Below are 55,841 nucleotides of genomic sequence, written 5' to 3' on the forward strand. Positions count from 1 at the left end.
GCGCAGCCGGGCGATATAGACCTCGATGGTGTTGCTCTCCACTTCGGAATCGAAGGAATAGAGCCACTCTTCCAGCTGCGGCTTGGACATGAGCTGGTTGGGGCGCTGGACGAAGGCCTCGAACAACGACCATTCGCGCGCCGTGAGCGCCACCGGCTTGCCCGCCCGGCGCACCGCCCGGGCCGCCAAGTCGATCTCCAGCGGGCCGATGGTGATGAGCGGGTTGGGATTGCCGGCATAGCGCCGGCCCACGGCGCGGATGCGGGCCGACAGCTCGAACAGGTCGAACGGCTTCACCAGATAATCGTCCGCGCCGGCATCGAGGGCGGCGATGCGGTCGGAGATCTGGTCGCGGGCGGTCAGCACGATCACCGGGGTGGCATCGCCACGCTGGCGCAGGCGCTTCAGGAAATCGAGGCCGCGCCCGTCCGGCAGCATGAGGTCCAGCAAAATGAGGTCAAAGGCGGCGGCGGGAACGGCGGCGTCGGCGGCATCGAGCCGCTGCACCCAGTCGGCGCCGTGGCCGTCAGCGGCGATCTGGTCGCGCACCGCCATGCCCAGGACCGGATCGTCCTCCACCAGAAGAATGCGCATGTTGCCTCTCATGCCGGCCGCCGCGCGGGCCGCGCCTTATGCCCTTGAACGCCACCGCCGTGCGCAACTTAGAGGGCGGCCGATGCACATGGAAGCCGCGGCCTTTTTCGTGCCGACAGGCTGAAAATCGCACCAACCTTTTGACGTGACGCGGTTTGCGCCCTGTCCTCGGGGCGCGAAAAATCGGCGGGGCGTTCAGGTGGGCGTCAGTTCCGTATGCTTGCGTGGAGGTCGGCGCGCCTGGCCCGGTGCGGGTCCGGCGTGGCTGAATGGACCCATGAGGGGCCTTTGCGCGCTGAGGTCTGGCATTTTCGGGACGCGATGGGGTGTCCGCTTCGCTGGAGAGTGCACGCGCCCGGGCATGTAGTGGAGGCGGGAGAGGACACCATGAAGCATGCGCGCATCGCCGCAACCGGCCGGTCGTGGACGGTCCCGCCGCGGGTTCGTGGTGCGATGCGTCGTGCTGCCCCTCGTGCTGCCCGTCGTGCGGCCTTTGGCGTCCTGCTGGCGGCCATGCTCGCCGGCGCCTCCTGGCTTCTGCCATCGGCCATGCCGTGGCAGGTGACCCCGGCGCAGGCCGGCCGCGATTGCGCGGCGCCCCTGGCCGAATGGCAGCCGCGCGCGGCGCTGGTGCAGCAGCTGGAAGCGGAGGGCTGGACGGTCCAGTCGGTGCGCATCGACGACGGCTGCTACAAGGTGCGCGCGGTCAACGCCCAGGGGGAGACCCTGCGCGCCGTCTTCGATCCGGTCAGCCTGGAGCGCCGGCCCGGCGGCCACCACAGGGGCGGTGGGCACCATGGGGAGGACCGCCATCGGCCGGATCTGCGGCCGGATCTGCGACCGGACGGCGGCCCACCGGACTGAGGCGGCGCACTCCTCGCCGCACGCCATTGCGGTCTCATGTGGCGCTGCTTCCTGCGCGCGGCTTTATGGATGCGGCTTCATGCGCCCACAGTCTGGGCCACCCAGCGCTTCAGTTCGCTCGCCGGCAGCGCGCCACTGCGCCGCGCCACCTCCCGGCCCCCCTTGAACAGAATGAGGGTGGGAATGGCCTGGATATGCAGCCGGGCGGCGAGATCACGCTCGGCTTCCGTATCCACCTTGGCGAGCCGCACCCGGGGTTCCAGCTCCGCCGCGGCGGCCTCGAACACCGGCGCCATGGCCCGGCACGGGCCGCACCAGGAGGCCCAGAAGTCCACCAGGACCGGCAGGTCGGCGGCGCCGATGTGACGATCGAAATGGGCCCCGTCGAGGGCGATGGGATGGCCCGTGAACAGCGCTTCGCCGCACTTGCCGCAGCGCCCGTGCGCCCCGCGCTTGTCGGCGCTCAGCCGGTTCAGCTGGTGGCAGTGGGGGCAGGGGATGATGATGGTATCGCTCATGATGAAATCCTGGCGCGGAGGGCCGCGCGTGCTGAGCGATATATAGGGTGCCACGCAGCGATCGGAAGTTGTCGCGCCGTCGCTTGCCACCTCCCTGCGTGCGGGTTCACCACTGCGGCGTCACGGCGGCGTCGGGCAGCAGGCTTTCCAGGCGATCGAGCAGGGGCTGTTGGGCCGGCAGGATCCGCGTGCGGGCTGCGGCGAGGGAGAACCAGGCCACCCGGTCCACTTCCGGAAACACCGCGCGCCGGCCGCTGCGCGGGGGCCATTCCAGCTCGAAGCTGTTGCTGCGCTGGGCCAGAGGGTCGAGCGTTCCGGCCAGAGCGAAGGCCACCACCTCCTTGTGGCGGCCCTGCTGGATGCGGCCGAGGGGGATCAGCGGTCCGAGGGCCGGCTGGCCGGTCTCTTCGGCGAATTCCCGGCGGGCCGCCTGCTCCAGGGTTTCGCCGGGCATCACCCCGCCTTTGGGGATGGTCCACGCGCCGAGGTCCCGGTGGCGCCAGAACGGGCCGCCGGGGTGGCCCAGCAGCACTTCGGTGCCGCTGGCGGGGGTGCGAAACAGCAGGATGCCCGCGCTCAGTTCGCCCATGGCCGTCTCCCGATGCGGCGTCGCGCCTGCCGGGGTTCTATCGCCGCGGCGGGCGGCAGGGAAGGCGAAAGCCGCGCCCGCCCGACGTCAGGGCGAGACCGGCAGCAGGGCACGCAGCAGCGCGCGCAGCTTCTCGCCGGTGGAGACCTCGGCCATCACCGAAGCCTCGAAGGCGGTGAAGGCGGCGTCGAGCTTGGCGAGCTCCGTCTGTTTCTGCGCTTCGCTCAGGAAGGCATGCTTCAGCCCATTGTGGGCGAAGGCCTTCAAGGTCGGGTAGCCGATGCCCTGGTCGCGGGCGGCGCGGAAATATTCCCCCGACAGATCGATGCGCGACACCCCGGCATCGTCGGTGGCGAGGGTGATGGGCACGCCGGCCGCGAGATAGGTGAGGAGGGGATGCTCGCGTCCGCGCACGCCAAGGATCACGTCGGAGGAGGTGAGGGCGATCTCCACCGTCACGCCGCGCCGGCGCATCTCCTTCAGCAGGCCCTCCATGTCCCGCTCGAAGGGAATGGCGGTGCCATGGCCGATGCGGCGGGCGCCGGCCACCTCCACCGCGGCGCGGATGTGGAAGTCGAGATCGGGCGGCGGCACGAGGCCCAGCCACAATTCCCCCGCATGCAGCGCCACCGGCACATCCTGGCCCGCCAGGAAGCCGATCCAGGCCATGTGGGTGCGATAGTCGGCGAGCGAGATGCGATAATCTTCCGGCCCCACATAATTGAAGCCGGCCACCACCTCCGGCAGCGCCCGCACCAGGGCCGCGGACAAAGCGGTCTGGGCGAACACGCCGGCAGGCGGGCTGTTGCGGTTGACCTGGGCGATGAAGCGGAAGGTGACGCCGCAACCCGGCCGGGTGCGGGCGTCATCGCAATCGAGCAGGGTCTCGATGCGGTGCATCAGGCCGCGCACCTGCTCGGCGCGCGTCGCCACCACCCGGTCGAGGCCCGCCGCCTTCAAAGCGGCCAGCATGGCGGCGGGATCGCTTTCGCCGGCGGCCACCGGCCCCAGCGCGCGCCGGTCCTCGCCGCCGAAGAAGGTCACCATGAATTCGGCATATTGCACCTGGGTGGCGTCATATTGCTTGAGCTGGTCCACCACCATCTCGGCGACGCGATCGAGGGTGCTCGGCCAGTCGGGGCCGGAGGTGGCGGCATTGAAGCGGCCGAAGGTGCCGAAGAACTGGTCGTGGCCGGAGGGGGTCTCCGGCGTGGGCAGGAACCAGCGCAGGGAGAGGGCATTGATGAGCCGGTCATAGGTGGCCTGGCCCTTGGGCCCGCTCACCGCCGCCGCCAGCGGCACCACCGCCGGATCGGCACCGCACGGCTGCGCCGCGGGGGCGTCGGCGGGCGGGGGCAGCAGCGTCATGTCGGCGGGTCGCAGGCACAGGCCGTCGCGCAGGCCGAAGGCGATGAGGCGCTCGGCATAGACGGCGCCCGACAGATGGGTGTGCAGATCGCCGCCCTTGGGCATGCGGTTCAGGAACGCCCGCATGCGCGGCAGATTGTGGCGCAGGGCCTCGAACTGCCCGGCCGTGACGTGGGCCGGCAGATCGCTCGCCACCACCGCGATGCGCCCCACGACGAGCGCCGCCGCCAGCAGGATGACGGCCCCCAGAATCCGACGTCGCACGCCCATGCCCCTTTGCCAGCCCGGGCGCCGATCTTGGGACCCGACGGGGCGCGGAGCCTAGCCCAGCTCCGGCCCGGTTGGGAATGCCGTGTGACGCTTCAGCTTTCGGGCGGCACCATCATCACGGGCCGGGGTGCAGCAAGGCGGCATAGCGCTCGGGATCGGTGGCACCCTCGGTGGCCACCAGCAGCACGCGGGAGCCGGCATCGAGGCCGAGCGCCGCGCGCGCCTCGGGATCCGCTGCGGCCTGGAGCAGCCCGGCAAGGCCGGCGGCGCCGCTTTCCCCCGCCACGATGGCCGGATCACCGCGCACCGGATCGGCCAGCCGCCGCAGGGCGGCGATGTCCTCCTCGTCGCTCACCGTCATGAAGCCGGTGGCGAGGCGCGACAGCAGGTCGAAGGCGGTGAGGGAGGGGGCGTAGCATTCCAGCATGGCCATGACGGTGGGCGCGCCGGGGGCCACCTCCACCGCCCGGCCGGCGGTCGCGCTGGCAGAGAGGCAGGCGGCGCGGTCCGGCTCCACCACGATGCAGCGGGGGCTTGAAGGCCCATAGGCACCGGCGAAATAGGCCGCCAATGCCGCCGCGATGCCGCCGACGCCGGCCTGGATGAACAGATGGGTGGGCGGGGCGTCGAGGGCGTCCACCACCTCCCGCGCCAGCGCGCCATAGCCTTGCATGACCAGGGTGGGCACCCGGCCCGGCTCCGGCCAGGCGGTGTCGGAGACCAGAATCCAGCCACGCGCGGCGGCGACGCGGGCGGCGGCGGCCACCGAATCGTCGTAGCTGCCGGGCACTTCGGTGATGGTGGCGCCGAAGGCGGCCATGGCCGCCCGGCGCGGCGCGCTCACGCCGGGATGCACGAAGATGACGGCGCGGGCGCCCACCTGGGCGGCGCCATGGGCCACAGAGCGACCATGGTTGCCATCGGTGGCACAGGTGAAGGTGAGGGTTTCGGCGATGGCGCGGACCGGCGCGGTCCACAGGTCCGCGGGCGCCAGCGGCCGGCCGAGGCGGTGTTCCGCCGTCTCCAGCACCAGCCGCGCCACCGCATAGGCACCGCCCAGGGCCTTGAAGCTGCCGAGGCCCAGCCGCGGACTCTCGTCCTTCACATGCACGGCGCTGAGCCCCAGGGCGTCCGCAAGGCCGGGCAGGGCGCGCAGCGGCGTCTCGAACGGCGCCTGCGGCCCTTCCGCATGGCGCAGATAGAGCGGCACACGGGCGGCCGCCTCGGCGCCGAAGGTGATGCGTTCATCCGCGGTCAGCCGGTGGCTCGGGTCCTGAATGTGTGCGGTCTGGGGATTGAGCTGCAGCATGGCCGTCCTCTGATGGGCTGGGCAATGCTATTGCGCTCCAGGTGAGAAAGGCTGTGAATTTTGCTCGAGATGGCGCAAAATTCTTGCGTCAGATGGGGCGTTCATGGCTGCTTTTCCGCTGCTCGATGGTTTCGATCGGGCCATTTTGAGAATCCTCCAGGAGGACAACACCACCCCGCTGCGGGTCATCGGCGCTGCGGTGCACCTCTCGGCGCCGGCGGTGCAGCGGCGCATCAAGCGGCTGGAGGCGGCGGGGGTGATCGCCGCCCAGGTGGCGGTGCTTGATCCCGCGGCGTTGGGCCAGGCGCTCACCATCTTCGTGGAGGTGAGTCTCGACAGCGAGAAGGTGGCGGATGTGGATGCCGCCAAGCGCGCCTTTCGCGCCGCCCCGGAAGTGCAGCAATGCTATTACGTCACCGGCGAGGCGGATTTCGTGCTGGTGGTGGTGGTGCCCAGCATGGCCGCTTATGAGGCGCTCACCCGCCGTCTGTTCTTCGACAATCCCAACGTACGCCGTTTCCGCACCTTCGTCGCCATGGACCGGGTGAAGGCGGGCCTCGGCGTGCCGGTGGAGGACGCGACATAGGATCGGCTGGCCTTCCGCACACATAATCGATGTGTGCCGCAGAACAACGTTTTCCCGATGGCGCTTCTCCCTCTCCCGCTTGCGGGGGAGGGCCGGGGAGGGGGCAAGACGCCGGGATGGTGGGCTCGCAGCTACTGCGAAGTGCGGCGCCTTGATGATTCAAACGCAATGAAAACTCCAGCCCCTGCTATACCGAGCCGGTCCTGGCCCCCTCTCCTGCACGCTGGAGAGGGGATGAGCCCTGCCACGAGCGGTGTCCTTAAATGTGGATCGCACCTAATCCACCGGCGCATCGGCCTCGAAGGCGCGGCCGCGGCGGCCGCGGGATTCGGCTTGGGCGCGGATGTGCTGAACCAGGAAGGGCAGGGCGGCCGGGCGATGGCGGGCGGGGTTCCAGATGACCGAGACCGGCCGGCGGATGGGCGCGCCGTCCAGCGTCAGGCGCAGCGGTCGGCCTGAGCCGGCCGGAATGGCCGCGGAGGAGGAGAGCACGGCGATGCCATGGCCCGCCTCCACCAGCGCCACCAGGGTGTGGGGGCTGTCGCTTTCCAGCACCACCTTGGGCCGCATGCCCACCTGGCGGCAGGCGTGCTCGAACAGATCCCGGGTCATGAAGCCCCGTCGCAGCAGCAGCAGCGGGGCATCCGCGAGGCTCTGGATGGGCAGGCCCGCGTCCTGCCGGCGCGGGTCGCCGGCCGGCAGCACCACCTGCAGCTCGGCCATGAACAAGGGCTCGCCGGCCAGGGTGTGGGGCTCGTCGGGGCTTGCCACGCAGAGGTGGACGGCGCCGCGCTCCACCATCTCGATGAGGGTGTCGTTGTGCCCCTCCATCAAGGTCACCTCCACGTCCGGGTGGCTGGCCTTGAAGGCGGCCAGCGCCGGGGCGAACAAAGCGGCGATGGTCTGCGGCGTGGCGCCGATGCGCAGATGGCCCACCTGGCCCCGCGCCACCGCATCGGCGCGGGAGGAGAGGGCATCGGCCTGCTCCAGCAGGCTGGCGGCCCGGGGCAGCAATTCCTCCCCCTCGGTGGTGAGCACCAGCCGCTTGCCAACCCGATCGAACAGCTTCAGCCCCAGGTCGTCCTCGAAGCCCTGCAGGGCGCGGGAGAGGGCGGACTGGCTGATGTGGAGCGCCTCCGCTGCACGGGAAACGTTCAACATCTCAGCCACCGTGACGAAAAAGTGCAGGCGTCGCAGGTCCAGCATTCTTATGCATCCTCTGCATAAGAAAATGGCTCATGTTTGCATTGGACACAAGTTGGGCAATGAGGGCGCAATGGCACATCGCCTTCGGCGCAATAAGCCTTCCAGGAGCCCTCCATGTCCGTTCGCCCCACCCGTCGCAGCGTTCTTCTCGCGAGTGTTCTCTCCGCTGGTCTGGCGCTGCCCCTGACCTCCACCGCCTGGGCCGAGTGGCCGGAGAAGCCCATCACCGTCACCGTGGGATTCGGCGCGGGCGGCACCACCGACATCGCCGCCCGCGCGGTGGCCGATGTGGTGTCCCGCAAGCTGGGCCAGCCGGTGGTGGTGGAGAACAAGCCCGGCGCCGGCGGCGCCGTGGCCGCCACCGCCCTCACCAAGATGCCGGCGGATGGCTACAATCTGGTGGCCACCACCTCCACCACCATCACCCTTGATCCGCAGATGACGAAGCTCGCCTTCACGCCTGAGGACTTCACCTATGTGGCGGCGGTGGGCCAGTTCCCTGAGGCGTTCATCGCGCTGCCCAGCAAGGGCTGGAAGAATCTGAGCGATGCCCTGGCGGCCGCAAAGGCCGCGGGCCGCATGAACTACGCCTCCAGCACCTCGCTGGACCGCATGGTCACCGCCGTGCTCGGCAAGAAGGTGGGCGCGCAGCTGGTGCCGGTGCCCACCCGCTCCGGCGCCGAGGTGGTGACCCAGGTGATGGGCGGCCACGTGGATCTCGGCTATTCCTCCGGCGCCTATTTTCCCCAGGCCAAGGCCGGTGAGGTGGCGGTGATGGCGGTGCTGGGCGAGAAGCGCCTTGCCGCCTTCCCCAACGTGCCCACCCTGAAGGAGCTGGGCTACGGTATCTCTTCCGTCAACCTCATCCTGTTCGTGGCGCCCAAGGGCGTGCCGGCGGATGTGGCCGAGAAGCTCTATGCCGCCTTTGCCGCCGCCGGTACCGATCCGTCCGTGGTGGCGCTCATGGAGAAGCGGGCCCTCGCCAATGTGGTGGAGACCGGCGCGACCCTCGCCAAGACCATCCACAGCCAGAGCGCCGATTTCGCGCGGTTGATCGAAGAGGCCAAGTGATCACCCATGGGTGATCATTTGGGTGATCAGCCGCCTGGCTGATCACGGGAGACGTCCCCCGCTGCTCCCGCGGTCGTCGGGGGCTTGGACGCGGGCGCCCGCCTCAGGGTGCCCGCGTCGGGCTCCCTCTTCGATGTTCCTTGCTGCAAGGCTGCCGCATGTCCGTTTCCTCCCCCACTCCGGATGGCCCGCCCCCGGCGCGTGCCGCCCTGCGGTCCCGTGGATCGCTGCTGCTGGAAGCCGCTCTGCTCGGCGCGCTGACGCTGCTGGTGGTGTTCGTCGTCATTCCCGCCGAAACCAGTGCCGGCGGCATCGGCCTGTCGCCGGCCTTCCTGCCCACCGTCTGCGCGGCGGCGGCGGGTTTCTTCGCGGTGGTCGATGCGCTGCTGCGGGTGCTGCGGGCCGAGCCTTCCGCGCGCTATCCGGAGGGCTGGACCGCCTTCTTCCGCATCGGTGCGGTGGCGGTCGCGGGCGTCGTCATTCTGGCCTATGCGGGCCCCGGGGCCTGTGCGCTGGTGACGGTGCCGGCGGGCATGGCCATGCTGGGCGAGCGCCGGCCCCTGCCGCTGCTCGCCGCCGGCCTCGTGTGCGGCGGCATCTTCCGGCTTCTGGTGGGTTGAGGGGCGCGCCATGCATGATGCTCTGCTCGGTCTCACCGACGCCCTCACCCCCACCACCGTGGCCTTCATCTTCATGGGGGTGCTGCTCGGCTATGTCATCGGCGTGCTGCCAGGACTGAACCGGCCGGCGGCCTTGGCCATCGCCATTCCCATCAGCTACTATCTCACGCCGCTCACGGCCGTTGGCTTCCTCATCGGCATCGCCAAGGCAAGCGGCGCCGGCGGCGCCACCACCGCCATCCTCATCAACACCCCCGGCGAGCCCAATGCCGCCGTCACCTGCCTCGACGGCTATCCCCTGGCCCGCGCCGGCCGGGCCAAGCAGGCGCTGCAGACGGCGCTCTACGGCTCGGTCATCGGCGACGTCATCGGCACCCTGGCGCTGATCCTGCTGGCGCGCCCGCTGGCGAGCCTCGCCCTGGGCATCGGCCCCTTGGAAATGTCGGCGGTGATGCTGCTCGCCCTCACCTTCATCGCCGCTCTGGCCGGCCACTCCCTGTTCCGTGGCCTCGCGGCCGGCATGCTGGGGGTATTGATGTCCACCGTCGGCCTCGATGTGGAGAGCGGCTCGCCGCGCCTCATCTTCGATCAGGTGGAACTGATGGACGGGGTGCCGCTGCTGGCGGTCACCGTCGGCATGCTGGCGCTGGCGGAGATGATCATCCAGGCCGAGGAAGTGTTCGGCAAGAAGCCGGAAGAGAGCGTCACCGCCGACACCGACGCCAAGGGAGATCGCTTCGGCTGGCCGGAATTCCGCCACGTGCTGCCCACCTTCCTGCAGTCCAGCGCCATCGGCACCGCCATCGGCCTGCTGCCGGGGCTGGGGCCGACGGTGGCCTCGTTCGCCTCCTATGCGCTCGCCAAGCGCATGGCCAAGCCCGGCGAGAAGTTCGGCCAAGGCGAATTGAAGGGCGTCGCCGCCGCCGAGACCGCCGACAATGCGGTGGTGCCGGCGAGCTTCATTCCCCTGTTCGCTCTGGGCCTGCCCGGCTCGGTCTCCGCCGCCATCCTGATCGCCGCCCTGACCATCCACGGGGTAACCCCCGGGCCTCGCCTGTTCGAGGAGCAGGGGCGGCTGGTCTACGGCATCTTCGGCGCCATGCTGGTGGCGGCGGTGCTGATGCTGGTGGTGGGGCGGATCGGCCTCGTCGCCTTCGCTCAGCTCACCAAGGTGCCGGCAACTATCATCATACCGTTCGTCACCATGCTGTGCCTGATCGGCTCCTATCTCGAGAGCCATTCGGTGTTCGCCGTGGGCGTCATGGTCCTCTTCGGCCTCGTCGGCTACCTCATGCACCGCTTCGACTATTCTCGGGTCACCTTCCTCATCGGTTTCGTGATCGGCCCGCAGTTCGAACTGTCGGTGCGGCAGTCCCTCATCATCACCAATGGCGACGTCACTTCGCTGATCCACCACCCGGTCGCCTTGGCGCTGCTGGTGGCGGCGCTGGTGGCCGCCGTGTTCTTCGTGCGCACCCCGCGGCGGGTGCAAGCCGTGGGAGAAAGCGCTTGAAAATCAATATCAATGCCGACATCGGCGAGAGCTTCGGCAAGTACAGGATCGGCAACGATCAGGAGCTGATGGGGCTGATCGGCTCCGCCAACGTGGCCTGCGGCATGCACGCCGGCGACCCGGTCATCATGGCCCGCACGGTGCGCCTGGCCCTGGATAATGGCGTCTCCATCGGCGCCCACCCCGGCTTCAACGACATCTGGGGTTTTGGTCGACGGCAGATTCGCATGAATCCTCAAGACCTTGAATATTATGTCACGTACCAGATCGGCGCCCTCCAGGCGCTCGCGGAAGCCCAGGGGGCGCGGGTCACCCATGTGAAACCCCACGGCGCCCTGAACAACATGGCCCATGCCAGCGAGGACTACGCCATGGCCATCGGCCGCGGCATCAAGGCGGCCGATCCGGAGCTGATCTATGTGGCCAATGTGGGCTCCCAGATGAGCCACGCCGGCGCCCGCCTGGGGCTCAAGGTGGCCAATGAATCCTATGTGGACCGGGTCTATGACGACGACGGCCAGATGGCCTCCCGCGAGCGGGCCGATGCGGTGATCCATGATCCCCAGCAGGCGGTGAACCAGGTGCTGCGGGTGATCGAGGACGGTGCCCTGCTGTGCAGCTCCGGCAAGCGCATCCCGGCGGAGGTGCACACCTTCTGCGTCCACGGCGACGAACCCACCGCCGTGCCGGTGATGCGGGCGCTGCGCACCGCGCTGGAAGCGGCCGGCATTGACGTGGTGCCGCTGCCGCAGATGTTCTCCTAAGGCTTGAACTCTAAGGGTTTGCCGCCGCCGCCGGCACCGGCGCGGCGGCATCCCAGATGCGCTCGAAGGCGGCCATGTAGCGCGCCACCGAAGCGGGATCGTGCAGCAAAATCAAGTCGTTGTCCTGGTGTTTCAGGGCGCTGTCGTTGAAATTGGCCGAGCCGGTGCGCAGCAACGCGCCATCAATGGCATAGGCTTTCAGATGCATGATTGGCCGCTCCCGCTTCTGCCGCATGCTGGCGCGGAGCGGGGCCAGCCGGCCGTAGGCCTGCTTTTGAGTGGGGTCGATGACGATGCGCACCTTGACCCCGCGCCGGGCCGCCGCCACCAGGGCATCCACCACCGCATGGTCGGTGAGGATATAGGCCGCCATGTCGATGCGCGACTTGGCGGCGCCGATGAGCGCGACATCAATGGATTCAAGGTTTTCCGTCGGCGCGTAATGGGTTTCCGGTGCCACCTCCGCCGCTTGGAGGGGCGTGCCGGAGAGCGCGAAGAGCGTCAGCAGAAGGGACGGGATAGTCCGGGCGCGCATGGCGCTTCTCCTCAAGGCCGCGGCAAGGCGAACACGGTGAGCTGCCCGCCGAGCGCCGTATAACGGTTCAGGGCCGCATAGGCCTGGTTGGCGCCGGAGCCGTCGTTGGGATCGGTGAGGCCGGCGGCAAGGCCGATGCCGGCCCAGCCACCGACGCCGGACAGCACGGCGATATATTGCCGGCCCTTGTGTTCAAAGGTGGAGACATTGCCGACGATGCCGGAGGGCGTCTTGAAGCGATAGAGCTCGGCGCCGGTGCGCGCATCCACCGCCTTCAGATATCCTTCCAGCGTGCCGTAGAACACCACGCCGCCGGCGGTGGCCAGCGCCCCGGACCAGACCGAAAACCGCTCGTCCTTCGACCAGGCGATCTTCCCCTTGAGATTGTCCCAGGCGATGAAGCGGCCGGTGGCCCCCTTGCCATCGGGGCCGGGATACATGGCCAAGGTGGCGCCCACATAGGGCTGGCCTTCCCTATAGTCCACGTGAAACGGCTCGTAATCCATGCACATATGGCTGGTGGGCACGTAGAACAGACCGGTCTGTGGAGAATAGGCCGCCGGTTGCTGGTTCTTGGTGCCGAGGGCGGCGGGGCAGATGCCCCCATAGACTTCATCCTCGCCCTTTTCTTCCGTGGAGCGGGTCGGGTCCACCAGGGGGCGGCCGTAAGAGGGGCTTTGCGGATCGAGATCCACCTTCTTCGCCCAGTTCACCGAGGGGTCGAACTTCTCCGCCACCAGCAGGGCGCCGGTGGCGCGGTTCAATGTATAGGCGAAGCCGTTGCGGTCGAAATGGGTCAGCAGCGGCAGCTCGTGGCCATCAACGCTTTGATCGGTCAGGATCATTTCGTTGACGCCGTCATAGTCCCACTGGTCGTGGGGGGTCATCTGATAGACCCAGCGGGCGCTGCCGGTCTCCGCGTCGCGGGCGAAAATGGTCATGGACCATTTGTTGTCGCCGGGCCGCTGGGTGGGGTTCCAGGTGGACGGGTTGGCGGTGCCGTAATAGATGAGGTTCAGCTTGGGATCATACGCGAACCAGCCCCAGGTGGCGCCGCCGCCGGTTTTCCATTGGTCGCCCTTCCAACTCTTGAGGGAGGAATCCTTGCCCACCGGCCGGCCCAGCTCTGTGGTGTGCTCGGGGTCGATGCGCATCTCCGCGTCGGGGCCAGTGGAATAAGCGCGCCAAGCGAGGGAACCGTCCTTGATGTTGTAGGCGGTGAGGTGGCCGCGGGCGCCGAACTCGGAGCCGGCGATGCCGACAATGAGCTTGTCCTTCACCGGCATCACGGTGGCCGTGTTGGATTCTCCCTTTGCCGGATCGCCATTCACCACCGACCACTTCTTGGCCCCGGTCCTGGCATCGAGGGCGACGATGGTGGTGTCGGCCTGGTGCAGGAAGACGAGGCCGTCCGCATAGGCAAGGCCGCGATAGACGAGGTCGCAGCACATGATGGCGGTGACCGCCGCGGTCTGGCGCGGCTCGTATTTCCACAGGATGCGGCCGTCATGGTTGAGATCGAGGGCGTAGACGATGTTGGGGAAGGGCGTGTGCACATACATCACGTCGTCGACGATGAGCGGCGCCCCCTCATGGCCGCGCAGGACGCCGGTGGAGAAGGTCCAGACCACCTGCAGCTGGCCCACATTGGAGGCGTTGATCTGCGTGAGGCGGGAGAAGCGGGTGTTGGCGTAATCGAGGGTCTGAAGCACCTGCTGACGCGGATCGGCGCTGCGGCGCAGCACGTCGTCATTGGCCGATGCCGGGCCAGGACCGCCGAGGCTGAGGGCCATTGTGAGCCCCGCGCCCAACCGTCGGATCAGATACCGCCATCCCATGTGTGCCGTCTCCTGCAACCGCGTCTCCTCTGCCGATGTTGACCTCGGCTGGCGGGATTATGCCGGCGGTGCCCGGGCGGGCGCCAGACGGTACCGTTACGGCAATGAAGGGGCGCGGCTGCATTGCGCGGCCGTTTGATCCTGCGGCGTGGGCCGGCGGTGATTGCGCGTGGAGATGGTTGCCCGCTCTGCGAGCCTATGGCAAACGGAGCGGCGCGCGATCGATCCCCGCCAGCGGCTGGCGCTTGCGGGGATCTGGTCGAAAGACCCGGTTGAGCGGGCGCTGTGGCGGGACGGCGATGACAGGGATCCTCACCCTTGGCCGGCCTCATCCTTATCGAGACTGTTGCGATGAAACTTGCGGACGATCAGGAGCCGGCGACACCCGGCGTGGACACGCATGCGGCGCATGCCCGGGCCGTCGTGGTGCTGAGCGCGTTGGTCGCCACCCACGCGGGCCGGCTGGTCCGGTCCTTCTATGCGGCGTTTCTGGCCCAGCCGGAAGCGAAGTCGTTCCTGGATCGCGAGGTGGTGGAAACCCGCCTGGTGCCGTCGCTGGAGCGATGGCTGGGGGAGCTGTTCTCTGTGTCGGGGGAAGTGGACGGTGCGGTCGCCACCCAGCGTCGAATCGGTGAGATTCATGCCCGCATCAAGGTGCCCTTCCACCTGGTGATGGCCGGTAGCGCGCTGCTGAAGCGGGAGCTGTCCGGCCTGTTGGCGGCGGCCGAGATGGAATGCGCGACGCGGGTGGCCGCGCTCGTGCACCTCAATGAGCGCATGGACTGGGCCCTCAGCCTCATGAGCGAAGCCTATATGCAGGGCTCGGTGCGGCGGGCGCAGGTGGATGAGGCATTCCGGCTGTTCGCCATCGGCCACGACATCACGCTGGAGCGCGAGACCCAGCATGCCGCGCTCATGGAATGGTTGCAGTCCACGCTTTTCACCCTGTTCGAGCATGAGGTCGAGCCGGTGCTGAAGCCGCTGGGCAAATCACCCTTCGGCCTGTGGCTGCACCATCGCGCCGGCCTGATGTTCCAGGGCTCGCAAGGCTTGAACGTGATCCGTGACAATGTCCGCCGGATCGATGCCGATCTGCTGCCGCAGCTGCTGCGTGCCCGCGGTGATCGAGGCGGGCTGCTGCGCGAGCTGCTGGCGCGGCTGCGCGGCACCGTCGAGGAGATCAAGTTCGTCCTCTCCGATTTGTTCCAGGCCGCCATCGGCGCCGAAGGCGGGCGCGACCCGCTGACCCAGGCGCTCAACCGCCGCTTCCTGCCCACCATTCTCGGACGCGAGATCAGCCTGGCTGATCAGGGCGACCTGCCGCTGACCGTGGTGATGGTGGACGTGGACCATTTCAAGCAGGTCAACGATCGCTGGGGGCACTCCACCGGCGATCTGGTGCTGCAGCAGGTGGCCGGCGTGATCATGGACACCGTGCGCTTCAACGACTTCGTCTTTCGCTATGGCGGCGAGGAGTTCCTGATCGTTCTGGTGGAAACGCCGGCGGAAGAGGCGGCGATCGTGGCCGAGCGGCTGCGCGCGCAGATGGAGGAACGCAAGCTGCGGCTCGCCGATGGCAGTTTCGTGCAGGTCACAGCCTCCATCGGCATCGCCGCGTACAAGGGCCACCCTGATTATGCCCGCCTCATCGAGGCCGCAGACCGGGCGCTCTACCGGGCGAAGACCGATGGCCGCAACCGGGTGGTGATCGCCACCGATGAGAGCGCCGCGGCCGTGGAGCGTCGCTGATCCTCGCAGCTGCGCGGCGCCGCATGGTAGGCTGCCGCGCGCGACAGCCTGTCGGATGAGCCGGCGGAGCCGTCGATGGGTGTCGTTCTGGAGCAGGCCGCCGTGTCCCCTGACTATCATGTCCTGATCGTCGACGACGACGTTGAGCTACGGCGGCTGGCGAGCAAGTTCCTGCGGGAGAACGGCTTGAAGGTCTCCTCCGCGCAGGACGGACGGCAGATGCGCGAAACACTGGCGGCGGAGAGCATCGATCTCGTCATTCTCGACATCATGCTGCCCGGCACCAGCGGCCTTGATCTGTGCCGCGAGCTGCGGGCGCGCTCGGATGTGCCCATCATCATGCTCACGGCGCGCGGGGGAGATGTGGACCGCATCGTCGGGCTGGAGCTCGGGGCTGACGACTATCTCGCCAAGCCTTTCAATCCGCGCGAGCTTCTCGCCCGCATCCATGCCGTGCTCCGGCGCTTGCGCGGCAGTGGCGCGCAGACCGCGAGCGGCCGGCATCTGCTGTGCTTCTCCGGCTGGACGCTGGATACCCGCCGGCGCGAGCTGACCGATCCCGCCGGGGTGGTGGTCGACCTCTCGACAGGGGAATACGACCTTCTTCTCACCTTCCTGGAGCATCCCCAGCGGGTGTTGACGCGCGACCAATTGATGGACGCCGCCAAGAACCGCACCGCCACCGGTTTCGATCGCGCCATCGACATCCAGGTGAGCCGCCTGCGCAAGAAGATCGAGCGGGGGGAGGGGCCGGAGATCGTGAAGACCGTGCGGGGCGCCGGCTATTTCTTCTCGCCGGATGTGGAGCGCGCGTGATCCGCCGACTCGACAGCCTGGCGGCACGCACGGCAGTGGTGGCGGTGCTGGGCATCGTGCTCGTTCATCTCGCCAGCCTGTGGACCTACCAGCACGCTATGGAACGCGAGCGTCGCATGGCCCATGCCGCACGGCTCGCCGAACAACTGGTCTCGGTGCAGCGGGCGCTGGCCCTGGTGGCGCCGGACGAGCGCGAGAGCGTGGCGCACAGCCTCTCCGGCGGGGTCATCGACGCCCATTGGAACCGGGCGCCCGTCACCGCGCCGAATCGCAAGCCGCTGCTGCGGGATCAGGCGCTCGAAAGCCAGGTCCGCGCCCTGGCGCCGGTGCTGGCGCCCGAAGATGTGGTGATTGGCGCGACCGACGACCCGTATCTGGCCTTCGCCGCCCTGCGGCTGCCCGATGGCAGCTGGGCCAACGTGCGCCTGTTCGCCCCACCGCCGCAGCTCGATGGCGGACACGGCTCGGTGCTGTCCACCAGCCTCATGGCGCTGGGGGTGCTGCTGCTTTCACTCGCCATCGCCGCCTGGCTCACCCGGCCGCTGCGGGCCATGGCCCGGGCGGTGGCGCAGGTGCAGCCGGACAGGCCTTTCGCGCCGCTACCGGAAAATGGGCCGCGGGAGGTGCGTGAATTGGCGCACGCCTTCAATGGCATGCAGGCGCGCATCGCCGACCTCATCGGCCGGCGCACGCAGGCGCTGGTCGCGGTCTCCCACGATCTGCGCACGCCCATGACCCGCCTGCGCTTCCGCGCCGAGGATGTGGCCGATCCGTCGCTGCGCGAGGCGCTGGTGGCGGACATTTCCGAGATGGAGCAGATGGTCGAGGCGACGCTCTCCTATCTGCGCGGGGACAATGCCCAGGAGCCGAGCCGCCCCATGGACCTGGTGCCGCTGCTGGAGACCATCGTCAACGATGCGCGCGATCAGGGCCGCGAGGCGCAACTGGACGCCCCCGCCAGCCTTGTGGTGGCCGGGCGCCCCATCGCCTTGAAGCGGGCGGTGACCAACCTCGTCGAAAACGCGCTCTCCTACGGCGGCAGCGCTCATCTCACCCTTGCCGATGCCGGCGATCGGGTGAGCTTGACGGTGCGCGATCATGGACCGGGCATTCCCGAAGCGCAGCTGGAGACCGTGCTGGAACCCTTCGTGCGGCTGGATGCCTCCCGCAGCCGCGCCACTGGGGGCGTCGGCCTCGGCCTCACCATCGCGGCGGCGGCGGCGCGCAGCCATGGGGGCGCCCTGATCCTGGCCAACCACCCGGAAGGCGGCCTTGTGGTGACCCTCACCTTGCCCCGGATCGCTGCGGAAACAAATTGATACAGAAGCGATACGCGGCGTGACGGGCCGCGCGCTATCTGCCCCTCTTGATCCTTGCGGAACGGACGGGGTGAGAGATGGCGGGGCGGTTGGTACGAGACACGCGGATGCTCTCATGCGCTTCGACTGCTGGCTTTGAGCTGACGGCCGCACGCGGCGACGAGTTCCGTCCCTCCGCGCGCAGCCACGCCGAGAGGGCTCTCAAGCGCCATCGCGACACTCTTGATGTTCTGCATGCCCTTGCGGAAGCGCTGCGCCACGCCTTGCCGCCATCCTCAAGCCATATCTGATCCTGTCTGGGAGAGTCCGATCATGTCCTTCGCGCCCCTGTCCTGCGTGCGGATGAACCGCCGCCAGCTTCTTTCCGGGGCGGCCGCCGTCGGCGCGCTGACCTTGGCCGGGCGCGCGGCGGGGCGCGCCCAAGAGAGTGTTCAAGAGCGTCCGCTTCTGACCGTCGAGAGCACCACCCTCGAGGTGAAGGGCAAGGCCGCCAAGGCATATGTGGTGAAGGGGCCGACCGGGGAGGGGATTTTCGCGCGAGAAGGTGAGCGCCTCTCCGGTGCGGTCCTCAATGCATCGGATGCGCCGCTGCAACTGCACTGGCACGGGCAGATCTTCGCCCCGCCCGAACAGGATCGCGCCCGGCCCAATGGCGGCACACTGGCGTCGGGGCAGACCGACCTGGTGGACTACCGACTCACCCCGGGCACCCATTGGATGCACGCCCACACCTTGACCGAGCAGCAATTGCTGGCGGCCCCGCTCGTTACCCGCGAGGCCGACGCGGGGGATGTTCAGGACGTGGTGGTGATGCTCCACGACTTCGCCTTCCGCACCCCGCAGGAGATCCTCGCCGAGCTCGGCGGCACCGACGGCCACGGCGGCGGACACGGGGGGATGGGCCACGCGATGGGCAACCCGGGACTGGTCCCGCAGGGCATGGGCGCGCAGGGCATGGGGGCGCAAGGTATGGGAGGCGGCCACGGGATGCCCATGGGCGCCATGATGGGCGGCATGATGGGCGTGGCGGGCGGCGGCATGGGCGGCATGGCGCACGCCAATGACGTGGCCTACGACGCCTATCTCGCCAATCGGCGCACCCTGGCCGATCCCGAGGTGGTGCAAGTGGAGCGGGGCGCACCGGTGCGGCTGCGCGTCATCAATGGAGGCACGGCCACTGCCTTCTTCCTCTCCCTGCCGGGGCTGGCGCCACGTTGCATCGCGGTGGACGGGGTGCCTTGTGTTCCCGTGGCGGCTGGGTTGTTTCCGCTCGCCCAGGGCCAGCGCATCGACCTCCTGGTGGATCTACCCCAGGCGGGCGGCGTCTTCCCGCTGCTGGCGCAGGTGGAGGGCGCGCGGGCGCGCACCGGCATCGTCCTGGCGACGCCCGGCGCCGCGATCGCACGGATCCCCGAGGTGGCAGAGCAGGCGGAGGGACTGCTGGACCTCGCCTTTGAAAGCACGCTTGCCGCGCGCGCGCCTCTTATGGCGCGGCGGCCGGATCGCGTCTTTCCTGTCATGCTGGGGGAAGAGCCCGGTTATCGCTGGACCATCAATGGCCGTGTCCACGGCGAGGACGTGCCATTCGAGGTGCGCCAGGGGGAGCGGGTGGAGATGACCTTCATGAACCCCACCATGATGAGCCACCCCATGCACATCCATGGCCATCACTTCCAGGTCGTGGCGCTGGGGCCGCAGCGCTTTTCCGGGGCGCTGCGCGATACCGTGATCGTGCCGCCCCACATGCCGGTAACCATCGCCTTTGATGCCGGGCAGAAGGGCGAATGGTTCCTCCACTGCCACCACCTCTACCACATGGCCGGTGGCATGATGACGTCGGTCCGGGTGGTCTGAGGCGCAGCGCCGGGCGGGCGCTCAGTGGGGTGCGAGGCGGTGGCCGTCCGGTGTCCAGCGCAGGTGATCGGTGCGCACCAGGTGGCGGATGTGGGAGAGCAACTCGCTGAGCGCGAAGCCCATCTGAGGCAGGGGGATCGGACGGGTGTACATCACCGGCAGCAGCTCCATCACCCCGCTCGGTCCAGAGGCCTGGCAGTGGGCCACCAGGTGCCGCAGGCTCCGGGCGTGATGGGCCTGGAGCGCGCGCACCCGCTGATGCAGTCCGAAGAACGGCACGCCGTGACCGGGCAGAACCAGAACGTCGTCCGGCACGTCGGCGAGCACCGCATCCAGCGAGGCCAGATAGTCCGCCAGCGGGTCCTCGCACGGGGGGAAGACGGAAATGCCGACGTTCGGCGAGATCCGCTCGAGCACCTGATCGGCGGCGATGAACAGCTTCTTCTCGCGGTTGAGCAGTGTGGCCATGGCCGGGGAGTGTCCGCCGCCGATGGCCACTTCCCAGCGGTCGCCGCCAAGCAGCAGCCAGCCCGCCGTGAGCGGGTGAAAGGCGGCCGGTGGCGCTTCGGTCATCCGGCGATAACGGTCACCGCCGGCGAGCACGTGGTCGCGGCTGGCGGGATCGAGCCCTAAGTCATCGAGAAGGGCGGCGCGCTCGGTGCGTGTCTGCGGCGGCAGCGGGTGATGCAGCGCCAATGCGGCCGCGTGCTCCACCGGATGGATGTGCAGCGGCGCCTGCGCAGCGCCGCACAGATGCCGTGCGAGGCCGACGTGATCGGGATGGGCATGGGTGCAGATCACCCGCGTGAGGCCGTCACCGAGCGGCCCTTCGAGCAGCGCCCGCCAGGCGTCACGGGTCGGGGTGTCGTCGAGACCGGTGTCGATCGCCGCCCAGCCGGCCCCGTCGCGCAGGAAATAGACGTTCACATGGTCCAGTTGGAACGGCAGGCGCAGGCGTGTCCACAGCACATCCTCGCAGATGGCCGTGACGTCGCCGATCTCGGGCACCGGGAAGGTGGCGGGCGCATGGGCGCGCACGCTGGTCATGGTGTGGGCGCCAGATAGGTTTCCACCAGCCGGGTCCAATAGGCGATCCCATGGGGGATGGCGGCGTCGTTGAACTCGTAATGGGGGTTATGGAGAATCCGGTCGCCGTCGGTGGGGCCGTTGCCGATCCAGATATAGGCGCCGCGCTTGCGCTCGAGCATGAAGGCGAAATCCTCAGACCCCAGGGAGGGGGGGATGTCGTGCACATGCCCGGCATCGACGCAGCCCCGTGCCACCTCGGCGCAGAACGCCGTCAGTTCCGGGTCGTTGAACAGCGGCGGATAGCGGCGCGAATAGGTGATGTGGGCGGTGCAGTCGTGGAGCCGCGCGGCATGCTCCGCCACCTCCCGCAGCCGGCGCTCCCCGAGGTCGCGCGTCGCGGGATCGAGCGCCCGCACGGTGCCGCGGATGACCGCCTCGCCGGGAATGACGTTCCATGTGGCGCCGGCATGAATCTGGGTGACGCTGACCACCAGCGAGAGCAGGGGGTCGACGTTGCGGGAGACGATCGACTGCAGCAGGTTGATGCATTGCGACGCCGCCAGGATCGGATCGGCGGCGAGCTGCGGGCGGGCGGCATGGCTGCCCTTGCCCTTCACCACGATCTCGAACACGTCGAACGAAGCCATGGCGTTGCCGGCGCAGGTGCCGAACGTGCCGATGGGCAGGCCCGGACGGTTGTGCAGACCGAACACGGCTTCCATGGGAAAGCGCTCGAATAGCCCTTCCTCGATGGCGACCGCCGCACCGCCCTCATTCTCTTCCGCCGGCTGGAAGATGAGATAGACGATGCCGTCGAAAACCCCATCGCGTGCCAGCGCGCGCGCCGCGCCGAGCAGCATGGCGGTGTGGCCGTCATGGCCGCAGGCGTGCATCTTGCCGGCGCGCTGCGAGGCATGGGCGAAGGTGTTGGCCTCGGTGATGTCGAGGGCATCGATGTCCGCCCGCAGGCCGATGGCCCGCTCGCTCCGTCCCTTCTTCAGGGTCGCCACCACCCCGGTGCGGGCGATGCCGGCTTCAAATGGGATCTGGAGCGCGGTGAGCTGCCGCGCGATGAAGGCGGAGGTTTCCACTTCCTCGAAGGCGGTCTCGGGAATGGTGTGCAAGTGCCGCCGCCAGGTGGCGACCTCCTGATACTCCATGTGTCACTCCGATACGTGCGGCAGAATGGCGATGGGCTCTCATCCCTCCGTCAATGGCGCGGGGCCTTACTCCTTGACGGTGGATGACAGGTTGCCCTCCCAGAAGATCAGCTTGCGGTGGGCATAGCGCACCAGCTGGGTGCCGACGATGCCCAGCACCGCCAGGCTGACCAGTGCCGCGAACATGACGTTGACCTCCAGGGTCACCGCCGCCGAATTGATAAGGTAGCCCAGGCCTCGGCTGGAGGACACGAATTCCGCCACCACCGCGCCGATGAGGCTGAGCACGATGGCGATCTGGAGGCCGGCGAAGATGTGTCCCGCTGCCGACGGCAGCTTGATCTCCCAGAAAATCATCCAGCGGCTGGCGGAGATGGCCTTGGCCATGTCGACCATCGCCGGGTTGGTCTGCTTCAGGCCGACGATGGTGTTCACGAAGACGGGGAAAAAGCACACCAAGGCGACCATGATCACCTTGGACTTCATCTCGAAGCCGAACCAAACCAGGATCAGCGGCGCCAGCGCCACCTTCGGCATGGATTGCAGAGCGATGATGAGGGGGTGGACCAGCTTTTCCGCCACCTCGGATTCCGACACCAGCGCCCCCACCAGGATCGCCAGTCCGCATCCGACCACATAGCCGATGATCGTGGATGTCATCGTGTAGGCGAGATGCTGCCAGAACACGCCGCCGATATATCCGGTCTCCAGCGCGCGGAGAACCGACAGCGGTGTCGGAAGGACATAGCTCGGGATGTGGAAGAACTGGATCGACAGCTGCCACACCAGGATGACCGCCGCAGCGGTGGCCAGCGGATACATCAGATCCTTGAGCTTGGAAGTCATCGGCCCTCTCTCAATGATCCAGTTTCGCGAAGATCTCGCGCAGGTGCTTCGTATAGGCAGTGAAGCCGGGCTCGCTCATGGTCTCGAGGCTGCGCGGGCGGGGGATGTCGATGGTGAGATCCTCCACCAGTTGCGCCGGGCGCGGCGAGAGAACCAGCACGCGATCGGACAGATAAACTGCCTCGGGGATCGAGTGGGTGATGAAGAGCACGGTCTTGCCCGCCTTCATCCAGATGGCCTGCAACTCGTCCATCATGCGCTCGCGGGTCATGGCGTCGAGAGCGGAGAACGGCTCGTCCATCAAGAGCACGGTGGGATCCTGGATCAGCCCACGCACGATGCCGGCGCGCTGCTGCATGCCGCCGGACAATTCATTGGGGTAGCTTTCCGCGAACTTGTCGAGCCCGGCCATCTTGAGAAGGTCCATGGCGCGGGTCCGGGCCGCGGCCATGTTGAGGCCGAGGGACTTGGCCGGCAGCAGGACATTTGCCAGCACGTTCTTCCAGGGTAGGAGCGTGGGCTGTTGGAAGACCACGCCCACATCCGGGCGCGGCCCCTTGACCGCCTCGCCGCCGATCCGCATCTCGCCGCCGCTCGGCCGCAGCAGGCCGGCAGCGATACGCAGCAGGGTGGACTTGCCGCATCCCGAGGGACCCAGGACAGAAACGAACTGCCCGGGCTCGATGGTCACCGAGAGATCGCGGACCGCTTCCGTGGCGCCTCGTGCTGTATGAAATGTTACATATAGATTGCTGACCTCAACATACCCGGCACTACTTCCGATTCCTGCCGGCTTGGCGGCTGTTCTTGCGTCGGCTGATGCCATTCCCGTCTCATCCTGCTGCCGTGCCGACCCGCGACGGGCGCGACCGATTCACAAGGGAAATCTGTGGTCTTCTTATGTGAGCCCATCAGGATGCCTCAGCCTCTCCTAAGCGGGAGGAAATTTCAATACGGCTATATTGACATTTTTTTATGCGGCAGATGTAATCTTTGAAATCTCATCAAGCGCAAGGGGTTTACGAAAAGAGATGCGGGTCACTCCCACTTCCTATCTCACCCGAACGCGAAATCTCGGCGATCTGCGGCCCGCGCGCCCGCGGCCCGATGCGCTGATCGAGGTGGCGGAGGCGGACCGCATCCTGTCCACGGCCACGTTCTTCGATACGGTGGATGCCGTGGCGCGGGGGCTCGGGCGGCACGGGTTGAAGCCGGGAGCCCGGGTGGCGATCCTGTCCGCTAACCGCTGGGAATATCTGGCGGCCTTTCTCGGCATCATGAAAGCGGGCTACGTGGCGGTTCCCCTGAACCAGAAGCTCGCGCGCGACACCCTCACCTGGATCTTCAGCGACAGCGAGGTGGCTTTCGCCTTCGTGGAAGCGCAGTTCGCCGACATGTGCCCGACTACGGTCCCAAGCATCGATCTCGACCGCGACTGGGCGGACTTTCTCGATCCTGGCCCGTTCACCGCGGCGCAGGTGACAGAGGCGGATGACGCGCTCATTCTCTACACTTCTGGCTCCACCAGCCGGCCCAAGGGGGTGCCCCTGAGCCATGGGGGCCATCTGTGGGCCATCCGCACGCGGCTGGAGGGCAGCCCCGGCTATGAGGAGCAGCGGGTGATTGCCGCCGCTCCGCTCTATCACATGAACGCCCTGTTCACGGCTCTGGTGGCGCTGGCGGCCGGCGCCTCCTTCGTGCTGATGAATGCCTTTTCTGCCGCCGGATTCGTTGCCGCCATCTCGCGCCATCGGGTGAGCCTGGTCACCTCGGTGCCCACCATGATCGCGCTGGCCCTGCGGGAAACCGAGGCGCTGGCATCGGCCGACCTGAGCTGTGTGAAGGTGCTGGGCATGGGTTCGGCGCCCACCACGGAGAAGCTGCTGGAAGACGCGCGCGCGGCCTTTCCCAATGCGCGCATCAATCTCGGCTATGGCACCACGGAAAGCGGGCCATGTGCCTTCGGCGCGCATCCCGATGGCCTGCCGAAGCCGCCGGCGGCGCTCGGCTATCCCCTCGCGGGCGTCGATGTCCGCATCGCCGGCGGCGGTGACGATGGCATTTTGGAGCTGCGCACGCCCGCTGTGACTCGTGGCTATCTCAATCTGCCGCAGAAGACCGCGGAGGTGATCGATGCCGAGGGCTGGTACAGCACCGGAGATCTGGTTCACCGCGACGAGAACGGCTTTTATTTCTTCGTCGGCCGCCACGACAACATGTTCACCTGCGGCGGGGAGAACATCTATCCGGAGAACGTGGAGCAGATGATCGAGGCGCATCCGATGGTGCGTCAGAGCTGCGTGGTGCCGGTGCCGGACGATCTCAAGGGCTTCAAGCCTGTGGCTTTCGTGGTGCGGTCCGGTGACGTGAGCGAGGACGAGCTCAAGCGTTTCGCCCTTGCCAACGGGCCGGCCTATCAGCATCCCCGGCAGATCTTCTTCCTTGAAAAGCTGCCGCTGGCCGGCACCAACAAAGTGGATCGCAAGGCTCTGCAGCGCCTCGCCATGGCCGAACTGGGCGAGGCCGTGTCATGAGCGCTGTCGACCTCACCCTGGATCACGTGGGGATCGCGGTTCCAGACCTCGAGGCTGGTCGTCGCACCTATGCGGCCCTCGGCTTCCATCTCACCGATCGCAGCATGCATTCCGGTGCGCTCGAGCCCGGCGGGCCGGTGGAGCCGTGGGGATCGGGCAATCACTGCGCCATGCTGCGGCGCGGCTATATCGAGGTGCTCGGGCTGGTGGATGCGACGCTGCATTCCACGGTGAAGCATCTGCTGAAGCGCTATGAGGGCGCGCATATCGTCGCCCTGCGCACCCCGGATGCCGACGCCAGCTTCGCCGCCTATCAGCAGGCTGGTGTGCCGGCGCGGGCGCCCGCCGCGCTGCAGCGGCAGCTGGACGAGGGCCAGGTTCTGGGCTTTCGCAACATCTATTTCGAGGGGCCGGATTACGCCCAGGCGCGCTTCATCACCATCGAGCATCAGACCCCCGATCTGCTGTGGCGGCCGGATCTGCTCGATCATCCCAACACCGCGGTGGCCCTGCGCAGCGTGACGCTGGTGGTGGCCCCAGAGGATGTCGAGGCCATCCGCGCCCGTCTCGGGCGGGCCTTCCCGCTGGTTCCGGCCGATGCCCTGCGCGTGGTGGGAGCCGACACGTGGACGGCCCCGCTGCCGGGCGCCGTGCCCTGTGTCGCCGGCTTCGAGGTCGCCGTGCGTGATCTTGATGCGTGCGCCGCGCTGCTCACCGCCAACGGCGTGCCCCATGCGCGCGCCGCCAGCGGCGCCCTCGTGGTGCCTCCGGCCGCCGCGGCGGGCGCGCAGCTCACCTTCGTTCAGGATTGAGCTCTCGGCCCTGCACGCGGGGCTGGCCATCCAAACCCACCGCACACGCCAACAAACCAAGGGACAACAAGACAATGAAGGCGGTCGTCATCAATGAACACGGCACCAATGCCGTGCTGAGCTACGAAGACCAGTTCGAGGCGCCGGTGGCCGGGCCGGGCGAGGTCATCGTCAAGGTCGGAGCCTGCTCCCTCAACTATCACGACATTTTCACACGCAATGGCATGCCCGGCATCAAGGTGCCCATGCCCATGATCATGGGCATCGACGTGGCCGGCACGGTGGCCGAGCTGGGCGCCGGCGTCACCGACTTCAAGGTGGGTGATCGGGTGCTGGTGGATCCGGTGGACCGCGCCGGCAAGCGCGGCCTGCTCGGCGAAATGGTGCATGGCGGGCTGGCGGAATTCTGCCGCACCGAGGCCCACAGCCTGGTCCGCATTCCCGATGGCGTCAGCTTCGAGCAGGCCGCCGCCCTGCCGGTGGCCTATGGCACCGCCTATCGCATGATGATGACCCGCGGCCAGATCACCGCCGGCGAGAGAGTGCTGATCCTCGGGGCTTCGGGCGGCGTCGGTACCTGCTGCGTGCAGCTGGCGAAATCGGTGGGCGCCTATGTGATCGCCTTCGCCAGCAGCCAGTCGAAGATGGATCGGCTGAGGGAATTGGGCGCCGACGACACCATCAACTACGTGGACGAGGACATCGCCAAGGCCATCTACAGCCGCTACGGCAAGCCCCATCGCAAGCAGACGGACGGTGGCGTGGATGTGGTGGTGAACTTCACCGGCGGCGACACCTGGGCCAAGTGCCTGCGCACCCTGAAGCCCGGCGGGCGGGTGCTGACCTGCGGCGCCACCGCGGGCTACGATCCGCGCACGGACCTGCGCTTCATCTGGACCTATGAGCTGGACATCAAGGGCTCCAACGGCTGGCAGCGGCAGGACCTCCACACCCTGCTGGACATGGTGCAGGCGGGCACGCTGGTGCCGCAGATCGACCGCGTCTTCTCCCTCACCGAGACCGACCAGGCCTTCGCCCTCATCGAGGAGCGCAAGGTGTTCGGCAAGGTGATCGTGAAACCCTGATCGGCGAGGCAGACATGAGTGAGGCAAAGACGGCTGTGGAGCCCAAGACCCTCGACATCGCGGCCATTCAGGCGATCTTCGACCGCTCGTCCATGATCGCCTTCCTCGGCCTGAAGGCGGAGGCGGTGGACCATGCGGCCATGACCTTCTCGGCGCGCATGCCGCGCCGGCCGGAGATCGAGCGCGGGCGCTGCACCGGCCAGATTCACGGCGGCGCCATCGCCGCCTTCATCGATACGGTGGGTGATTTCGCCGTGGGCATGATGGTGGGCGGCGGCGTGCCCACCATGAACATGCGGGTGGACTACCTGCGGCCTGCCACCGAGACCGATCTGATCGGCGTCGCCACCGTGCGGCGGCTCGGGCGATCCATGGCCGTCGTGGATATCGATGTGACCTCGGAGCAGGGGCAACTGCTGGCCGTGGGTCGGGCCACCTACGTGCCGAAGGCCGGGTGAGAGCCGCCGCACCGCCGGCGGGTGACGTTCACGAAAAAAGCAGAGGGATCGACGATGAAGACTGTGATGACTTTGCTCGCGGCCTCGGCCGTTGCGATGGTAACGGCCACATCCGCTGGCGCCGAGGATCTGCGCAAGGTGTCCGTCGGCCAGGTGACCAACATGACACTGAGCCTGGCGCCGCTGGTGGCGGCGCAGGAGCTGGGCTTCTTCCGTGAGGAAGGTCTCGACGTGAGTGTCGTCGAGTTCAAGGGCACGGGCACCCTGATCCCGCAGATGGTGGCCAAGCGGGTGCTGATCGGCTACCCGAACCCGGATGCCCTCATCGTCTCCCGCGAGCCGGGCAAGGACTATCTGCCGCTCAAGTTCTTCTACAACGTTACGCGCGAATCCGGCTGGGAATTCGCCGTGCTGGCCGACAGCAAGGTGAAGACCATCGCGGACCTGAAGGGGGGCAAGCTGGGCGTGGGCGCGCTCACCTGGGGCAACATCCCCATCACCACCGCGCTGCTGGCCGAGCACGGCATCAAGGTGGGCCAGGATATTCAGATGGTGCCCGTGGGCGTGGGCGGACCGGCGTTTCTCGCGCTGCAGAACGGCAGCGTCGATGTGTTGAACCTGTTCGATTCCCAGCACGCCACGATGGAAGCCAACGGCGTGAAGATCCGCCGGTTGGACATGGGCCAGAAGTACAATGGCCTGTTCTCCAACGGCTTCATTGCCCATGACGACACCATTCGTGACGAGCCCAAGCTACTGGCCGAATTCGGTCGCGCCTTCACCAAGGGCGTTGTGGTGTGCGAGGTGAACCCGGCCTATTGCGTGAAGACCTTCTGGAAGCATTATCCGACCCAGAAGCCCGCCAATGGCACCGAGGAGGAAAAGATCAAGGCCGGCATCATCATCATGGAGGCGCGCACCAAGAAAATGTCGCACTTCATGCCGGACGAGAAGCACCTCTATGGCAGCTATTCGGCCCAGGGCTGGAAGGACTTTATCGACGTGCTCAAGGCCGGCGGCACCATCAAGAGCGCGGATATTGACGTGAACTCGCTCTACACCGACGCCCTTGTGCCGCAGTTCAACGATTTCGATGTCGCCGCGGTGCGTAAGCAGGCCGAAGGGCTCTGACCGGCCGCAGTCCCTGTCGGTGTCTGCAGCGGCCGCGTGACGCGCAAGCGCTCGCCCCCGTCCATGGCCGCATGCCGTGGGCGGGGGCGACGCATATCTGGACCAACGTCCGGCCGGTGCGCCGCCCTCTCGATTGGCTTTCGCTCCCACGAGCCCGGGCTCGTGGGCGTGGGATGGGATCTGAGGCGCTGTCCCGCGCAGGGCCAAGAGGGGGCGCTGGACAGCGACATGACGGGAAGGGGCAGGGTGGCGTGGGCGAGAGGCCGGGCGTCAATGCTCTGGCGAACGACGCCAGCGTGTGGCCGGCGCTGCTGTGAATATAAAGTGCCCCCGGCAGTTCGGCGCTCCTGCGGGCGTGCCCACTTTGGGACTGACATGGCGGAAGGGGTGGGATTCGAACCCACGGTGGGCTTGCACCCACGGCGGTTTTCAAGACCGCTGCCTTAAACCACTCGGCCACCCTTCCAGACAGGCGCATGACCATGCGCGCGGCGTTCCTATCAAGTGTCGTCGAAGACGTCGAGAGCGGCGTCGGCCGATCGCCGGTGCGCGGCCACCAGCGCGCACGGTGGCGCGGTTATGTGATCACGAACGGTTTACCATTCCGCTGCGCTCGCCGCATTTTCGCCGTCTTCACTCCCCTTTCTACGCCAGAGTGCGCGTCGTTCATCCATGTCGATCGGGGATGATGCCGGCACCGGGGTATGTCTTTGCTGGGGGTGTGATGCGAAAGCTCATGGCGCAGCAACGACTTCATGCACCACTGGGGGAAAGCCGCGGCATGGGCATCGAGCGCACGTCGAAGAATCAGGCCGCCGTTGGCCGCCACGTCGCAAATGTGGCGTCGGACGGGGCGATTGCGGTGCCCGCGCCGGTGTCATGGCGCACCTGGGTGGCTCTCGGCGGTGCGGTGGTCTTCGGTGTGGCGCTGGCGGGTTGCAGCTCCGTCGAGTCGGTGAGCAGCAAGATTGATCCCACCTACGGTGTGGAGGTCAGCCCGCGTGTGGTGGCGGATGGTGATCCCGTGCCCAAGGGCGGTGGCCATTACAAGGTGGGCAAGCCCTACAAGGTCGCTGGTCGCACCTACGTCCCGAAAGAAGATGCCGACTATGCGGCCGAGGGCATGGCCTCCTGGTACGGCAAGGATTTTCATGGTCGCAAGACGGCCAATGGCGAAGTGTTCGACATGACGTCGATCTCCGCCGCTCACAAGACGCTGCCGATGCCGTCTTATGTGCGTGTCACGAACCTCGCCAACAAGCGCTCCATCATCGTGCGCGTGAACAACCGCGGCCCCTATGTGGCGGGCCGGGTGGTGGACGTTTCCTACCGCACCGCCGAACTGCTGGGTTTTGCCCGTCACGGCGTCGCGCGGGTGCGGGTGGAATATGTGGGCCGCGCACCGCTGGGCGGGTCCGACGACCAGCAGCTGGCCATGACCCTGAGCACCGATGGTGTTCCCGCGCAGCTCAATGGCAGCTCGCCGGTGATGGTGGCCTCGGCCAAGCCGTTCGTGCCGCACGTGGCTGAGGCGCTGCCGGTGGGTTCTGGGGATGCCCCTATGCCGGTCAGCCGTCCGTATGATCTGGGCGGCGAGATGCAGGTGGCTGCCGCCGCGCCGGAGACGATGGCTGCGCCCGAGCCGCCCGTTGTCGCCAGCAAGCCGGCCGCTTCCAGCAAGCCCAATTCCGGCAAGTCTGTGGCGAAGCCTGTGCCCGCCGCGGCCACCCGCGTTGCGGCTGCGCCGAGCACGAAGCCGGCGTCCGCCAAGCCTGCGCCCGCTACCGGCGCGGCCAAGCCTGCGACGAAGCCGTCGGCGACTACCATTGCGGTGGCGCCGTCCAATGCCCGCTCGGTGAGCATGGCCGCCAATGGTTGGTCCACCGGTCCGGCCCCCGTCTCCGGGTTGAGCTACGCCGGCGTATCGGGAAGCGAAGGCTTCCGCTGAGCGCTCTGGCGCTGATCGGCCGGCGCAACCGGCGGCTCCACCTGGCTCGCTCCTGCCGCTGTTCCCTGACATCGCCCGCGTCTTGCGGCTCCTGTCGCGTGCGGTTGACGATGGGGTTGCGCCCGGCGCGCGTCGTGACAGAGGCGGGTCATCCGTGACAAAGTCGGCCGGTGGCGATCAAGACCGGCGTGCTCCCGTGAACAGACCTCATCTCATGCGTTTCCTCGCGGCCCTGTGCCTCGTTGGGCTCACCTTGGGTGGGGGCGCGGCGCGTGCGCAGGAGGCCTTCCAGGCCCGCGTGCCCGCCGCCATGCTGGTGGATTACGAGACCGGCACCATTCTTTACGAGAAAGATGCGGACAAGGCGTTCGACCCCTCCAGCCTGGTGAAGGTGATGACGGCGGCCGTGGTGTTCGGCCAGATCAAGGCCGGCAAGATCACGCCCGACACGGAATTCATGGTCAGCGTGAATGCCTGGCGCCGTGGCGGCGGGCCGTCCGGCGGCGCGGCCATGTTCGCGGAGGTGAACAAGCCGGTGCGGGTGGCCGATCTGCTGGCGGGCGCCATCGTCGTGTCCGGCAATGATGCGGCCATCGCCCTGGCGGAGGGGGTGGCCGGCACCGAGACGCAGTTCGCCGGGCTCATGAATGAGACAGCCAAAGCGATCGGCATGAGCAACAGCAGCTTCCGCAATCCCGCTGGATTCCCGGATCCTGCCCAGGTTTCCACCGCACGCGATCTGGCGACCCTCGCGCAATATGTCATCCGCACCTATCCGGCGCAGTATCCGGTGTTCGCCGAGCCCGCCATCGACTGGAACAAGATCAAGCAGCGCAACCGCAATACCCTGCTGTCGGCTGGGGTGGGGGCGGATGGCCTGCAGCAGGCGTGGCTGAAGGGCGGCGGCTTTCACCTGTTGGGCTCGGCGGTGCAGAACGGGCAGCGGCTGGTGGTGGTGGTGCTGGGCGCCAAGAGCGAGAAGGAGCGGCTCGACGAGGCGCGCCGGCTGCTGGACTGGGGCTTCCAATCGTTCCACCAGCGGCAGATCTTCGCCGAGGGGGCCGAGGTCGGCTGGGCCCAGGTGTTCGGCGGCGCCAGCGGCTCGGTGGGGCTGACGGCGCGAGGGCCGGTGCGGGTGCTCACCAGCCGCCGCGGCGGCGAGCGCATCACCGCGCGGGTGACCTATCGCGGCCCCTTGCGGGCGCCGGTGGCGAAGGGCATTCAGGTGGGCGAGATGGAGGTGAGCCGCGGCGACGTCAAGGTGCTCGAGGTGCCGCTTTACACCGCCGGCGATGTTCCGGTCGGCTCCCTGTGGCAGCGGGCGCTGGATGGTGGCATGACCTTCGTGGGAGATCAGACCCGCGCCCTCTTCAGCCAGGCGCTGGCCAAGCTGCAGCGCTGAGGCGGCGGCGTCCTCGGCGCGTGAACGGAGTTCCATGAGCAAGATGCGCGGCCGGTTCATCACCCTGGAGGGTGGCGAGGGCACCGGCAAATCCACCCAGGCCCGCCGGCTGGCGGCGCATCTGCGCGCCCGCGGTCACGAAGTGGTGGAAACCCGGGAGCCGGGAGGCTCTCCGGGGGCGGAGGCGGTGCGCCATGTGCTGTTGTCCGGGGCCGCGCAGCCCTTCGGCCCGGCGGCCGAGGCGCTGCTGTTCGCGGCGGCGCGGGCCGATCACATGGACACGCTGATCGCCCCGGCGCTGGCCGCCGGGCGCATGGTGATCTGCGATCGCTTCATCGATTCCACCCGGGTCTATCAAGGGGCGCTGGGGCGGGTCGATGCCCCGCTGCTCCAGGGACTGGAGGCGGTGAGCACGTCCGGGCTGCGGCCGGACCTGACCCTGGTTCTGGATGTGCCGCCGGCAGTGGGCCTTGCCCGTGCCGCCGCGCGCGGGCAGGGGAGCGACCGCTTCGAGAAGGAGGGACCCGCCTATCATGCGGCCGTGCGCGAGGCGTTCCTGGCGCTGGCGCGGGCGGAGCCCGAGCGGTGCGTGCTGGTGGATGCCACCGGCGCGGAGGACGAGGTGGCGGGACGGATCATCGCGGCCCTGGAGGCGCGGTTGTTTCCGCCAGGCGCGGACGGCGCCGGGAGGGGGGCGTGAGCGCGCCGCTGGCGGCGGATGCCCTGCCGGAGGTCCCTCATCCGCGGGAACAGGATCGCCTGTTCGGACATGCCACCGTTGAAGCGGATCTGGCGGCCGATTGGCGTGCCGGCCGGCTGCCCCACGCCCTACTGCTGGGCGGTCCCGAGGGCATCGGCAAGGCGACCCTGGCCTATCGCCTGGCGCGGGCGGTGCTGGCCGGGCCAGGCGCGGCCTCGCCTCATCATGATCTTGAGCTGCCCAGCACCCACCCGGTGTTCCGGCAGGTGGCCTCGCTCACCCATCCCGACTTGCTGGTGCTGCGCCGGGTGGCGGAGGCGGGGGAGGAGAAGATCCCCACCATCATCCCGGCGGAGATGGTGCGGCGGGTGCGCGCCTTCTTCGGCGCCACGGCAGCCGGCGGCGGCTGGCGGGTGTGCATCGTCGATGCGGTGGATGAGCTCAACGCTTTCGGCGCCAATGCCTTGTTGAAGACCCTGGAGGAGCCGCCCCCGCGGGCGCTGTTCCTGCTTATTTCCCATGCGCCGGGCCGGGTGCTGCCCACCATCCGCTCGCGCACCCGGCTGGTGCGCCTGCGTCCGCTCCACACCGAGGATGTGCTTGCGGCCCTCGACCACCTGCGCGCGCTGGGCACCGAGCTTGATCCCGCGCTGCTGCCGGCTGCCGCCGAGGCGAGCCAGGGCAGCGTGCGGCGTGCCGTGGTGCTGGCTCGGGGCGAGGGGATGGAGGTGCGGGCCGCCACCCTGCGCGCCCTCGATCAGCTGCCGGCGCCGAAGGCCGAGGAACTGCACGCTCTGGGTGCGCGGCTGCAGGGAGATCGCGGCGACGGGCTCGCTCTGTTCACCGAGGCGGTGAGCGACTACATCGCCCATCGGGCCACCAGCGGGGCGGAGGCCCCCCATCGCCTTGTCCGCCTGGGCGAGGTGTGGGAGAAGGTGCGGCGCAACGCGGTGGAGGCGGACGTATTCAACCTCGATCGCAAGGCGCTGGTGTTCCGTATCTTTGCCGACCTCGCCGACGCCGTGCGCTAGACTGCAAGCGCCGGCCGGCCCGTTTCCGGCGAACCCGTTCGAGCTGCATATGTCCCAGAAGCCGCCCTTCTACATCACCACCGCCATTGCCTACCCCAATGGCGTGCCGCACATGGGCCATGCCTATGAGGCGATCGCCAGCGATTGCATCGCCCGTTTCATGCGGCTCGACGGCTATGACGTGCGCTTTCTGACCGGCACCGACGAGCACGGCATCAAGATGCTGCAGACGGCCCAGAAGGCCGGCCTCTCCCCGCGCGAGCTGGCGGAGCGCAATGTGGCGCGGTTCCAGGCCATGGCCGAGACGCTCGGCTTGTCCAACGACGATTTCATCCGCACCACCCAGGCGCGGCACTATGCCTCCTGCCAGGCCATCTGGGAGAAGATGGCCGCCAATGGCGACATCTACAAATCCACCTATTCCGGCTGGTATTCGGTCCGCGACGAGGCGTATTACGCCGAGAGCGAGACGGTGCTGAATGCCGATGGGGTGCGTCTCGGCCCCCAGGGCACGCCGGTGGAATGGGTGGAGGAGGAGAGCTATTTCTTCCGCCTTTCCGCCTATCAGGATCGCCTGCTCGCTTATTATGCGGAGAACCCCGGCTTCATCATGCCGGAGGCACGCCGCAACGAGGTGGTGAGCTTCGTGTCCGGCGGGCTGCAGGACCTCTCCATCTCCCGCACCACCTTCGACTGGGGCATTCCCGTGCCCGGCGACGACAAGCACATCATGTATGTGTGGGTCGATGCGCTGACCAACTACATCACCGCGCTCGGCTATCCCGATGTGGAGGGTGAGCTGTTCCAGCGCTATTGGCCGGCCAACCTGCACGTCATCGGCAAGGACATCATCCGCTTCCATGCGGTCTATTGGCCGGCCTTCCTGTGGTCGGCGGGCCTGGAAGCCCCCAAGCGGGTGTTCGGTCACGGCTTCCTGTTCAATCGCGGGGAGAAGATGTCGAAATCGGTGGGCAATGTGATCGACCCGTTCGATCTCGTCGCCACCTATGGGCTCGATGCCATCCGCTATTTCTTCCTGCGGGAGGTGTCGTTCGGGCAGGACGGCTCCTACAGCCACGAAGCCATCGTGGCGCGCATCAATGCCGATCTCGCCAACGATCTGGGCAATCTCGCCCAGCGGTCCTTGTCCATGATCGCCAAGAATTTGGATGGGGCGGTGCCGCAGCCTGGCCCGCTCACCGCGGAGGACGAGGCCATTCTGGCGGCCGCTGACGGCATTCTGGAGAAGGCGCGGGAGGCCATGGGCACCCAGGCGATCCATCTCTATCTCAATGCCGTGTGGGCGGTGGTGGCGGATGCCAACCGCTATTTCGCCGCCCAGGCGCCCTGGGCCCTGCGCAAGACCGATCCCGCCCGCATGGCCACTGTGCTTTGGGTCACCGCCGAATTGATCCGCGAGCTGGGCATCCTGGTGCAGCCGGTGATGCCGGAGAGCGCCGCCAAGCTCCTGGATCTGGTGGGCGCGCCTGCCGCCGAACGCGGCTTCGAACAGCTCGGTGCCGGGGCTCGGCTGCCGGCGGGGCGGGCGCTGCCCACCCCGGTGGGGGTATTCCCCCGTTATGTGGAGCCGGAAGCGACGGCCTGATGCGACGGGCTCATGAGGCGGCGGGCCGCCCCGTGAGCTGAGCGATGATGTGGCTGATGTGCCCGTCTGCGGCCATGTAGAACGGCACGGCCGCTTCCACATCGCGCGCCTGCAGCGCCTTGCCCATGTCCCGGGCGGCCGTGCGCATGGCCGTCAGGCCAGGGGTGATCGCGGCGCGCGCCGCATCTGAAATGCTCGGCAGCCGCTCCAGCGGCGGCGTGTCGTAGAGGCGTTCGGAGCGGGCACCGACCAGGCATTGGGCCAGGCCGCCGCGCCAGGCCGAGAGCTCCGCCGCCAGGATCTGCGCTGCCTGCGCCTTGCTTTCTCCCAGCTCGTTCAAAAGCACCATGGAGGTGGCCTGCGCCTGGGCCAGCAGGGCGCCGGCGGTCTGGCCATCGGTGTTGTTCTGGGTTGCGAGGCGGGCGACCTCCGCCAGGGAGGCGGAGATGGACGTGGTGGCGCTCTTCTGCTCGTGCAGAGCGTGGCTGATGCTGTCGATCCGCTGATCGGCGAGGGAGACGCGCTCGGCCACCATGTCCATGTTCCGCGATACGGATTTGAACGCCCGGCTGCCGCTGTTCACCCGCTCTCCACCGTGGTGGACGGCCCGGGAGACCCCGGCGATCACCACATCCAGCTCGGCCAGCTTGGCGGAAATGTGCTCGGTGGTGCGGGCGGTCTGTTCCGACAGGGCCTTCACCTCCGCTGCCACCACGCCGAATCCGAGGCCTGCTTCGCCGGCCCGCGCCGCCTCGATGGTGGCGTTGAGCGACAGCAGCTTGGTCTGCTTCGAGATGGCGTCGATGTCCCGCGCCATGTCGGCGATGGAGCGAATGGAGCCCGCCAGCAGTCCGGTCTGCGCCTGGATCTCGGAGAAGGAGGTGGTGATGTCCTCGATGGCGGCGGCCGCCGCCGAGGACTGCTGCAGCGTCTCGGAGACGATTCGCGCCGCCTGCGTGGATTGCTCATGGGTGGCGCTGGCGTCGGTGGCGATGCTCTCGATGGTGCGGGCCAGTTCCTCCACGGCGCCGGAAATGGCGACGCTTTCGCCGGACAGGCGCTGGGTGTTGCCACCGTTCCAGGCCAGCAGGCAGGCCAGATCCCCCAGCAGCCGTGCCGCTTCCGCCGCGCGAATGGTGAGGTCGAGGCCGGCGCAATCCGGCGGGGGAAGAGCGTGAGCCAGGCTCAAGGATTGATTGCCGGAAGCTGCCATGGGTCTGCCTGCGCCGGAGGGGGGGTGGCGCCGGCGGTCTCCCCGATGGTCAGGTGCGCCGACAGCGCCGTCTGGAAGCGCCACCTTTATGGATGTCACCCTCCCTCTCTAGGCGGGGGAGCTTGCGCCGGCGTTGCGATGGCGGCCCCGGCACAGCCCCTTTTTCATTGCAAGCCCGCGATGGATGTGCTCTGCCGTCGCGCGGATTTTCCCATCCCTGCCGGCATGACGGTCGTCTGGGGGTGCCGTGGCGGCGAAAATACCGTAACCTGCCGCCTCAATCGTTGGGCGCCGGACGATAAGTGCGCCACCACGCGAAGCGGAAACGGCAGGCAGAGGAGGCGTCGGGGGCTGTGCAGATGACGAGGCTGAAGGGGTTCAGTGGACTTGCGGTCGCGCTTTTGCTCGCCGCCTGCGCCAGCGATCGCAGCCCGCCTCCGGCGGCCAATTACGATCCCATCCCGCCCATGATGCCGGCGGACGCGCCGCCCATGCAGCCGGAGGGCCCGGCCGTGCCGCGCATCGAGGTGCGGCTCCCGGCAGCCGACGCAACCCTGGTGCGCGGGCGCCTCGCCACGGCGCGGCGGGCGCGCGGCTACACCATCACGGTGGATCAGCCGGCCCAGCTGGTGGCCGAGAAGATCCTGCCGGCGGACGAGGCGCTGAAGCGGACCAATGGCGCCAGCTCCAATGCCGCTTTCCGTCTCGACTATATCTTCAACACGTCGGGTGGTGCCGTGACGGTGTCGCTCGAAGCGTCCATCGTCGCCAATCCGGGTAGCGGGCGCGAGGTGGTGCGGGCCATCACCATGCCGGCCGGCGATGCGGATGCGCTGAAGCAGGAAATCTCCGACTCCATCTGAACGAGGGGGTGCGCCCCCTCACTCAGGCGCGGCGGGGAGAAGCCAGCCGCTCCACCACCAGTACGGTGATGAGCGCCGCCACGCTCTTGATGCCGGCGCCGGGCAGGAAGGGCAGAAAGCCCTTCTCCCAGGCCACCTGCGCACCGCGCAGCGCCCCCAGCCAGCCGGCACCCACCACCATCAGCACCAGGTGGCCCAGCACCAGGGTCATGAGCAGCGGCAGCCAGCGGCCCCGCGCCCAGTATTGCTGCAGGGCGCCGACCAGTAGCGCCACCAGAACGAAACCGATGAGGAAGCCCCCGGTGGCCCCGGTGAGCACCTGGAGGCCCGCGGCGTGCTTGGCGAACACCGGCATGCCAGCGAGGCCGAAGGCCACATAGAGCGCCACCGTCAGCCCGCCGAGCCGCCAGCCCAGCAGGGCGGCGAGGGTGATGAGCACATAGCTCTGCAGGGTGATGGGCACCGGCTGCATGGGAATGGCGAGCTGGGCGCTCCAGGCCATCAGCGCGATGCCGCCCACCACCATGGCGGCGGCCCAGGCGTGGGCATGTTCGGCAAGGCGCAGCAGCGCCGGGCGGAAGGGGGGCATGGCCGCTCCTCAGGGCTCGATTCGTCGGCGGCATCCTGCCATGGGGGTGGGGCGCTGTCGCCTCGGCTCGACGGCGCACGGGGATGCGCTTATACCTTCGGCCCATTGCCGCGCAGGCCGCGGCGTCCCTTTCGGTTGCTGTGTTCCACGATGCTCGTCGATAGCCATTGCCACCTCGATTTCCCCGAATTCGCGCCGGAGCTGCCCGATGTGGTGGCGCGGGCCAAGGCGGCGGGGGTGGGCCATCTGGTCACCATCTCCACCCGGGTGGCCCGCTTCGATGCCATCCGTGCCATCGCCGAGCGGTTCGATGAGGTGAGCTGCTCGGTGGGCACCCATCCCCATTACGCCGCCGAGGAGCCGGACGTGACCACCGCCGATCTGGTGGCGCTGGCCGCCCATCCGAAGGTCGTCGCCATCGGCGAGGTGGGGCTCGATTATTTCTACGACACCGCGCCCCGCGAGGCGCAGGCCCATGGCTTCCGCACCCATATCGCCGCCGCGCGGGAGACCGGGCTGCCGCTGGTGATCCACGCCCGCGATGCCGATGAGGACACCGCCGCCATCCTGGAGGAGGAGAGCGCCAAGGGGGCCTTTCCCTTCCTGCTGCACTGCTTCACCGCCGGCCCCGAGCTGGCGCGGCGGGCGCTGGCGCTGGGGGGCTATATCTCCTTCTCCGGCGTGCTCACCTTCAAGAAGAGCGAGGCGCTGCGGGCCATCGCCGTCACCGTGCCGGAAGACCGGCTGCTGGTGGAGACGGATTCCCCCTATCTCGCCCCGGTGCCCCATCGCGGCCAGCGCAACGAGCCCTCTTACGTGCGCGAGACCGCCAAGGTGCTGGCGGCGGCCCGGGGCGTGAGCCCGGAGCAGATGGCTGAGGCCACCACGGCGAACTTCACGCGCCTGTTCTCCAAGGCGCGGATCTGAAGCCCGCATCTGACGCCCACCGGCTCGGGAGGAGCGCATCATGAACCACGATCGCTACGACGACAGCTATATCCGCGGCATTCTGGAAGAGGTGCGCACCATCGCCATCGTCGGCGCCAGCGCCAACCCCACGCGGCCCTCCTATCTGGTGATGAAGTATCTGGCGGAGCGGGGCTATCGGGTGTTCCCCATCAATCCCGGCCAGGCCGGCAAAGAGGTGGTGGGGCTCACCTTCCTGGGGCGCCTCGCCGATGTGCCCGAGCCCATCGACATGGTCGACGTGTTCCGCGCCCCCGAGCATCTGCCGGCGGTGTGGGCCGAGGTGGAGACGATTTTACCGCTGCCCAAGGTGCTGTGGATGCAGCTCGGCGTGCGCAACGACGAAGTGGCCGCGCAGGCCGAGGCCGCCGGCCTCAAGGTGGTGATGGATCGCTGCCCCAAGATCGAATATGGCCGCCTCTCCGGCGAGATCGGTTGGACCGGGGTCAATTCGCGCACCCTGTCCTCGCGCCGCCCGAAGCTGCTGGGACAGGGGGTGCAACGGCTCTCCATCGCCTCGCGCAAACCGCCCGGCGCGGTTTGAGTTAATAAAAATCATCGTTTAGATGTATTTTCAGAAAATCCACAAGCGCCTATAAGGCGGAAGCGGCCCGCAGGCCGATGTGATGGGAGAGGCCCGATGACTGAAGACACCACTGCGCCGGCCGTGCACGAGCCGGGTTTCGCCACCCTGGCGGTTCATGCCGGCGCGCAGCCCGACCCCACCACCGGTGCCCGGGCGACCCCCATCTACCAGACCACCTCGTTCGTGTTCGACGATGTGGACCATGCGGCCTCGCTGTTCGGCCTACAGGCCTTCGGCAATATCTATTCGCGCCTTGGCAATCCCACCAATGCGGTGCTGGAAGAGCGTGTGGCGGCCCTGGAAGGCGGCACCGCCGCGCTGGCGGTGGCCTCGGGCCATGCGGCGCAGCACCTGGTGTTCCACACTTTGCTGACCCCCGGCGACGAGTTCATCGCCTCCCGTAAGCTCTATGGCGGCTCCATCAACCAGTTCTCCCATGCCTTCAAGAGCTTCGGCTGGAACGTGAAGTGGGCGGACCCTGACGACATCTCCACCTTCGAAGCTGCGCTTACCGATAAGACCAAGGCGATCTTCGTGGAGAGCATCGCCAATCCGGGCGGCGTGGTGGTGGACATCGCGGCCATCTCCGCCATCGCCAAGAAGGCGGGCGTTCCGCTGATCGTCGACAACACGCTGGCCACGCCCTATCTCTGGCAGCCCATCAAGGACGGCGCCGACATCGTCGTGCATTCCGCCACCAAGTTCCTGGGTGGGCACGGCAATTCACTGGGCGGCATCATCGTCGATGCGGGCACCTTCAACTGGTCGGCGACGGATCGCTACCCCTTCCTGTCGGCGCCGCGGCCCGAATATCAGGGCATGGTGCTGCACGAGACCTTCGGCAATTTCGCGTTCGCCATCGCCGTGCGGGCCCTCGGCCTGCGCGATCTCGGCCCGGCGCTTTCGCCCTTCAACGCCTTCATGCTGCTGACCGGCATCGAGACCCTGCCGCTGCGCATGCAGCGCCACAGCGAGAACGCTCTGGCAGTGGCCCGCTATCTCGCCGCCCACCCCAAGGTGGAATGGGTGAGCTATCCGGGCCTGGAGAACGACCGCTACCACGCCCTGGCGCAGAAATACCTGCCCAAGGGCGCCGGTGCGGTGTTCACCTTCGGCCTTAAGGGCGGCTATGAGGCCGGCGTGAGCCTCGTGTCCAACGTGGAATTGTTCTCCCACCTCGCCAATATTGGCGACACCCGCTCGCTGATCATCCACCCCGCCTCCACCACCCACCGCCAGCTCACCGACGAGGCGAAGGTGATCGCCGGCGCCGGGCCGCAGGTGGTGCGCCTGTCCATCGGCATCGAGGACGTGGCCGACATCATCGGCGATCTCGATCAGGCCCTCGCCAAGGTCTGAGCCTGCGCTCGCTGTCGTCACAATGCCCCGCCCGGCCCGCGCCCGGCGAGGCATTTGCATGGGTGGTGCCGTCGTTCGGGCAGGCCGTGGGCGTGGGATTTGAGGGGCGCGGAAGGCTTGCACCGTGCGCTCGGTCGCGCCAACACTGGCGGGACTGCCGAGCTTTGGAGCCGTCATGCCATCCGTCCTCTTTCATCCTGTCGTGCTGGTGTTTCTGGGGGCCGGCTGCGGCGGCGTTCTCCGGCATCTAGTGAACATCACCCTGCCGCGCCTGCTGGGCACCGGCTTTCCGTTCGCCACCTTCGCCATCAATGTTACCGGCAGTTTCGCCATGGGGCTGCTCACCGGCTATCTGGCGTTCAAGGATGGCGCCGCGTGGAGCCAGGGGGCGCGGCTGTTCCTCACCACCGGGCTGCTGGGCGGCTACACCACCTTTTCCACTTTCTCGCTGGATTTCCTGTTTCTCATGGAACGCGGCGAAATGGGCCTCGCGCTGCTCTATGCCGCCGGCTCGGTGGCGCTGGCCTTCATCGCCGTGTTCGCCGGCATCTCGCTGATGCGGGTGCTCAGCTGACGGGATGGCGCTGGCGCGAGGCGTGACGTCGGGCCCATCCTGGTCTATGGGCAAGCGATGGATATGAACGCGGCGCGAGGACGGGCCCAGATGGCAGTGGAGCTGAAGACGGTGGCAGCGGACGAGGCGGACATGCGCCTCGACCGGTGGTTCAAGCTGCACTACCCGGACCTGTCCTTCGGTCATCTGCAGAAGCTGGTGCGCACCGGGCAGGTACGGGTGGATGGCGGCCGCATCAAGACCTCGACCCGCCTCGAAGCCGGCCAGAGCGTGCGCGTGCCGCCGCTGGGTGGTGGAGAGGAGGAAGCACCGGCGTCCGCCGCCGGTGGCGCCTCTCATGGGGGAACCTCACATGACGGCGCGGCTCATGCGGCCGCCGGCAAGGCGGGCGTGGGCAAAGGCCCGGGCAAGACGGGCGGTAAACCGGGCGATGACCTCAGCTTTCTGAAATCCCTGATCCTTTATGAGGACAAGGATGTGATGGTGCTGAACAAGCCGTTCGGCCTCGCGGTGCAGGGCGGCTCGGGCACCTATCGTCACGTGGATGGCCTGCTGGAGGCCATGCGCGACAAGGATGGCCAGAAGCCGCGCCTCGTCCACCGCATCGACAAGGATACCTGTGGCTGCCTGCTGGTGGCGAAGACGCGGCTCGCCGCCTCGGTTCTTGCCAAGAGCTTCCGCTCGCGCGAGGCGCGCAAGGTCTATTGGGCGCTGGTGCCCGGCGTGCCCAAGCCCCGCCAGGGCCGCATCTCCACCTATCTCGCCCGCGACGAGGAAGAGGAGAAGATGCGCGTGGCCCGCCATGGCGAGGACGAGGCGAGCCACGCGGTGACCTATTATGCGGTGGTGGACCAGGCGGCGCAGAAGATGAGCTGGCTGTCCCTGAAGCCGGTCACCGGCCGCACCCACCAGCTGCGCGCGCACCTCGCACACATCGGCCATCCCATCGTCGGCGACCCCAAATATTTCAATATCGAGAATTGGGAACTGCCGGGCGGGCTGCAGAACAAGCTGCACCTCCTGGCCCGGCGCATCGTCATCCCCCATCCGCGCGGGCAGGGGGTGATCGATGTTTCGGCGCCGCTGCCGCCGCATATGGCTCAGTCTTTCGCGGTGCTGGGCTTCGACGCCAGCCAGTATGATCCCATCCTCGAAGCGCCGGAAGGCTAGGGGCGTGCCGCGCCGCGCCCTGCGTCTGTTGGCGCTGCTGCTGGGGTTGGCGCCGGCGGCGGTCCTGGGGCAGGGGCTCGATGTTCTGGCGCTGTATGGCGAGCTGCAGGTGGCGCAGCCGAACGGCTTTCCGCACTATGAGATCACCGCCGGGCGTGGTGGGGCGCGGGTCTCGGGCGGCAGCGTTCACGGTTCGCGAACGCGGGTGGAGGTGCTGCTCGACCAGCCCCATGCGTTCCTGCGCCTCGTCGATCGCGGTGAAGGGGAGGGGGCGCCCACCCTGGTGACCGAGGTGGTTGCCTGGATCGATCCCGAAGGCGCACCGCTGGTGGGCCTCAGCGAGTGGGGCAGCAGGGGCGGCGTGCCGTTCGGCGGGCGCCTTCGCTTTTATTCCCGTTTGTCCGGCCGCTGGAACCTGGTGACCGCCCAGGTGTGGCCGAGCCTCGACACCCCACTTTGCGGCACCCCGCCGGAAGACGTGACCGAGGAGGCGGCCGGGTGGGACGGGCTGGGCGCGCTGGTGGCGCTGCTGCCGCGCACAGGCACCGATGTCGCTGCCTGGTGCGTGGGCTCAAGCCCACGGGCCGGCACCGGCGCCATGGTCATGTGGGAGCGCGCCCGGGGGGTCTTTCAACGCGGCGCCGCTCTCGTCGGTCCGCCATCTTGGCCATTGGCCCCGTCCGGCCGCTGAGAGGGTGAGGTGCCCGCAAGCGAAAGCGCGGCAGAATCGTCCGCTGGCGCTGGAGGGCTGTTGCAACCCATGGTCTACGAGCAATGGGTTGCTGCATCTTCGCGGTCATGCGCGATGGCTGGGGCTTCAGACTTTAGTCGAATCCGCTTGCGCCGCAGTCCATGGAACACGCCGAGCCATGCGGATTCGGGGGCCCTTGCTCTTGCGGCCTGTTGTGGTTTGCCTATGGTGCCGGCTCAAAGGGCCGTCACCAGGGTCAGATGTGCGGTCCGGCAAAAACGTGTTCGCCCGAGGGACGCATACCCATGACACCCCTGCTCGCGCTCGCCCGTGGCATTGACGCCGTCAATGCGCGGATCGGCAAGGCCGCCGCCTGGCTGATCGTGGTCGCCATCCTGGTTTCCGCGATCAATGCCATCGTGCGCAAGTTGTTCGATGTCAGCTCCAATTCATGGCTGGAACTGCAATGGGTGCTGTTCTCGGCGGTATTCCTGCTGTGCGCGTCCTGGACCCTGCTCGACAATGAGCACATCCGCATCGACATTGTGAACGCCCATCTCAGCAAGCGGATGCGAGATGGTATCGATGTGTTCGGGCATCTGTTCTTTTTGCTGCCCTTCTCCATCCTGCTGCTTTGGACGTCCATTCCCTTCTTCCTCAGTTCCTATGCCATCGACGAGCAGTCGCTGAATGCGGGCGGGCTCCCGCAGTGGCCGGCCAAGATGCTGGTGCCGCTGGGCTTCTTCTTTCTGACGTTGCAGGGCATCTCGGAACTCATCAAGCGCGTCGCCGTGATGATGGGGCGCATGGACGATCCCCACGAGGGGCCGGGCGGCACCCATGCGGCGCTCGCGGCCGAGGCTGAGCGGCTTCTGGACGATCACGAGGGGGACGCCGCCGGCTCCTCCCAGGCGCAGCGCTGAGGGGGCGGGGATGCTCGATCTTGTGATCTCGATGCTGCGTCGCCCGCGTCTCGCCCATCTGGCCGCGGTGGTGCTGGGCGCGCTCGCTTTGGTGGCCTTCCTGCCCGATGTGGCGATGGCGGCCGAGCCCGGTTTTCGCGGCTGGTTCATCCACAATATGGCGCCCATCATGTTCGCGGCGCTGGTGGTGTTCCTGCTGCTCGGCTACCCGGTGGCCTTCTCCCTTGCCGCCAATGGCCTGATCTTCGGCGTCATCGGCATCTACCTCGGCCTGTTCCGGCCGGACTTCCTGCAGGCGCTGCCCGAGCGCGTCTATGGCACCATGAACAATGAGGTGCTGCTGGCGGTCCCCTTCTTCACCTTCATGGGCCTCATTCTTGAGCGCTCCGGCATGGCCGAGGATCTGCTGGACACCATCGGCCAGGTGTTCGGCTCCATTCGTGGTGGCCTGGCCTATGCGGTGATCTTCGTGGGCGCGCTGCTTGCGGCCACCACCGGCGTGGTGGCCGCCTCGGTGATCTCCATGGGCCTCATCTCCTTGCCCATCATGCTGCGCTACGGCTATGATCGGCGGGTGGCTTCCGGTGTCATCGCCGCCTCGGGCACCCTGGCGCAGATCATTCCGCCCTCGCTGGTGCTGATCGTGATGGCGGACCAGCTGAACCGGTCCGTGGGCGACATGTATGAGGGCGCCTTCATCCCGGGCCTGCTGCTCTCCAGCTTCTACGCGCTTTATATTTTCCTTGTTTCCACCTTCTTCCCGAAGGCGGCGCCCGGCCTGCCGCTGGAGGCGCAGACCCTGCGGCCGCCGGACGAGAAGCACGGCTTCGCCCGGGTGCTGGGGGCGCTGACCGCCGCCGGATTCGCGGTGCTGCTCGCCACCGGCTCGCTGCCGCATCTCACTGCCGATCTCCTACCGGGCTTCGCCAACACCGCCGCGTGGGGCGTGGTGTCGTTCGCGGTGCTCTATTTCATCATGTCCGGCACCGCGCGGCTGCTCACCCCCTCGCTCTATATCGCGCTCGCCATCGCCATCACCGCCGCCATCTGGCTGATGAACCGGTCCGAGGTGAAGTTCGGGTCGGATTACGTGGTGCTCGCCATGTCGGCCACAGTGGCCCTGGCGTTCGTCATCGCCGTCATCAACCGGGTGTTCCGCCTGGGCCTGCTCTCCAAGCTGGCGGAGCAGGTGGTGTTCGTGATGGTGCCGCCGCTGGCGCTGATCTTCCTGGTGCTGGGCACCATCTTCATCGGTGTCGCCACGCCGACGGAAGGCGGCGCCATGGGCTCGGTGGGGGCGCTTGCGCTGGCCATCGGCCGCGGACGGCTCAAGGTTGATCTGCTGCGGCAAGCCACCTATTCCACCGCCAAGCTGTCCGCCTTCGTGCTGTTCATCCTGCTGGGCGCACGCGTGTTCTCGCTCACCTTCTATGGCGTGGACGGGCACAAATGGGTGGAAGAGCTGCTGGTGTCGCTGCCCGGCGGCGAGGCGGGCTTCCTCATCGCCGTGAACATTCTGGTGTTCGTGCTGGCGTTCTTCCTCGATTATTTCGAGCTCGCCTTCATCATCATCCCGCTCCTGGGGCCGGCCGCCGACAAGCTCGGCATCGACCTCATCTGGTTCGGCGTGATGCTGGCGGTGAACATGCAGACCTCGTTCATGCACCCGCCCTTCGGCTTCGCCTTGTTCTTCCTGCGCTCGGTGGCGCCCAAGCTGCCCTATGTGGACCGGGTGACAGGCAAGACCATGCAACCGATCACCACAGGCCAGATCTATTGGGGCGCGGTGCCGTTCGTGTGCATCCAGCTGGTGATGGTGGCGCTCATCATCCTGTTCCCGCAGATGGTGACCCACTACAAGTCGGGCGCGGTGCAGCTGGATCAGAATCAGGTGCAGCAGCAATTCGATAGCCTCACCCCGAGCTTCGATGCGCCGCCCCCGCCGATGCTGGATTTTGGCAATCCGAAGTAGGTCTGCCACATTAACCTGCTATGGGGCCGGCTTCCGGTAGAGGGAGCAAGGGGTGGCGCGCGACGGGCGCCGCCCTTCCCCTGTCCTCGGGCCCCGTGAAGGGCCATATGAGGGGGCGAGGCAAAGGCGGAGACGCATGAACACCAAGCACGAATTCTGTCCGGGGTGCGGTGCGCAGGTCTATCCGGAAGAGACGCAGTGCCCCTTCTGTGGACGCTCCCTGCGCAATCGGGCGCTGATACCGGTGGTGATCGGCTTGGCGGGGACGGCGGTGGCGCTGGTGTCCGGCGCGCTGGTGTGGTGGGTGTTGTCTTCGCCGGCCCCGGTGCGTTCCGCCGGGCCTGCGCCGGCCAACTCTGCGTCGCCCGCGCCGACGCCCACCATCTCTGCGTCGCCCGCGCCGACGCCCACCATCTCTGCGTCGCCTGCGGCACCATCCACGCCGGCGTCGCCCGCGGTGGCGGAGGCCCCGGCGCCGGTGGCACCCGCCGCGCCCCCCGTGGCTCCACCGCCCAGCAGCGAGACTTCCGCTTTCGCGCCGCCGCCCGCGCCTGAACGGCCGGCGTTGGCGCGGCCTGAACCTGCGGCAGCGCCGGCGATGCCTTCGGTGGCGGCCGTGCCGCCGTCTCTGGCCGCACCCCTGACCCGCTCCACGGACACGCCGGCGGACGCGGAATCGCGCCGCGCCTTCGCCAAGAGCAAGCAGGAGAGCTTCGCTCAGAACGGGCTCGACCTGAAGGTGACCACCTCCGGGCCAGAGGACACCACACTGACCATCACGTTCAATTTCTCCGCCAAGACGGCGGCCGAGCTGATCATCGCCGGCCCGTTCCCGAAACAGTGCGAGCAGCGGGGCTTCAAGGACATCTTGTTCGAGGATCCCACCGGCACCACCTGGGTCTATGACATCGCCACCCAGAAGATGACCTTGAAATGAGCACGCCGTCCCAGCCTTCCCCCGCTCCCACGTCCGATGGCGCCTTGACCCTGATCCTGTTCGATTGCGACGGGACGCTGGTCGACAGCCAGCACATGATCGTGCAGGCCATGCACGACGCCCATGCGGCGCTGGGCCTGGCGGTGCCGGAGCGGGCCGAGCTTCTCTCCATCGTCGGCCTGTCGCTGCCCGAGGCCTTCACCGTGCTGGCGCGGGGCGATGCGCATTATCCCGTCATGGAGATGGCGGAGGCCTATCGCAGCGCCTTCATGCGGCTGCGCGACATCCGGCCGCCGGAGCCCATGTTCCCTGGCGCCCGGGAGGTGCTGGAGGGCCTGCGCGCCCGTGACGACGTGCTGCTCGGCATGGTCACCGGCAAGGCGCGGCGCGGGGTGGACCGGGTGCTCAAGGCGCAGGACATGGTGGGCTGGTTCGCCACCATCCAGACCGCAGATGATGCGCCCTCCAAGCCCCATCCCGCCATGGTGCAGCAGGCGATGATGGAAACCGGCATCGGCCCCGCCCGCACGGTGGTGGTGGGCGATACCTCGTTCGACATGGCCATGGCGCGGGCGGCGGGCGCCTCGGCGCTGGGGGTCGAGTGGGGCTATCACGAGACCGAGGCGCTCTGGCATGCCGGCGCGCAGCAGGTGGTGGACCACTTCGGCGCGGTCCCGGCCGCGCTTTCGCAGCTGCTGGCCGCCGCCGCCCTGCCGCAGGAACGGAGGGCGTGATGCGCGATAGTCTCGGTGATCTGGAGAGCGGCGCGGACAACCCCATGGCGCGCGCCCAGGCGGCGCAGCGCCCAGCCCGCCCCAAGCGCTTCTATAAGGAGGCAGGCGTGGGCCCGGTGGAGGGTGGCTTCGCCGTGCTGCTGGACGGCCGCCCGGTGCGCACGCCGGCGCGGGCGGTGCTGGCGGTGCCGACCCAGGCCCTCGCCGAGGAGCTGGCGGCGGAATGGGCCGCACAAGGGGAGGAGATCGACCCCTTCTCCATGCCGCTGACCCGCCTCGTGAATGTCGCCCTCGACCGGGTCGCCCCCGAGGCTGCGGCGGTGCGGGAGGAAGTGGCGAACTATGCCGGCACAGATCTTCTGTTCTACCGTGCCGAAGGGCCGGATGCGCTGCTGGCGCGCCAGGCGGCCCAGTGGGACCCCATCCTTGAGTGGCTCAACGAGACCCACGGCGCCCGCTTCTTCCTCAGCGAAGGCATTCGCCATGTGGCCCAGCCCGATGACGCTTTGGCGCGGGTGAGGGCGCGGCTGCCGCAGGGGCCGCTGGCGCTGGCGGCGCTGCATGTCATCACCACCCTGACCGGTTCGGCCCTGCTGGCGCTGGCGCTGGCCGAGGGGCGGCTCGATGCCGACGCGGTGTGGGCCGCCGCCCATGTGGATGAGGATTGGAACCGCGACCAGTGGGGTGAGGATGAGCTCGCCGCCGCCCGCCGTGCGGCCCGGCGCCTCGAATTCGACGCCGCGGCGGCGCTGCTGGCCCAGGCGCCCGACGCCTGATGGCTCACGGTGCGTCGTCCTTCACCGATTCCATGACCACATAAGTGGACGTGCTGGCGACGCAGGGCAAAGCGGAGATCTTCTCGCCCAGCACCTGCCGGTAGCGGCGGATGTCGCGTGTGCGCACCTTCAACAGATAATCGAACGGCCCCGCGATCATGTGGCATTCCTCCACCTCGCGGAGGCGCCGCACCGCCGCGTTGAAGGCGGAGAGGGAGGCTTCCGTGGTGTCGGAGAGCTTCACCTCGGTGAAGGCGATGTGGTCGAGCCCCAGCTTCACCGGATCGAGCTGCGCCCGGAACCCGCGGATATAGCCTTCGTCCACCAGCCGTTTGAGGCGCGCCTGGCATGGTGTACGCGACAGGCCCACCCGCGCCGACAGATCGGTGATGGACATGCGCCCATCGGCGCTGAGCGCTTCCAGAATGCGCTGATCGAAAGCATCAAGTTGACTAAGTTCTGGCTCTGTCATGGGTGATATGACTGCATATGGCGATCATTTCATAAAATTCTGATGCCATTCTCCCATATGAAAAGTCGGAATGCAAAAGCGGGTCTTGCTACCCTTTAGGGGACTGACGCCCCCGCCTTCGCCCAGCCTGCGGGCGGCGCAGTCGCAAGGATCGCGCCCCATGACTCGCCCACTCACTCGCCCGATGATTTCCGCTGTTGCCCCCGCTGCCTCCGAGGCCCCGATGTTCGCCGATTTCGCGCCGCCGGCGGGTCCGCGCTCGGCGCTGCGCCGGGCGGTGACGGCGGCCTATCGCCGTCCCGAAGCTGAATGCCTGGCACCGCTGCTGGAGGAAGCCACCCTGCCGGCGGACATGCGCGCCCCCATCGCCGGCACCGCCCGCCGGCTGATCGAGGCGCTGCGCGGTAAGCCGCGGGGTTCGCTGGTGGAAGAGCTGGTGCAGGAATTCGCCCTCTCCTCCAAGGAGGGCATCGCCCTGATGTGCCTGGCCGAGGCGCTGCTGCGCATTCCCGATACGGCGACGCGCGATGCCCTCATCCGCGACAAGATCGGCCATGGGGATTGGCTCGCCCATCTGCGCGGCGGCCATTCCCTGTTCGTGAACGCCGCCACCTGGGGCCTCGTTCTCACCGGCAAGCTGGTGGGCACGGTGGATGAGCAGGGCCTCACCGCCGCCCTGACGCGGCTGGTGGGCCGGCTCGGCGAGCCGGTCATCCGCCGCGCGGTGAATGTGGCGGTGGGCATGATGGGCGAGCAGTTCGTCATGGGCGAGACCATGGACGAAGCCCTGAAGCGCGCCCGCGAACGGGAGGCCAAGGGCTTCCGCTATTCCTACGACATGCTGGGCGAGGCGGCGGTGACGGCCGCCGATGCGGATCGCTATTTCGCCGATTATGAAGGTGCCATCCACGCCATCGGCAAGGCCTCCGCCGGGCGGGGGGTCTATGGCGGGCCGGGCATCTCCATCAAGCTCTCGGCGTTGCATCCGCGCTATGCCCGCGCCCAGGCGGGCCGAGTGATGGCCGAGTTGCTGCCGCGGGTGAAGGCCCTGATGCTGCTCGCCAAGGGCTACGATATCGGCGTCAATATCGATGCCGAGGAGGCCGACCGGCTGGAGCTCTCCCTCGACATGATGGAGGTGCTGTGCGCGGATCCGGATCTCGCCGGCTGGAACGGGCTCGGCTTCGTGGTGCAGGCCTATGGCCGGCGCTGCCCGTTCGTTCTCGACGTGCTCATTGATCTTGCCCGGCGCAACGGCCGCCGGCTGATGGTGCGGCTGGTGAAAGGCGCCTATTGGGATGCCGAGATCAAGCGCGCGCAGATCGATGGGCTGTCCGACTTCCCGGTCTATACCCGCAAGCCCCACACGGACGTGTCCTACATCGCCTGCGCCCGCAAGCTCCTGGCGGCGCGGGATGTGATCTTCCCGCAGTTCGCCACCCACAACGCCCAGACGCTGGCCTCCATCTATCACCTGGCCGGTGCCGATTTCACCGAGGGTTCGTTCGAGTTTCAGTGCCTGCATGGCATGGGCGAGCCGCTGTATGACGAGGTGGTGGGCCCCACCCACATGGGCCGGCCGTGCCGCATCTATGCGCCGGTGGGCAGCCACGAGACCCTGCTCGCCTATCTGGTGCGGCGGCTTCTGGAGAACGGCGCCAACTCCTCCTTCGTCAACCGCATCGCCGATCCCGCCGTGTCGGTGGATGACCTCATCGCCGATCCGGTGGATGTGGTGCGGGCCATGCCCCATCCCGGCGCTCCCCATGATCTCATCAAGGCGCCGTCGGCGCTGTTCCCCGACCGGCTCAATTCCGCAGGCATCGATCTGTCGAACGACGACGTGCTCGAGGCCCTCACCGCCAGCCTCAGCGCCAGCGCCGGCTGGCCCTGGAGCGCCGGCACGGCGGACGCCGGCACCCGCCGCGCCGTGCTGAACCCGGCCGACCGGCGCGATGTGGTGGGTGAGGTGTTCGAGGTGACGCCCGCAGCCGCCGGTGCAGCGATGGCGCAGGCGGCCGCCGCAGCCCCCGGTTGGGCCGCGCGCCCCGCGCGGGAGCGCTGTGCGCCGTTGCTTAAGGCGGCCGAGGCCCTTGAGGCCCGCATGGGCCAATTGATGGGGCTTATGATGCGCGAGGCCGGCAAGTCGGCGGCCAATGCGGTGGGCGAGGTGCGCGAAGCCATCGATTTCCTGCGCTTCTATGCAGGAGAAGCGGAGAAGCTGGAGGCCAGCCAGACCGGGCTCGGCCCGGTGGTCTGCATCAGCCCCTGGAACTTCCCACTCTCCATCTTCACCGGCCAGGTGGCGGCGGCGCTGGCCGCTGGCAATACGGTGCTGGCGAAGCCCGCGGAGGAGACCCCGCTGATCGCCGCCGAGGCGGTGCGCCTGCTGCACGAGGCCGGGGTGCCGGCCGATGTGCTGCAGCTGCTGCCCGGTGACGGTGCGGTGGGCGCGGCCCTGGTGGCGGCACCGCAGGTGGCGGGCGTCATGTTCACCGGCTCCACCGAGGTGGCGCGGCTGATCCAGCGTCAGCTCGCCCCGCGCCTCTCGCCGGCGGGCCGGCCCATTCCCCTCATCGCCGAGACCGGTGGCCAGAACGCAATGGTGGTGGACAGCTCGGCTTTGGCCGAGCAGGTGGTGGCCGACGTGGTGGCCTCCGCCTTCGACAGCGCCGGCCAGCGCTGCTCGGCCCTGCGGGTGCTGTGCCTGCAGGAAGAGGTGGCGGACCATATTCTGGAGCTGCTGAAGGGCGCCATGGCGGAACTGGTGGTGGCCCCCACCGATCACTTGGCTACGGATGTGGGGCCGGTGATCAGCGCCGACGCCCGCGCCGGCATCGAGGCCCATGTGGAGGCCATGGCGAGCCGCGGTCACAAGGTCTTCCGCGTGCCCCTCGGCATGCCCACCCGCCACGGCACCTTCGTGGCGCCGACCCTGATCGAGATCGACCGGCTGGGCGAGCTGGAGCGCGAGGTGTTCGGCCCGGTGCTGCACGTGGTGCGCTATCGCCGCGAGGCGGTGGGCGAAGTGGTGCGCGAGATCAACGCCACCGGCTACGGCCTCACCTTCGGTCTCCACACCCGGCTCGACGAGACCATCGCCGCGGTCACGGCGCAGGTGGAGGCGGGCAATATCTATGTGAACCGCAACATCATCGGCGCGGTGGTGGGGGTGCAGCCATTCGGCGGGCGCGGCCTCTCCGGCACCGGCCCCAAGGCCGGCGGGCCGCTCTATCTGCAGCGCCTCACCCATGGTCTGCCGCGCTGGTCCCAGAGCGGGGGGACGGCCGACGCCGCGGCCCTCGCGTTCGCCGACTGGCTGGCGGCGAAGGGATCTGCCCGCGAGGCGGCGCAGGCGCGGGATTGGGCCCTGGCGGTACCGCTTGGCGTGCTCACCGAGCTGCCGGGCCCGGTGGGTGAGAGCAACCGCTACGGGCTGGCACCCCGCGGCACGGTGCTGGTGCGGGCGCAGACCCGCGGGGCGCTGCTGACGGGCATCGCCGCCGCCTTGGCCACCGGCAACCGGGTGCGCGTGGAAGCCCCGAGCCTGCGCGGCGCGCTGGCCGACCTGCCGGCCGCTTTGGCCAGGCGGATTGTGTTTGCGCTGGATCAGGACACGAGCGGGGGATCCGCGCCGGGGGCGGGGATCAACGTGGCGCTGGTGGAGGAGGGGGACGTGACCGGTGTGGCGACCCGGCTCGTGGACGGCACCGGGCCGCTGGTGCCCGTGCATGTGCTGGAGGCGGGCGGGGTGCCGCTGCCGCTGCTCATGCGCGAGGTGTCGATCTCCATCAACACCGCTGCCGCCGGCGGCAACGCCACCCTCATGGCGGTGGCTTGATCAGGCCGCTGCCGCTGGCTTTCGCTGCCCCGTCGCAAGTCGGGGTGGCGGGAATGAAAGGCGTCCTCCGGCCCGGTCGGGCCGGAGGAGATCACGTCACGCCGCTTCGGCGACGGGCGGCTTTTCTGCGTTCGTTTCAGGCTGCGTGGCCGCCAGCACCTTGGTCTGGATCAGCTCCGCCAGCTCCAGCACCTCGGTATTCCAGGCCAGCGCAGACTGCTGCATGAACGCCAGTTCCTTGGTCATGGCGTTGGCGGGATTGGGTTCTTTCGCCAGTTCGCCCATCAGCTGCATCTGCTCCTGGGCCTGCTTGCCCATGAAGCGCTGCAGGTGAGACGCCACCGCCATCGGGCAATCGAAGAACATGTTCTTCCATTGCGTCATGGGCGCCATGGTCGGCGGGGTTCCGCTGCTCCAGGCCCGGGTCAAACCCTGGAAAATGGCCGAATCATTCATGACATCACTCCCTTGCCGATTGCGCCTGCCCCCAGCGTCTTCCGCCTCTTTCCAGGCGGTGCCGCAAAATTAAGCATCGCCGGAAATCGAATATGTTGCGTTGCGCCACGTCAAATTGCGCAAAGCGAAGCCCAGTAACCGGGGGCGAATGGACAAGGCGGCCGCGCCTCGCAAGGGGACCGCGTGCGGCAGGTGCTGTTCGCCAAGGGCGCGGCGCCTGCATCTTGCGGCTATTGTGACCGCATTCGCGTGCAGGGCAAGGGCTTTCGGGAGGTAATGGGTGCGTCTTCATTGCCCAGGGGGAAGCATCTGGGGCGCAAGGGGCTCTGTCGCGAATCGCCGGGGATCCTCTAAATAAGGGCGACACAGGAACTGCAACGCCCAGACCAAAGGCCGGGAGAAGAACAATGGCGCAACTGCCGCAGGGCTTTCATAAGGTCCGCATGGAATTGGCCCGTGAGAAGGATTTTCCGGAGGGGTCGAAATTCTTCGGCTACCGTTTCGTCGCGCCCCTGAAAGAGGATGGCCACATCGACGCGGAGCTTTGGGCGAAGCATCGCGAGATCTGCCGGGTGGTGAAGTTCCGTCCCGACGAGGCGGACGAGGTGGGCCACCTCGTGCGACGCCCCGGCGGAAGCTGGGCCTTCCGCTATGACATTTCGGGAAATGACGACGACGAGGCCGGCTACCGCTTCGGCGATGAGAAGTTCGAGGTGGGTGAATACATCTCGGTGAAGGAAGACGAGGAGATGCACACCTTCCGCGTGGTTTCGGTCGAAGCCGACTGAGGCCTCCGCCCGCGGCGGAGCGCCGGGCTCAGCTCGGCTCAGCCGCCGGTCAGGGCCGGCGGAGGGGCACCGTGCAGCAGGAGCAGGTCGCTCTCGTCCTTCAGCTCCACGCCGCTGACGGCGCGCCGCAGCGCCTCCTTGAGATGCCAGGCGAGCTTGAAGGCAGCCAGCTCGTGGCTCAGTCCTTCCGACCGTACGTTGGAGATGCAGTTGCGTTCCGCGTCTGAGCGGCCGACCTTGGGGGCGAAGGTCAGGTAGAGGCCGAGGCTGTCCGGGGAGGACAGGCCCGGCCGCTCGCCCACCAGCACCACCAGGGCGCGGGCGGCCAGAAGCTCCCCCACCTCGTCGCCCAGCGCCACCCGGGCCTGGGCTGCCACCACCACCGGCGCGACGCTCCAGCCCTCCTTCGTGATCCAGGGCTTGAAGGCGGCCAGGAAAGGCGCGGTCTGGGCATGGATGGCGGTGGCGGACAGGCCGTCGGCGACCACCAGCGCCAGATCCACCGGCGCCGCCTTGCGGGCGGCGAGGCGCGCGCGGCTTTCCGCATTCAGCCGCCGGCCGAGATCGGGGCGGCGCAGATAGACATCCCGCGCCGGGGCGGCGCTCGCCACCTCCAGGGTCTCGAAGCCCAGCGCCCGGATCTCCGCTTCCACCTTGGTCGCCTCGAACGGCAGGTGGACGGCGTCGCGGGCCTGGGCGTGGGCGAGGGCGAAGCGCAGCACCTCCTGCGTCGGCAGGCTGGCGCCGGTGCGGCCCAAAGCGATGCGGGCCGGGGTGTGGCGGGAAAAGGCGAGCCAGGGATCGCGCGCGATCATGCCGCCTGCTCCTTCACGAAGCCCACCAGCGGATGGGTGCCGCTCGCCGGCAGCAGCCGGCCGGCGGCATCGGCGATGCCCATGCGTTCCAGCCAGGCCTCGAATTCCGGCGCCCGCTTCAGGCCCAGCACCTCGCGGATATAAAGAGCGTCGTGGAACGAAGTGGACTGATAGTTCAGCATCACGTCGTCGGCGCCGGGAATGCCCATGATGTAAGTGACGCCGGCGGCGCCGAGCAGGGTCAGCAGGGTGTCCATGTCGTCCTGGTCGGCCTCGGCATGGTTGGTGTAGCAGACGTCCACACCGAGCGGCACGCCCAGCAGCTTGCCGCAGAAATGATCCTCCAGCCCGGCACGGATGATCTGCTTGCCGTCATAGAGATATTCGGGGCCGATGAAGCCCACCACCGTGTTCACCAAGAGCGGCTTGAACGGCCGGGCGACCCCATAGGCACGCGCTTCCAGGGTCTGCTGGTCGACGCCGTGATGGGCGCCGGCGGAGAGGGCCGAGCCCTGGCCGGTCTCGAAATACATGGCGTTCTGCCCCACCGTGCCGCGCCGGAGCGCGGCGGCGGCATCGGTGCCTTCCCGCAGCACCTTGAGATCGACGCCGAACGCGCGGTTCGCCCCCTCGGTGCCGGCGATGGACTGGAACACCAGATCCACCGGCGCGCCGCGGTTCATCAGCGCGATGGAGCTCGTCACGTGGGTGAGCACGCAGCTCTGGGTGGGGATCTCGAAGCGGGTGATCACCTCATCCATCAGCCGCAGCAGGCGGTCGATCACCGGCAGGCTGTCGGAGGCAGGGTTGATGCCGATCACCGCATCGCCGCAGCCATAGAGCAGGCCGTCGAGAATGGTGGCGGAGACGCCGGCGGCATCGTCGGTGGGGTGGTTGGGCTGCAGCCGCACGGCCATGGTGCCGGGCAGGCCGATGGTGTTGCGGAAGCACGTGACCACTCGGCATTTCCTGGCCACCAGGATCAGGTCCT

General features: G+C 68.1%; 53 protein-coding genes and 1 tRNA gene (2 of these 54 running past the window's edge). 35 read left to right on the top strand and 19 right to left on the bottom strand.

Translation table 11 applies throughout. The features are described from left to right. Positions 1–594 carry the 5' portion of a response regulator transcription factor gene (locus MEU52_RS09615; protein WP_238121065.1) on the bottom strand. The gene continues 78 nt to the left of window position 1, outside the view, so the window shows 594 of its 672 coding nt (coding positions 1–594); the start codon lies at positions 592–594; its stop codon lies off the left edge, out of view. Positions 595–1,047: 453 nt separating this feature from the next. Between MEU52_RS09615 and MEU52_RS09620 the strand changes: the two genes are divergently transcribed. After that, on the top strand, positions 1,048–1,458 hold the full coding sequence (locus MEU52_RS09620) for a PepSY domain-containing protein (RefSeq protein WP_238121066.1): 411 nt from the start codon (positions 1,048–1,050) through the stop codon (positions 1,456–1,458). Positions 1,459–1,535: 77 nt separating this feature from the next. Here the strand turns inward: MEU52_RS09620 and trxC are convergent, their stop codons facing one another. The 4 genes from trxC to MEU52_RS09640 all read right to left on the bottom strand — a co-directional run bounded on the left by trxC (position 1,536) and on the right by MEU52_RS09640 (position 5,512). Then, positions 1,536–1,976: a thioredoxin TrxC gene (trxC, locus tag MEU52_RS09625; protein ID WP_238121067.1), complete on the bottom strand. Its 441-nt coding sequence runs from the start codon at positions 1,974–1,976 to the stop codon at positions 1,536–1,538. A gap of 106 nt (positions 1,977–2,082) precedes the next feature. Next, positions 2,083–2,565, bottom strand: coding sequence for an NUDIX domain-containing protein (locus tag MEU52_RS09630; protein WP_238121068.1), 483 nt, complete (start codon positions 2,563–2,565; stop codon positions 2,083–2,085). 87 nt (positions 2,566–2,652) lie between these two features. Then, positions 2,653–4,197 (bottom strand): adenosine deaminase, encoded by a 1,545-nt coding sequence (locus MEU52_RS21940; RefSeq protein ID WP_238121069.1) that lies wholly within the window; start codon positions 4,195–4,197, stop codon positions 2,653–2,655. 121 nt (positions 4,198–4,318) lie between these two features. Further along, on the bottom strand, positions 4,319–5,512 hold the full coding sequence (locus tag MEU52_RS09640; protein WP_238121070.1) for a diaminopropionate ammonia-lyase: 1,194 nt from the start codon (positions 5,510–5,512) through the stop codon (positions 4,319–4,321). A 103-nt stretch (positions 5,513–5,615) separates the two neighbouring features. Between MEU52_RS09640 and MEU52_RS09645 the strand changes: the two genes are divergently transcribed. Then, positions 5,616–6,098, top strand: coding sequence for an Lrp/AsnC family transcriptional regulator (locus MEU52_RS09645; protein WP_238121071.1), 483 nt, complete (start codon positions 5,616–5,618; stop codon positions 6,096–6,098). Positions 6,099–6,374: 276 nt separating this feature from the next. Here the strand turns inward: MEU52_RS09645 and MEU52_RS09650 are convergent, their stop codons facing one another. Further along, positions 6,375–7,304, bottom strand: coding sequence for a LysR family transcriptional regulator (locus MEU52_RS09650; RefSeq protein ID WP_238121072.1), 930 nt, complete (start codon positions 7,302–7,304; stop codon positions 6,375–6,377). Between the two features lie 114 nt (positions 7,305–7,418). On the opposite strand from MEU52_RS09650, the gene MEU52_RS09655 reads away from it, so the two are divergent. The 4 genes from MEU52_RS09655 (at position 7,419) to MEU52_RS09670 (ending at position 11,272) form a co-directional block, all read left to right on the top strand. Continuing rightward, positions 7,419–8,375 carry a Bug family tripartite tricarboxylate transporter substrate binding protein gene (locus MEU52_RS09655; RefSeq protein ID WP_238121073.1) on the top strand — a complete coding sequence of 319 codons (957 nt, stop codon included), beginning with the start codon at positions 7,419–7,421 and terminating at the stop codon, positions 8,373–8,375. A gap of 158 nt (positions 8,376–8,533) precedes the next feature. Then, positions 8,534–8,995, top strand: a complete 462-nt coding sequence (locus MEU52_RS09660) for a hypothetical protein (protein ID WP_238121074.1) — start codon at positions 8,534–8,536, stop codon at positions 8,993–8,995. Between the two features lie 10 nt (positions 8,996–9,005). After that, entirely contained in the window at positions 9,006–10,508 is a 1,503-nt protein-coding gene (locus MEU52_RS09665) for a tripartite tricarboxylate transporter permease (RefSeq protein WP_238121075.1), read from the top strand. Beyond that, complete coding sequence (locus MEU52_RS09670) at positions 10,505–11,272, top strand: LamB/YcsF family protein (protein WP_238121076.1); 768 nt, start codon at positions 10,505–10,507, stop codon at positions 11,270–11,272. Before MEU52_RS09665 ends, MEU52_RS09670 begins: the two co-directional genes overlap by 4 nt. Positions 11,273–11,282: 10 nt before the next feature. On the opposite strand, the gene MEU52_RS09675 is transcribed toward MEU52_RS09670, so the two are convergent. Next, positions 11,283–11,807 carry a phospholipase D-like domain-containing protein gene (locus MEU52_RS09675; RefSeq protein WP_238121077.1) on the bottom strand — a complete coding sequence of 175 codons (525 nt, stop codon included), beginning with the start codon at positions 11,805–11,807 and terminating at the stop codon, positions 11,283–11,285. 11 nt (positions 11,808–11,818) lie between these two features. Beyond that, on the bottom strand, positions 11,819–13,600 hold the full coding sequence (locus MEU52_RS09680) for a methanol/ethanol family PQQ-dependent dehydrogenase (protein WP_443266500.1): 1,782 nt from the start codon (positions 13,598–13,600) through the stop codon (positions 11,819–11,821). A gap of 396 nt (positions 13,601–13,996) precedes the next feature. Between MEU52_RS09680 and MEU52_RS09685 the strand changes: the two genes are divergently transcribed. The 4 genes from MEU52_RS09685 to MEU52_RS09700 all read left to right on the top strand — a co-directional run bounded on the left by MEU52_RS09685 (position 13,997) and on the right by MEU52_RS09700 (position 19,383). Next, positions 13,997–15,394 (top strand): GGDEF domain-containing protein, encoded by a 1,398-nt coding sequence (locus MEU52_RS09685; protein WP_238121079.1) that lies wholly within the window; start codon positions 13,997–13,999, stop codon positions 15,392–15,394. Between the two features lie 75 nt (positions 15,395–15,469). Then, positions 15,470–16,210, top strand: a complete 741-nt coding sequence (locus MEU52_RS09690) for a response regulator (RefSeq protein ID WP_238121080.1) — start codon at positions 15,470–15,472, stop codon at positions 16,208–16,210. After that, on the top strand, positions 16,207–17,529 hold the full coding sequence (locus MEU52_RS21945) for an ATP-binding protein (RefSeq protein WP_238121081.1): 1,323 nt from the start codon (positions 16,207–16,209) through the stop codon (positions 17,527–17,529). Before MEU52_RS09690 ends, MEU52_RS21945 begins: the two co-directional genes overlap by 4 nt. A gap of 312 nt (positions 17,530–17,841) precedes the next feature. Beyond that, on the top strand, positions 17,842–19,383 hold the full coding sequence (locus MEU52_RS09700; RefSeq protein ID WP_238121082.1) for a multicopper oxidase family protein: 1,542 nt from the start codon (positions 17,842–17,844) through the stop codon (positions 19,381–19,383). A gap of 21 nt (positions 19,384–19,404) precedes the next feature. Here MEU52_RS09700 and MEU52_RS09705 read toward each other — a convergent pair whose 3' ends face one another. From MEU52_RS09705 to MEU52_RS09720, 4 genes are all read right to left on the bottom strand, one after another. Next, positions 19,405–20,430 carry an MBL fold metallo-hydrolase gene (locus MEU52_RS09705; RefSeq protein ID WP_238121083.1) on the bottom strand — a complete coding sequence of 342 codons (1,026 nt, stop codon included), beginning with the start codon at positions 20,428–20,430 and terminating at the stop codon, positions 19,405–19,407. Continuing rightward, positions 20,427–21,572 (bottom strand): M20 aminoacylase family protein, encoded by a 1,146-nt coding sequence (locus MEU52_RS09710; RefSeq protein ID WP_238121084.1) that lies wholly within the window; start codon positions 21,570–21,572, stop codon positions 20,427–20,429. Before MEU52_RS09710 ends, MEU52_RS09705 begins: the two co-directional genes overlap by 4 nt. 66 nt (positions 21,573–21,638) lie before the next feature. Continuing rightward, complete coding sequence (locus tag MEU52_RS09715) at positions 21,639–22,418, bottom strand: ABC transporter permease (RefSeq protein ID WP_238121085.1); 780 nt, start codon at positions 22,416–22,418, stop codon at positions 21,639–21,641. 10 nt (positions 22,419–22,428) lie between these two features. Beyond that, positions 22,429–23,109, bottom strand: a complete 681-nt coding sequence (locus tag MEU52_RS09720; protein WP_238121086.1) for an ABC transporter ATP-binding protein — start codon at positions 23,107–23,109, stop codon at positions 22,429–22,431. A gap of 340 nt (positions 23,110–23,449) precedes the next feature. Between MEU52_RS09720 and MEU52_RS09725 the strand changes: the two genes are divergently transcribed. From MEU52_RS09725 to MEU52_RS09745, 5 genes are all read left to right on the top strand, one after another. Next, a complete protein-coding gene (locus MEU52_RS09725; protein ID WP_238121087.1) occupies positions 23,450–24,952 on the top strand; it encodes a class I adenylate-forming enzyme family protein in 1,503 nt (500 codons plus the stop codon). After that, a complete protein-coding gene (locus tag MEU52_RS09730) occupies positions 24,949–25,764 on the top strand; it encodes a VOC family protein (RefSeq protein ID WP_238121088.1) in 816 nt (271 codons plus the stop codon). The genes MEU52_RS09725 and MEU52_RS09730 overlap by 4 nt, the downstream gene beginning before the upstream one ends. 74 nt (positions 25,765–25,838) lie before the next feature. Next, complete coding sequence (locus MEU52_RS09735) at positions 25,839–26,849, top strand: quinone oxidoreductase family protein (protein WP_238121089.1); 1,011 nt, start codon at positions 25,839–25,841, stop codon at positions 26,847–26,849. 14 nt (positions 26,850–26,863) lie between these two features. Beyond that, positions 26,864–27,307, top strand: coding sequence for a PaaI family thioesterase (locus MEU52_RS09740; protein WP_238121090.1), 444 nt, complete (start codon positions 26,864–26,866; stop codon positions 27,305–27,307). A gap of 54 nt (positions 27,308–27,361) precedes the next feature. After that, complete coding sequence (locus MEU52_RS09745; RefSeq protein ID WP_238121091.1) at positions 27,362–28,438, top strand: ABC transporter substrate-binding protein; 1,077 nt, start codon at positions 27,362–27,364, stop codon at positions 28,436–28,438. 376 nt (positions 28,439–28,814) lie between these two features. On the opposite strand, the gene MEU52_RS09750 is transcribed toward MEU52_RS09745, so the two are convergent. Next, positions 28,815–28,904: transfer RNA gene (locus tag MEU52_RS09750), tRNA-Ser, on the bottom strand. Positions 28,905–29,219: 315 nt separating this feature from the next. Here MEU52_RS09750 and MEU52_RS09755 point away from each other — a divergent pair. The 5 genes from MEU52_RS09755 to metG all read left to right on the top strand — a co-directional run bounded on the left by MEU52_RS09755 (position 29,220) and on the right by metG (position 35,125). Beyond that, positions 29,220–30,386, top strand: a complete 1,167-nt coding sequence (locus tag MEU52_RS09755) for a septal ring lytic transglycosylase RlpA family protein (RefSeq protein ID WP_337927106.1) — start codon at positions 29,220–29,222, stop codon at positions 30,384–30,386. Positions 30,387–30,600: 214 nt separating this feature from the next. Next, a complete protein-coding gene (locus tag MEU52_RS09760) occupies positions 30,601–31,788 on the top strand; it encodes a D-alanyl-D-alanine carboxypeptidase family protein (RefSeq protein ID WP_238121092.1) in 1,188 nt (395 codons plus the stop codon). A 34-nt stretch (positions 31,789–31,822) separates the two neighbouring features. Beyond that, the gene (gene tmk / locus MEU52_RS09765) at positions 31,823–32,488 is read left to right on the top strand and encodes a dTMP kinase (protein ID WP_238121093.1); all 666 of its coding nucleotides are present in this window, start codon (positions 31,823–31,825) and stop codon (positions 32,486–32,488) included. Beyond that, positions 32,485–33,519: a DNA polymerase III subunit delta' gene (locus MEU52_RS09770; RefSeq protein WP_238121094.1), complete on the top strand. Its 1,035-nt coding sequence runs from the start codon at positions 32,485–32,487 to the stop codon at positions 33,517–33,519. Before tmk ends, MEU52_RS09770 begins: the two co-directional genes overlap by 4 nt. Positions 33,520–33,568: 49 nt before the next feature. Next, positions 33,569–35,125 carry a methionine--tRNA ligase gene (gene metG, locus MEU52_RS09775; RefSeq protein ID WP_238121095.1) on the top strand — a complete coding sequence of 519 codons (1,557 nt, stop codon included), beginning with the start codon at positions 33,569–33,571 and terminating at the stop codon, positions 35,123–35,125. 10 nt (positions 35,126–35,135) lie between these two features. Here the strand turns inward: metG and MEU52_RS09780 are convergent, their stop codons facing one another. Further along, on the bottom strand, positions 35,136–36,314 hold the full coding sequence (locus tag MEU52_RS09780; protein ID WP_238121096.1) for a methyl-accepting chemotaxis protein: 1,179 nt from the start codon (positions 36,312–36,314) through the stop codon (positions 35,136–35,138). 383 nt (positions 36,315–36,697) lie between these two features. Here MEU52_RS09780 and MEU52_RS09785 point away from each other — a divergent pair, with 383 nt between their 5' ends. Beyond that, complete coding sequence (locus MEU52_RS09785) at positions 36,698–37,201, top strand: hypothetical protein (protein WP_238121097.1); 504 nt, start codon at positions 36,698–36,700, stop codon at positions 37,199–37,201. A 22-nt stretch (positions 37,202–37,223) separates the two neighbouring features. Here MEU52_RS09785 and MEU52_RS09790 read toward each other — a convergent pair whose 3' ends face one another. Then, positions 37,224–37,790, bottom strand: coding sequence for a biotin transporter BioY (locus MEU52_RS09790; RefSeq protein WP_238121098.1), 567 nt, complete (start codon positions 37,788–37,790; stop codon positions 37,224–37,226). A 150-nt stretch (positions 37,791–37,940) separates the two neighbouring features. Here MEU52_RS09790 and MEU52_RS09795 point away from each other — a divergent pair, with 150 nt between their 5' ends. From MEU52_RS09795 to MEU52_RS09850, 12 genes are all read left to right on the top strand, one after another. Further along, positions 37,941–38,717: a TatD family hydrolase gene (locus tag MEU52_RS09795; protein WP_238121099.1), complete on the top strand. Its 777-nt coding sequence runs from the start codon at positions 37,941–37,943 to the stop codon at positions 38,715–38,717. Between the two features lie 40 nt (positions 38,718–38,757). Further along, positions 38,758–39,300, top strand: a complete 543-nt coding sequence (locus tag MEU52_RS09800) for a CoA-binding protein (protein WP_238121100.1) — start codon at positions 38,758–38,760, stop codon at positions 39,298–39,300. Between the two features lie 96 nt (positions 39,301–39,396). After that, positions 39,397–40,701 carry an O-acetylhomoserine aminocarboxypropyltransferase gene (locus tag MEU52_RS09805; protein WP_238121101.1) on the top strand — a complete coding sequence of 435 codons (1,305 nt, stop codon included), beginning with the start codon at positions 39,397–39,399 and terminating at the stop codon, positions 40,699–40,701. Positions 40,702–40,876: 175 nt separating this feature from the next. Beyond that, entirely contained in the window at positions 40,877–41,275 is a 399-nt protein-coding gene (crcB, locus tag MEU52_RS09810) for a fluoride efflux transporter CrcB (RefSeq protein ID WP_238121102.1), read from the top strand. A gap of 63 nt (positions 41,276–41,338) precedes the next feature. Then, positions 41,339–42,445 (top strand): RluA family pseudouridine synthase, encoded by a 1,107-nt coding sequence (locus MEU52_RS09815; RefSeq protein ID WP_443266518.1) that lies wholly within the window; start codon positions 41,339–41,341, stop codon positions 42,443–42,445. A 4-nt stretch (positions 42,446–42,449) separates the two neighbouring features. Beyond that, on the top strand, positions 42,450–43,136 hold the full coding sequence (locus MEU52_RS09820) for a hypothetical protein (RefSeq protein WP_238121104.1): 687 nt from the start codon (positions 42,450–42,452) through the stop codon (positions 43,134–43,136). 305 nt (positions 43,137–43,441) lie between these two features. Then, positions 43,442–44,059: a TRAP transporter small permease subunit gene (locus MEU52_RS09825; RefSeq protein ID WP_238121105.1), complete on the top strand. Its 618-nt coding sequence runs from the start codon at positions 43,442–43,444 to the stop codon at positions 44,057–44,059. A gap of 115 nt (positions 44,060–44,174) precedes the next feature. Next, entirely contained in the window at positions 44,175–46,031 is a 1,857-nt protein-coding gene (locus tag MEU52_RS09830; RefSeq protein WP_238121411.1) for a TRAP transporter large permease, read from the top strand. A gap of 297 nt (positions 46,032–46,328) precedes the next feature. Next, complete coding sequence (locus tag MEU52_RS09835; RefSeq protein WP_238121106.1) at positions 46,329–46,586, top strand: hypothetical protein; 258 nt, start codon at positions 46,329–46,331, stop codon at positions 46,584–46,586. 61 nt (positions 46,587–46,647) lie between these two features. Then, positions 46,648–46,968 carry a hypothetical protein gene (locus tag MEU52_RS09840; protein WP_238121107.1) on the top strand — a complete coding sequence of 107 codons (321 nt, stop codon included), beginning with the start codon at positions 46,648–46,650 and terminating at the stop codon, positions 46,966–46,968. Beyond that, on the top strand, positions 46,965–47,702 hold the full coding sequence (locus MEU52_RS09845; RefSeq protein WP_238121108.1) for an HAD-IA family hydrolase: 738 nt from the start codon (positions 46,965–46,967) through the stop codon (positions 47,700–47,702). Before MEU52_RS09840 ends, MEU52_RS09845 begins: the two co-directional genes overlap by 4 nt. Beyond that, the gene (locus tag MEU52_RS09850) at positions 47,702–48,478 is read left to right on the top strand and encodes an ATP12 family chaperone protein (RefSeq protein WP_238121109.1); all 777 of its coding nucleotides are present in this window, start codon (positions 47,702–47,704) and stop codon (positions 48,476–48,478) included. The genes MEU52_RS09845 and MEU52_RS09850 overlap by 1 nt, the downstream gene beginning before the upstream one ends. 4 nt (positions 48,479–48,482) lie before the next feature. Here the strand turns inward: MEU52_RS09850 and MEU52_RS09855 are convergent, their stop codons facing one another. Continuing rightward, on the bottom strand, positions 48,483–48,950 hold the full coding sequence (locus MEU52_RS09855) for an Lrp/AsnC family transcriptional regulator (RefSeq protein ID WP_238121110.1): 468 nt from the start codon (positions 48,948–48,950) through the stop codon (positions 48,483–48,485). 184 nt (positions 48,951–49,134) lie between these two features. Here MEU52_RS09855 and putA point away from each other — a divergent pair, with 184 nt between their 5' ends. Further along, entirely contained in the window at positions 49,135–52,791 is a 3,657-nt protein-coding gene (putA, locus tag MEU52_RS09860) for a trifunctional transcriptional regulator/proline dehydrogenase/L-glutamate gamma-semialdehyde dehydrogenase (RefSeq protein ID WP_238121412.1), read from the top strand. A 96-nt stretch (positions 52,792–52,887) separates the two neighbouring features. Here putA and MEU52_RS09865 read toward each other — a convergent pair whose 3' ends face one another. Further along, complete coding sequence (locus MEU52_RS09865) at positions 52,888–53,247, bottom strand: hypothetical protein (RefSeq protein WP_238121111.1); 360 nt, start codon at positions 53,245–53,247, stop codon at positions 52,888–52,890. 407 nt (positions 53,248–53,654) lie between these two features. On the opposite strand from MEU52_RS09865, the gene MEU52_RS09870 reads away from it, so the two are divergent. After that, positions 53,655–54,035, top strand: coding sequence for a hypothetical protein (locus MEU52_RS09870; RefSeq protein ID WP_238121112.1), 381 nt, complete (start codon positions 53,655–53,657; stop codon positions 54,033–54,035). 38 nt (positions 54,036–54,073) lie between these two features. Here MEU52_RS09870 and eutC read toward each other — a convergent pair whose 3' ends face one another. Beyond that, on the bottom strand, positions 54,074–54,850 hold the full coding sequence (gene eutC, locus MEU52_RS09875) for an ethanolamine ammonia-lyase subunit EutC (RefSeq protein ID WP_238121113.1): 777 nt from the start codon (positions 54,848–54,850) through the stop codon (positions 54,074–54,076). Further along, a protein-coding gene (locus MEU52_RS09880) for an ethanolamine ammonia-lyase subunit EutB (protein WP_238121114.1) crosses the window boundary here: on the bottom strand, positions 54,847–55,841 show its 3' portion. Its footprint extends 394 nt past the window's final position; 995 of the gene's 1,389 nt are visible here — the last part of the coding sequence; its start codon lies off the right edge, out of view; its stop codon occupies positions 54,847–54,849. Before MEU52_RS09880 ends, eutC begins: the two co-directional genes overlap by 4 nt.

The sequence above is a fragment of the Xanthobacter sp. NM-25 genome, from assembly GCF_022138605.1.
Classification (GTDB): domain Bacteria; phylum Pseudomonadota; class Alphaproteobacteria; order Rhizobiales; family Xanthobacteraceae; genus Xanthobacter.

Bases quoted from the DNA above. Each gene is read 5' to 3' on its own strand.
- MEU52_RS09785 (WP_238121097.1), top strand. From the start codon at position 36,698: ATGACGAGGCTGAAGGGGTTCAGTGGACTTGCGGTCGCGCTTTTGCTC.
- MEU52_RS09825 (WP_238121105.1), top strand. From the start codon at position 43,442: ATGACACCCCTGCTCGCGCTCGCCCGTGGCATTGACGCCGTCAATGCG.
- MEU52_RS09715 (WP_238121085.1), bottom strand. From the start codon at position 22,418: ATGACTTCCAAGCTCAAGGATCTGATGTATCCGCTGGCCACCGCTGCG.
- MEU52_RS09855 (WP_238121110.1), bottom strand. From the start codon at position 48,950: ATGACAGAGCCAGAACTTAGTCAACTTGATGCTTTCGATCAGCGCATT.
- MEU52_RS09690 (WP_238121080.1), top strand. From the start codon at position 15,470: ATGGGTGTCGTTCTGGAGCAGGCCGCCGTGTCCCCTGACTATCATGTC.
- MEU52_RS09655 (WP_238121073.1), top strand. From the start codon at position 7,419: ATGTCCGTTCGCCCCACCCGTCGCAGCGTTCTTCTCGCGAGTGTTCTC.
- MEU52_RS09850 (WP_238121109.1), top strand. From the start codon at position 47,702: ATGCGCGATAGTCTCGGTGATCTGGAGAGCGGCGCGGACAACCCCATG.
- tmk (WP_238121093.1), top strand. From the start codon at position 31,823: ATGAGCAAGATGCGCGGCCGGTTCATCACCCTGGAGGGTGGCGAGGGC.
- MEU52_RS09755 (WP_337927106.1), top strand. From the start codon at position 29,220: ATGGGCATCGAGCGCACGTCGAAGAATCAGGCCGCCGTTGGCCGCCAC.
- MEU52_RS09845 (WP_238121108.1), top strand. From the start codon at position 46,965: ATGAGCACGCCGTCCCAGCCTTCCCCCGCTCCCACGTCCGATGGCGCC.
- MEU52_RS09645 (WP_238121071.1), top strand. From the start codon at position 5,616: ATGGCTGCTTTTCCGCTGCTCGATGGTTTCGATCGGGCCATTTTGAGA.
- MEU52_RS09790 (WP_238121098.1), bottom strand. From the start codon at position 37,790: ATGCCCCCCTTCCGCCCGGCGCTGCTGCGCCTTGCCGAACATGCCCAC.
- MEU52_RS09660 (WP_238121074.1), top strand. From the start codon at position 8,534: ATGTCCGTTTCCTCCCCCACTCCGGATGGCCCGCCCCCGGCGCGTGCC.
- MEU52_RS09735 (WP_238121089.1), top strand. From the start codon at position 25,839: ATGAAGGCGGTCGTCATCAATGAACACGGCACCAATGCCGTGCTGAGC.
- MEU52_RS09830 (WP_238121411.1), top strand. From the start codon at position 44,175: ATGGCGGCCGAGCCCGGTTTTCGCGGCTGGTTCATCCACAATATGGCG.
- MEU52_RS09745 (WP_238121091.1), top strand. From the start codon at position 27,362: ATGAAGACTGTGATGACTTTGCTCGCGGCCTCGGCCGTTGCGATGGTA.
- MEU52_RS09665 (WP_238121075.1), top strand. From the start codon at position 9,006: ATGCATGATGCTCTGCTCGGTCTCACCGACGCCCTCACCCCCACCACC.
- MEU52_RS09870 (WP_238121112.1), top strand. From the start codon at position 53,655: ATGGCGCAACTGCCGCAGGGCTTTCATAAGGTCCGCATGGAATTGGCC.
- MEU52_RS09640 (WP_238121070.1), bottom strand. From the start codon at position 5,512: ATGCTGCAGCTCAATCCCCAGACCGCACACATTCAGGACCCGAGCCAC.
- MEU52_RS09685 (WP_238121079.1), top strand. From the start codon at position 13,997: ATGAAACTTGCGGACGATCAGGAGCCGGCGACACCCGGCGTGGACACG.
- MEU52_RS09730 (WP_238121088.1), top strand. From the start codon at position 24,949: ATGAGCGCTGTCGACCTCACCCTGGATCACGTGGGGATCGCGGTTCCA.
- MEU52_RS09630 (WP_238121068.1), bottom strand. From the start codon at position 2,565: ATGGGCGAACTGAGCGCGGGCATCCTGCTGTTTCGCACCCCCGCCAGC.
- MEU52_RS09865 (WP_238121111.1), bottom strand. From the start codon at position 53,247: ATGAATGATTCGGCCATTTTCCAGGGTTTGACCCGGGCCTGGAGCAGC.
- MEU52_RS09650 (WP_238121072.1), bottom strand. From the start codon at position 7,304: ATGCTGGACCTGCGACGCCTGCACTTTTTCGTCACGGTGGCTGAGATG.
- MEU52_RS09760 (WP_238121092.1), top strand. From the start codon at position 30,601: ATGCGTTTCCTCGCGGCCCTGTGCCTCGTTGGGCTCACCTTGGGTGGG.
- eutC (WP_238121113.1), bottom strand. From the start codon at position 54,850: ATGATCGCGCGCGATCCCTGGCTCGCCTTTTCCCGCCACACCCCGGCC.
- trxC (WP_238121067.1), bottom strand. From the start codon at position 1,976: ATGAGCGATACCATCATCATCCCCTGCCCCCACTGCCACCAGCTGAAC.
- MEU52_RS09710 (WP_238121084.1), bottom strand. From the start codon at position 21,572: ATGGAGTATCAGGAGGTCGCCACCTGGCGGCGGCACTTGCACACCATT.
- putA (WP_238121412.1), top strand. From the start codon at position 49,135: ATGATTTCCGCTGTTGCCCCCGCTGCCTCCGAGGCCCCGATGTTCGCC.
- MEU52_RS09620 (WP_238121066.1), top strand. From the start codon at position 1,048: ATGCGTCGTGCTGCCCCTCGTGCTGCCCGTCGTGCGGCCTTTGGCGTC.
- MEU52_RS09680 (WP_443266500.1), bottom strand. From the start codon at position 13,600: ATGGCCCTCAGCCTCGGCGGTCCTGGCCCGGCATCGGCCAATGACGAC.
- MEU52_RS09815 (WP_443266518.1), top strand. From the start codon at position 41,339: ATGAACGCGGCGCGAGGACGGGCCCAGATGGCAGTGGAGCTGAAGACG.
- MEU52_RS09705 (WP_238121083.1), bottom strand. From the start codon at position 20,430: ATGACCAGCGTGCGCGCCCATGCGCCCGCCACCTTCCCGGTGCCCGAG.
- metG (WP_238121095.1), top strand. From the start codon at position 33,569: ATGTCCCAGAAGCCGCCCTTCTACATCACCACCGCCATTGCCTACCCC.
- MEU52_RS09800 (WP_238121100.1), top strand. From the start codon at position 38,758: ATGAACCACGATCGCTACGACGACAGCTATATCCGCGGCATTCTGGAA.
- MEU52_RS09725 (WP_238121087.1), top strand. From the start codon at position 23,450: ATGCGGGTCACTCCCACTTCCTATCTCACCCGAACGCGAAATCTCGGC.
- MEU52_RS09795 (WP_238121099.1), top strand. From the start codon at position 37,941: ATGCTCGTCGATAGCCATTGCCACCTCGATTTCCCCGAATTCGCGCCG.
- crcB (WP_238121102.1), top strand. From the start codon at position 40,877: ATGCCATCCGTCCTCTTTCATCCTGTCGTGCTGGTGTTTCTGGGGGCC.
- MEU52_RS09805 (WP_238121101.1), top strand. From the start codon at position 39,397: ATGACTGAAGACACCACTGCGCCGGCCGTGCACGAGCCGGGTTTCGCC.
- MEU52_RS09675 (WP_238121077.1), bottom strand. From the start codon at position 11,807: ATGCGCGCCCGGACTATCCCGTCCCTTCTGCTGACGCTCTTCGCGCTC.
- MEU52_RS09740 (WP_238121090.1), top strand. From the start codon at position 26,864: ATGAGTGAGGCAAAGACGGCTGTGGAGCCCAAGACCCTCGACATCGCG.
- MEU52_RS09700 (WP_238121082.1), top strand. From the start codon at position 17,842: ATGTCCTTCGCGCCCCTGTCCTGCGTGCGGATGAACCGCCGCCAGCTT.